This is a genomic window from Streptomyces sp. NPDC001770 (genome assembly GCF_053596135.1).
The window spans coordinates 1-57,671 of sequence record NZ_JBSFFN010000007.1; the positions used below are offsets into that span (position 1 = coordinate 1).

General features: G+C 68.8%; 42 protein-coding genes and 3 pseudogenes (1 of these 45 running past the window's edge). 27 read left to right on the plus strand and 18 right to left on the minus strand.

From position 1 onward, the window contains the following. The first annotated feature begins 88 nt into the window (after positions 1 to 88). The 5 genes from ACWCSV_RS08670 to ACWCSV_RS08690 all read left to right on the plus strand — a co-directional run bounded on the left by ACWCSV_RS08670 (position 89) and on the right by ACWCSV_RS08690 (position 5,704). Positions 89 to 757: a potassium-transporting ATPase subunit C gene (locus ACWCSV_RS08670; RefSeq protein ID WP_451139902.1), complete on the plus strand. Its 669-nt coding sequence runs from the start codon at positions 89 to 91 to the stop codon at positions 755 to 757. Between the two features lie 266 nt (positions 758 to 1,023). Then, positions 1,024 to 3,567, plus strand: coding sequence for an ATP-binding protein (locus tag ACWCSV_RS08675; RefSeq protein ID WP_451139904.1), 2,544 nt, complete (start codon positions 1,024 to 1,026; stop codon positions 3,565 to 3,567). A 100-nt stretch (positions 3,568 to 3,667) separates the two neighbouring features. Next, a complete protein-coding gene (locus ACWCSV_RS08680) occupies positions 3,668 to 4,360 on the plus strand; it encodes a response regulator (RefSeq protein WP_266709955.1) in 693 nt (230 codons plus the stop codon). 198 nt (positions 4,361 to 4,558) lie between these two features. Continuing rightward, on the plus strand, positions 4,559 to 4,909 hold the full coding sequence (locus tag ACWCSV_RS08685; protein ID WP_328723620.1) for an OB-fold nucleic acid binding domain-containing protein: 351 nt from the start codon (positions 4,559 to 4,561) through the stop codon (positions 4,907 to 4,909). Between the two features lie 3 nt (positions 4,910 to 4,912). Next, a complete protein-coding gene (locus tag ACWCSV_RS08690; RefSeq protein WP_451139906.1) occupies positions 4,913 to 5,704 on the plus strand; it encodes a DUF3159 domain-containing protein in 792 nt (263 codons plus the stop codon). A gap of 74 nt (positions 5,705 to 5,778) precedes the next feature. Here ACWCSV_RS08690 and ACWCSV_RS08695 read toward each other — a convergent pair whose 3' ends face one another. After that, the gene (locus ACWCSV_RS08695) at positions 5,779 to 6,630 is read right to left on the minus strand and encodes a phytanoyl-CoA dioxygenase family protein (RefSeq protein WP_451139908.1); all 852 of its coding nucleotides are present in this window, start codon (positions 6,628 to 6,630) and stop codon (positions 5,779 to 5,781) included. Between the two features lie 108 nt (positions 6,631 to 6,738). Between ACWCSV_RS08695 and ACWCSV_RS08700 the strand changes: the two genes are divergently transcribed. Next, positions 6,739 to 7,836 carry a LacI family DNA-binding transcriptional regulator gene (locus ACWCSV_RS08700; RefSeq protein ID WP_451139910.1) on the plus strand — a complete coding sequence of 366 codons (1,098 nt, stop codon included), beginning with the start codon at positions 6,739 to 6,741 and terminating at the stop codon, positions 7,834 to 7,836. 132 nt (positions 7,837 to 7,968) lie between these two features. Here ACWCSV_RS08700 and ACWCSV_RS08705 read toward each other — a convergent pair whose 3' ends face one another. Continuing rightward, positions 7,969 to 8,649, minus strand: a complete 681-nt coding sequence (locus ACWCSV_RS08705; RefSeq protein WP_450779847.1) for a potassium channel family protein — start codon at positions 8,647 to 8,649, stop codon at positions 7,969 to 7,971. After that, a complete protein-coding gene (locus ACWCSV_RS08710) occupies positions 8,649 to 9,317 on the minus strand; it encodes a potassium channel family protein (protein ID WP_390958115.1) in 669 nt (222 codons plus the stop codon). Before ACWCSV_RS08710 ends, ACWCSV_RS08705 begins: the two co-directional genes overlap by 1 nt. A 491-nt stretch (positions 9,318 to 9,808) precedes the next feature. On the opposite strand from ACWCSV_RS08710, the gene ACWCSV_RS08715 reads away from it, so the two are divergent. The 3 genes and pseudogenes from ACWCSV_RS08715 to ACWCSV_RS08725 form a co-directional block, all read left to right on the plus strand. Further along, positions 9,809 to 11,857: an APC family permease gene (locus tag ACWCSV_RS08715; RefSeq protein ID WP_451139912.1), complete on the plus strand. Its 2,049-nt coding sequence runs from the start codon at positions 9,809 to 9,811 to the stop codon at positions 11,855 to 11,857. A 225-nt stretch (positions 11,858 to 12,082) separates the two neighbouring features. Next, positions 12,083 to 13,411 (plus strand): class I SAM-dependent RNA methyltransferase, encoded by a 1,329-nt coding sequence (locus tag ACWCSV_RS08720; protein WP_451139914.1) that lies wholly within the window; start codon positions 12,083 to 12,085, stop codon positions 13,409 to 13,411. A gap of 5 nt (positions 13,412 to 13,416) precedes the next feature. Beyond that, positions 13,417 to 13,650: pseudogene (locus ACWCSV_RS08725) on the plus strand (hypothetical protein); the annotation flags it as partial. Here the strand turns inward: ACWCSV_RS08725 and ACWCSV_RS08730 are convergent. Next, positions 13,607 to 14,398, minus strand: a complete 792-nt coding sequence (locus ACWCSV_RS08730; protein ID WP_451139916.1) for an IS5 family transposase — start codon at positions 14,396 to 14,398, stop codon at positions 13,607 to 13,609. The pseudogene ACWCSV_RS08725 and the gene ACWCSV_RS08730 sit on opposite strands and share 44 nt — an antisense overlap. A gap of 1,113 nt (positions 14,399 to 15,511) precedes the next feature. Then, positions 15,512 to 15,706 carry a hypothetical protein gene (locus tag ACWCSV_RS08735; RefSeq protein WP_451140221.1) on the minus strand — a complete coding sequence of 65 codons (195 nt, stop codon included), beginning with the start codon at positions 15,704 to 15,706 and terminating at the stop codon, positions 15,512 to 15,514. Positions 15,707 to 16,314: 608 nt separating this feature from the next. Between ACWCSV_RS08735 and ACWCSV_RS08740 the strand changes: the two genes are divergently transcribed. Next, positions 16,315 to 20,364, plus strand: a complete 4,050-nt coding sequence (locus tag ACWCSV_RS08740) for a LamG-like jellyroll fold domain-containing protein (RefSeq protein ID WP_451140205.1) — start codon at positions 16,315 to 16,317, stop codon at positions 20,362 to 20,364. A gap of 134 nt (positions 20,365 to 20,498) precedes the next feature. After that, positions 20,499 to 27,380: an RHS repeat-associated core domain-containing protein gene (locus ACWCSV_RS08745; RefSeq protein WP_451139918.1), complete on the plus strand. Its 6,882-nt coding sequence runs from the start codon at positions 20,499 to 20,501 to the stop codon at positions 27,378 to 27,380. Positions 27,381 to 27,882: 502 nt separating this feature from the next. On the opposite strand, the gene ACWCSV_RS08750 is transcribed toward ACWCSV_RS08745, so the two are convergent. The 7 genes and pseudogenes from ACWCSV_RS08750 to ACWCSV_RS08780 form a co-directional block, all read right to left on the minus strand. Continuing rightward, positions 27,883 to 29,187 carry a tyrosine-type recombinase/integrase gene (locus tag ACWCSV_RS08750; RefSeq protein ID WP_451139920.1) on the minus strand — a complete coding sequence of 435 codons (1,305 nt, stop codon included), beginning with the start codon at positions 29,185 to 29,187 and terminating at the stop codon, positions 27,883 to 27,885. Then, positions 29,187 to 29,337: pseudogene (locus ACWCSV_RS08755) on the minus strand (helix-turn-helix domain-containing protein). The gene ACWCSV_RS08750 and the pseudogene ACWCSV_RS08755 overlap by 1 nt, the downstream one beginning before the upstream one ends. Before the next feature lie 75 nt (positions 29,338 to 29,412). Further along, positions 29,413 to 30,846: pseudogene (locus ACWCSV_RS08760) on the minus strand (replication initiator). 1,110 nt (positions 30,847 to 31,956) lie between these two features. Continuing rightward, the gene (locus ACWCSV_RS08765) at positions 31,957 to 32,613 is read right to left on the minus strand and encodes a contact-dependent growth inhibition system immunity protein (RefSeq protein WP_451139922.1); all 657 of its coding nucleotides are present in this window, start codon (positions 32,611 to 32,613) and stop codon (positions 31,957 to 31,959) included. A gap of 13 nt (positions 32,614 to 32,626) precedes the next feature. Then, a complete protein-coding gene (locus ACWCSV_RS08770) occupies positions 32,627 to 32,926 on the minus strand; it encodes an RNase A-like domain-containing protein (protein WP_451139924.1) in 300 nt (99 codons plus the stop codon). 72 nt (positions 32,927 to 32,998) lie between these two features. Continuing rightward, positions 32,999 to 33,559 (minus strand): hypothetical protein, encoded by a 561-nt coding sequence (locus tag ACWCSV_RS08775; RefSeq protein WP_451139926.1) that lies wholly within the window; start codon positions 33,557 to 33,559, stop codon positions 32,999 to 33,001. 28 nt (positions 33,560 to 33,587) lie between these two features. Beyond that, the gene (locus ACWCSV_RS08780; protein ID WP_451139928.1) at positions 33,588 to 34,460 is read right to left on the minus strand and encodes an RNase A-like domain-containing protein; all 873 of its coding nucleotides are present in this window, start codon (positions 34,458 to 34,460) and stop codon (positions 33,588 to 33,590) included. Positions 34,461 to 34,672: 212 nt separating this feature from the next. Between ACWCSV_RS08780 and ACWCSV_RS08785 the strand changes: the two genes are divergently transcribed. After that, positions 34,673 to 34,798, plus strand: coding sequence for a hypothetical protein (locus ACWCSV_RS08785; protein WP_451139930.1), 126 nt, complete (start codon positions 34,673 to 34,675; stop codon positions 34,796 to 34,798). Then, positions 34,777 to 35,274, plus strand: coding sequence for a hypothetical protein (locus ACWCSV_RS08790; RefSeq protein WP_451139932.1), 498 nt, complete (start codon positions 34,777 to 34,779; stop codon positions 35,272 to 35,274). Before ACWCSV_RS08785 ends, ACWCSV_RS08790 begins: the two co-directional genes overlap by 22 nt. A gap of 77 nt (positions 35,275 to 35,351) precedes the next feature. On the opposite strand, the gene ACWCSV_RS08795 is transcribed toward ACWCSV_RS08790, so the two are convergent. Continuing rightward, positions 35,352 to 35,657: a WXG100 family type VII secretion target gene (locus ACWCSV_RS08795; protein WP_451139934.1), complete on the minus strand. Its 306-nt coding sequence runs from the start codon at positions 35,655 to 35,657 to the stop codon at positions 35,352 to 35,354. 199 nt (positions 35,658 to 35,856) lie between these two features. On the opposite strand from ACWCSV_RS08795, the gene ACWCSV_RS08800 reads away from it, so the two are divergent. Further along, positions 35,857 to 36,243 carry a WXG100 family type VII secretion target gene (locus ACWCSV_RS08800; protein ID WP_451139936.1) on the plus strand — a complete coding sequence of 129 codons (387 nt, stop codon included), beginning with the start codon at positions 35,857 to 35,859 and terminating at the stop codon, positions 36,241 to 36,243. Between the two features lie 116 nt (positions 36,244 to 36,359). Here the strand turns inward: ACWCSV_RS08800 and ACWCSV_RS08805 are convergent, their stop codons facing one another. Continuing rightward, entirely contained in the window at positions 36,360 to 37,352 is a 993-nt protein-coding gene (locus ACWCSV_RS08805; protein WP_451139938.1) for a LacI family DNA-binding transcriptional regulator, read from the minus strand. Between the two features lie 221 nt (positions 37,353 to 37,573). Between ACWCSV_RS08805 and ACWCSV_RS08810 the strand changes: the two genes are divergently transcribed. The 3 genes from ACWCSV_RS08810 to ACWCSV_RS08820 all read left to right on the plus strand — a co-directional run bounded on the left by ACWCSV_RS08810 (position 37,574) and on the right by ACWCSV_RS08820 (position 41,212). Continuing rightward, a complete protein-coding gene (locus ACWCSV_RS08810; RefSeq protein ID WP_451139940.1) occupies positions 37,574 to 39,211 on the plus strand; it encodes a discoidin domain-containing protein in 1,638 nt (545 codons plus the stop codon). A gap of 118 nt (positions 39,212 to 39,329) precedes the next feature. After that, entirely contained in the window at positions 39,330 to 40,667 is a 1,338-nt protein-coding gene (locus tag ACWCSV_RS08815; RefSeq protein WP_451139942.1) for a DUF1996 domain-containing protein, read from the plus strand. A 20-nt stretch (positions 40,668 to 40,687) separates the two neighbouring features. Continuing rightward, positions 40,688 to 41,212: a DUF305 domain-containing protein gene (locus ACWCSV_RS08820; protein WP_451139944.1), complete on the plus strand. Its 525-nt coding sequence runs from the start codon at positions 40,688 to 40,690 to the stop codon at positions 41,210 to 41,212. Positions 41,213 to 41,422: 210 nt separating this feature from the next. Here ACWCSV_RS08820 and ACWCSV_RS08825 read toward each other — a convergent pair whose 3' ends face one another. Continuing rightward, the gene (locus ACWCSV_RS08825) at positions 41,423 to 44,248 is read right to left on the minus strand and encodes an FtsX-like permease family protein (protein WP_451140207.1); all 2,826 of its coding nucleotides are present in this window, start codon (positions 44,246 to 44,248) and stop codon (positions 41,423 to 41,425) included. Between the two features lie 5 nt (positions 44,249 to 44,253). Then, positions 44,254 to 44,958, minus strand: coding sequence for an ABC transporter ATP-binding protein (locus ACWCSV_RS08830; RefSeq protein WP_451139946.1), 705 nt, complete (start codon positions 44,956 to 44,958; stop codon positions 44,254 to 44,256). Positions 44,959 to 45,069: 111 nt separating this feature from the next. Here ACWCSV_RS08830 and ACWCSV_RS08835 point away from each other — a divergent pair, with 111 nt between their 5' ends. The 7 genes from ACWCSV_RS08835 (at position 45,070) to ACWCSV_RS08865 (ending at position 52,063) form a co-directional block, all read left to right on the plus strand. Further along, positions 45,070 to 45,702, plus strand: coding sequence for a PadR family transcriptional regulator (locus ACWCSV_RS08835; protein WP_451139948.1), 633 nt, complete (start codon positions 45,070 to 45,072; stop codon positions 45,700 to 45,702). 134 nt (positions 45,703 to 45,836) lie between these two features. Then, entirely contained in the window at positions 45,837 to 46,151 is a 315-nt protein-coding gene (locus ACWCSV_RS08840) for a hypothetical protein (RefSeq protein ID WP_451139950.1), read from the plus strand. Between the two features lie 393 nt (positions 46,152 to 46,544). Then, entirely contained in the window at positions 46,545 to 46,976 is a 432-nt protein-coding gene (locus ACWCSV_RS08845) for a hypothetical protein (RefSeq protein ID WP_451140209.1), read from the plus strand. A gap of 19 nt (positions 46,977 to 46,995) precedes the next feature. After that, positions 46,996 to 49,326, plus strand: coding sequence for a hypothetical protein (locus ACWCSV_RS08850; RefSeq protein WP_451139952.1), 2,331 nt, complete (start codon positions 46,996 to 46,998; stop codon positions 49,324 to 49,326). A 490-nt stretch (positions 49,327 to 49,816) separates the two neighbouring features. Beyond that, positions 49,817 to 50,452 (plus strand): hypothetical protein, encoded by a 636-nt coding sequence (locus tag ACWCSV_RS08855; protein ID WP_451139954.1) that lies wholly within the window; start codon positions 49,817 to 49,819, stop codon positions 50,450 to 50,452. Between the two features lie 38 nt (positions 50,453 to 50,490). Continuing rightward, positions 50,491 to 51,123, plus strand: a complete 633-nt coding sequence (locus tag ACWCSV_RS08860; RefSeq protein ID WP_451139956.1) for a hypothetical protein — start codon at positions 50,491 to 50,493, stop codon at positions 51,121 to 51,123. Between the two features lie 436 nt (positions 51,124 to 51,559). Then, positions 51,560 to 52,063, plus strand: a complete 504-nt coding sequence (locus ACWCSV_RS08865) for a hypothetical protein (protein WP_451139958.1) — start codon at positions 51,560 to 51,562, stop codon at positions 52,061 to 52,063. Positions 52,064 to 52,143: 80 nt separating this feature from the next. Here the strand turns inward: ACWCSV_RS08865 and ACWCSV_RS08870 are convergent, their stop codons facing one another. Both ACWCSV_RS08870 and ACWCSV_RS08875 read right to left on the minus strand, forming a co-directional pair. Then, positions 52,144 to 53,088 carry an endonuclease/exonuclease/phosphatase family protein gene (locus ACWCSV_RS08870; protein ID WP_451139960.1) on the minus strand — a complete coding sequence of 315 codons (945 nt, stop codon included), beginning with the start codon at positions 53,086 to 53,088 and terminating at the stop codon, positions 52,144 to 52,146. A gap of 249 nt (positions 53,089 to 53,337) precedes the next feature. Continuing rightward, entirely contained in the window at positions 53,338 to 55,398 is a 2,061-nt protein-coding gene (locus tag ACWCSV_RS08875) for a phosphocholine-specific phospholipase C (protein WP_451139962.1), read from the minus strand. Between the two features lie 441 nt (positions 55,399 to 55,839). Between ACWCSV_RS08875 and ACWCSV_RS08880 the strand changes: the two genes are divergently transcribed. The 3 genes in view from ACWCSV_RS08880 to ACWCSV_RS08890 are tightly spaced (at most 2 nt apart) and all read left to right on the plus strand, a layout consistent with a single transcriptional unit that may run on beyond the window. Beyond that, positions 55,840 to 56,676, plus strand: coding sequence for a vWA domain-containing protein (locus ACWCSV_RS08880; protein WP_451139964.1), 837 nt, complete (start codon positions 55,840 to 55,842; stop codon positions 56,674 to 56,676). Next, a complete protein-coding gene (locus ACWCSV_RS08885; protein WP_451139966.1) occupies positions 56,673 to 57,521 on the plus strand; it encodes a hypothetical protein in 849 nt (282 codons plus the stop codon). The genes ACWCSV_RS08880 and ACWCSV_RS08885 overlap by 4 nt, the downstream gene beginning before the upstream one ends. 2 nt (positions 57,522 to 57,523) lie before the next feature. Continuing rightward, positions 57,524 to 57,671 carry the 5' end (the start) of a hypothetical protein gene (locus tag ACWCSV_RS08890; protein WP_451139968.1) on the plus strand. 2,090 nt of this gene lie beyond the right edge of the window, so only the first 148 of its 2,238 coding nucleotides appear in the window; its start codon is at positions 57,524 to 57,526; the stop codon falls past the right edge of the window.

The window sequence follows — 57,671 nt, forward strand, 5'->3', positions numbered from 1 at the left end:
ACGGCCTCGGCGGCCTCATCGCCCCGTTCATCGGCATCAAGATCATCGACCTGATCATCTCCCTCATCCCCGGAATCGGCTGATCGGCATGAACACCTCCGTAGGAAACACGACCCGGCTGCTGCTGGCCGGTCTGAGGGCCCTGCTCGTCCTCACCCTGGTCTGCGGCGTCATCTACCCGCTCGCGGTCACCGGTGTCGCCCAGGCGCTCTTCTCCCACAAGGCCAACGGCTCCGAGGTCAGCAGCGACGGCAAGGTGGTCGGCTCCGAGCTGATCGGCCAGCGCTACGACCTGCCCCTCAAGGACGGCCAGGAGACGGCGGACCCGGACCTCAAGTGGTTCCAGCCCCGCCCCTCCAACGGCCTCGGCAGCAACAGCGTCAACACCCAGTACAAGATCATCCTCTCCGGCGCGACCAACCGCTCCGGCGACAACGCGGACCTGATCGACTGGGTCACCGCCGCCAAGGCCGCGGTGGTCAAGGACAACTCGGTCGCCGGCCACCCGGTGAGCCCCGGCGACGTGCCGGCCGACGCCGTCACCTCGTCCGGCTCCGGCCTCGACCCGGACATCTCCCCGGAGTACGCACAGCTCCAGATCCGCCGCGTCGCCGAGAGGAACCACCTCGGCGTCGACCAGGTGACCGAGCTCGTCGACGACAACACCAGCGGACGCATCCTCGGCTTCATCGGGGAACCCCGCGTCAACGTCCTCCAGCTGAACATCGCGCTCAAGGAACTGGTCAACGCCGGCTGACGCCGCCGGCCTCTGCTCCGGGGCCCGGCGGAGCCCCGGAGCCGCCGCGTGTCCCGCCCGTCCCTCCTCCCCGGGACGGGCGGGACACGCGGCGTCGCGCCGTCCCGGCGCGGAATCGGGGCCGGGACACGCGGTGCGACGCATCAGGGTTGCGTCAATACGCGCACCCCGCTGAACCACCATCCGAAATGCCCGGATCTCCGGGAGTAGCGTCGTCAACGGCTGCCGCACGGGCCGCAGCCCGCGCAAGAGAAGACAATGGGGCCATGGCACGCGGCAAGCTTCGTATCTACCTGGGGGCGGCACCCGGCGTCGGCAAGACCTACGCCATGCTCTCGGAGGCCCACCGGCGCATCGAACGGGGGACCGACTGCGTCGTCGCCTTCGTCGAGCACCACGACCGGCCCCGTACCGAGGTGATGCTGCACGGCCTCGAACAGATCCGGCGCCGCGAGATCGAGTACCGCTCGGCGGTCTTCACCGAGATGGACGTGGACGCCGTACTGGAACGGGCCCCCCAGGTCGCCCTCGTGGACGAACTCGCCCACACCAACGTCCCCGGCGCCCGCAACGCCAAGCGGTGGCAGGACGTCGAGGAACTCCTCCAGGCCGGCATCGACGTCGTCTCGACCGTCAACATCCAGCACCTGGAGTCGCTCGGCGACGTGGTCGAGTCGATAACCGGCGTCCGGCAGCGCGAGACCGTCCCCGACGAGGTCGTCCGCCGCGCCGACCAGATCGAACTGGTCGACATGTCGCCCCAGGCGCTGCGCCGCCGCATGGCCCACGGCAACATCTACAAACCCGACAAGCTCGACGCGGCCCTCTCCAACTACTTCCGCCCCGGCAACCTCACCGCCCTGCGCGAGCTGGCCCTGCTCTGGGTCGCCGACCGGGTGGACGAGTACCTCCAGCAGTACCGGGGCGAGCACAACATCAGCTCCACCTGGCAGGCCCGCGAACGCATCGTCGTCGGACTCACCGGCGGACCCGAGGGCCGCACCCTCATACGCCGCGCCTCCCGGATGGCCGCCAAGGGCTCCGGCAGCGAGATCCTCGCCGTCTACATCGCCCGCAGCGACGGCCTCACCTCCGCCTCGCCCAAGGAACTCACCGTCCAGCGGACCCTGGTCGAGGACCTCGGCGGTACCTTCCACCACGTCATCGGCGACGACATCCCCGCCGCCCTCCTCGCCTTCGCGCGCGGGGTCAACGCCACCCAGATCGTCCTCGGCTCCAGCCGCCGCAAGACCTGGCAGTACATCTACGGCCCCGGCGTCGGCGCCACCGTCGCCCGCGAGTCCGGGACCGACCTCGACGTCCACATCGTCACCCACGACGAGGTGGCCAAGGGCAGAGGGCTGCCCATCGCCCGGGGCGCCCGGCTCGGCCGCGCCCGGATCATCTGGGGCTGGCTCGTCGGCGTCGGCGGCCCCGCCCTCCTCTCCGTACTGCTGCGCAGCATGGAGGACGGACCGGGGCTCGCCAACGACGTCCTGCTCTTCCTCTTCCTGACCGTGGCCGCCGCCCTGCTCGGCGGCCTGCTCCCCGCGCTCGCCTCGGCCGCCGCCGGATCCCTGCTGCTGAACTACTGGTTCACCCCACCGACCCACACCCTCACCGTGCAGGACCCGGAGAACATCGTCGCCATCGTGATCTTCTTCGCGGTGGCGGTGTCGGTCGCCTCCGTGGTGGACCTGGCGGCGAGACGTACCCACCAGGCCGCACGGCTGCGCGCCGAGTCGGAGATCCTCTCCTTCCTGGCCGGCAGCGTGCTGCGCGGCGAGACCACCCTGGACGCCCTGCTGGAACGGGTCCGCGAGACCTTCGCCATGGAGTCCGTCGCCCTGCTGGAACGGCAGAACGACGTCGAACCGTGGACCTGCGCCGGCTCGGTCGGGCCCAGTCCGGTGACCCGGCCCGACGACGCCGACGTGGACATGCCGGTCGGCGACCACATGGCGCTCGCCCTCTCCGGCCGCGTCCTGCCCGCCGAGGACCGCCGGGTGCTCGGCGCGTTCGCCGCCCAGGCGGCCGTCGTGCTCGACCGCCAGCGCCTGGTCGGCGAGGCCGAGAAGGCCCGCAGGCTCGCCGAGGGCAACCGCATCAGGACCGCCCTCCTCGCGGCCGTCAGCCACGACCTGCGCACTCCGCTCGCCGCCATCAAGGCCGCCGTCAGCTCCCTGCGCTCCGACGACGTCGCCTGGTCCGAGGACGACGAGGCCGAACTCCTCGAAGGCATAGAGAACGGCGCCGACCGCCTGGACCACCTGGTCGGCAACCTGCTCGACATGTCGCGCCTCCAGACCGGGACCGTCACCCCGCTGATCCGTGAGATCGACCTCGACGAGGTGGTCCCCATGGCGCTCGGAGGCGTACCCGAGGGGAGCGTCGAGCTCGACATCCCGGAGACCCTGCCGATGGTCGCCGTCGACCCGGGCCTGCTGGAACGCGCCGTGGCCAACATCGTCGAGAACGCCGTCAAGTACAGTCCGGACGGCACACCCGTCACCGTGGCCGCCAGCACGCTGGGCGACCGCGTCGAGCTCCGGGTCTCCGACCGGGGCCCAGGCGTCCCCGACGAGGGCAAGCTGCGGATCTTCGAGCCCTTCCAGCGGTACGGCGACGCCCCGCGCGGCGCCGGCGTCGGCCTCGGCCTCGCGGTCGCCCGGGGGTTCGCCGAGTCGATGGGCGGCACCCTCGACGCCGAGGACACCCCCGGCGGCGGCATGACCATGGTGCTCACCCTCAAGACGGCGGCCGGCCACGTACCCGCCAGCCCGGACCTGTCCCCGCAGGTCACCTCGTGACACCTGAGGTGGGCGGGACGGCAGAGGGGGCCGTCACGCCCCCGACACACGCGTGCAGCAGACTCTCTTCTCCCTACAGCAGCAGAAAGGCAGGACCGCGATGACCCGGGTGCTTGTGGTCGACGACGAGCCGCAGATCGTACGCGCCCTCGTGATCAACCTGAAGGCGCGGAAGTACGAGGTCGACGCCGCGCCCGACGGGGCCACCGCCCTCCAGCTCGCCGCCGCCCGCCACCCCGACGTGGTGGTGCTGGACCTCGGCCTGCCCGACATGGACGGCGTCGAGGTCATCAGGGGGCTGCGGGGCTGGACCCGGGTGCCGATTCTGGTGCTCTCCGCCCGGCACACCTCGGACGAGAAGGTGGAGGCGCTGGACGCGGGCGCCGACGACTACGTGACCAAGCCCTTCGGCATGGACGAACTGCTGGCCCGGCTGCGGGCCTCGGTCCGCCGGGCCGAGCCGGTCGGCCAGGACGGCGCCGACGACGTGGTGATCGTGGAGACCGAGGGCTTCACCGTCGACCTGGCGGCCAAGAAGGTCCACCGCGACGGCCGTGACGTCCGCCTCACCCCCACCGAGTGGCACCTGCTGGAGGTCCTGGTCCGCAACAGCGGCCGCCTCGTCAGCCAGAAACAGCTCCTCCAGGAGGTCTGGGGCCCCTCCTACGGCACCGAGACCAACTATCTGCGGGTCTACATGGCCCAACTCCGGCGCAAGCTGGAGGCGGACCCCTCGCACCCCCGGCACTTCGTCACGGAGCCGGGCATGGGGTACCGCTTCGAGCGCGGCTGAGCCCGTCCCGCGGGGTCGCGCACCCCACGCGGCTGAGCCCGTCGTACGCGGTCGTACACCTAAGGTCATCCACTCGTTCGAGTGAGTTTTCCGGAGCCCGCGAGTAGGTCGCGGGACCGGTACTCTTCGGGTATGAGTGCTGTTCCTCGATTCGACAGGGCCGGGAAGACGGAGCGGTCCACCGGACGCTTCCGCCGCATGCTCGACCGCCTCTCCAGCTCCCAGGAGGACCTGGAGTCCGAGGAGCTCCAGGAGGACGCGCACGCCTCGGGGTGCACCCGTATCTCCGAATGCTCGGACCGCCAGATCGTCAAGGTGGCTGGTACGTTGCGGACCGTCACCCTGCGACCCCGTGCCGGAGTGCCCGCCCTGGAGGCGGAGCTCTTCGACGGCACCGCGCCGCTGGACGTGGTCTGGCTCGGCCGTCGTTCCATCGTCGGCATCGAGCCCGGCCGCCGGCTCATCGTCTCAGGCCGCGTCGCCATGAGCCACGGGCGCCGGGTGCTGTTCAACCCCACATACGAATTGCGACCGCTGGGCAAGGAGTAGCCGGTGACGTCTGACGACAAGCCGACGCACGACGGGGACCGTACCCCGGACACGGATCAGCAGGACGCGACGAACAAGGCGGTCACCGAGGCCGCACTCTTCGAGGCGTTCGGAGGGGTCCGGGGAATGGTGGAGACCGTCCTGCCCGGACTGCTCTTCGTCACCATCTTCACCGTCAACAAGAACCTGCACGTCTCGGCCATCGCCGCGCTGGCGGTCTCGCTGCTGCTGGTCGTCGTACGGCTGGTCCGCAAGGACACCGTCAAGCACGCCTTCAGCGGTGTCTTCGGCGTGGCCTTCGGCGTGGTCTTCGCGATGATCACGGGCAACGCCAAGGACTTCTACCTCCCGGGCATGCTCTACACGCTCGGCCTGGCGCTGGCCTACCTGATCACCACCCTCGCGGGGGTCCCGCTGATCGGGCTGATCCTCGGCCCGGTCTTCAAGGAGAACCTCTCCTGGCGGACCAGGAACCCCGGCCGCAAGCGCGCCTACGCCAAGGCCAGCTACGCCTGGGGCCTGATCCTGCTCGCCAAGTGCGCGATCCTCTTCCCGCTCTACTGGTGGGCCGACACCACGCAGCTCGGCTGGGTGCTGATCGGACTGAAGATCCCGCCGTTCCTGCTCGCGGTGTACCTGACCTGGGTCTTCCTGGCCAAGGCGCCGGCCCCGATCGACGTCTTCGCCGAGATGGAGGCCGCCGAGCAGGCGGAGAAGGACCGCGAGGCGGAGCGCGAGGCGGAGGCGAAGGCCCGCGCCGCGGAGACGGCGGCGGCGCGGAACTCCGACGTCTGAGAGCGGCAGCACTCACTCTCCCCGGAGGTGGCGGACACGTCCTGTGTCCGCCACCTCCGGCGTTCCGGAGGCCCTCAGGCGTCGCCCATGACCAGGCCCTCGATGGTGTGCTTCTGGGTCACGGGCACCAGCACGTCGACGACCGCGCAGTCGAGGTGACGCCGGACCCGCTCGGGCAGGCTCTCCCAGTACGGCCGGGTCGCGGCGGTGTCGTGCCGCTCGCCGTTGGCGGCCTCCGGGCCGTCGACGCCGAGGACCAGCACGGGGCGCGGTTTCGCCGAGTGGTTCGTGGTGCCGCGGTGGACGGTCAGCGCGCTGCGGGCCGAGATGTCGCCGCGCCGCGGGTACTTGCGGACGGCTCGTTCCTCGTAGCGCGGGTAGTGGGGCCGGGGCGGGAACATGCCGTGGCCGAACTCCGGGTCGTCGTCCCACTGGGTGCCCGGGGCTATCTCGAAGGGGCCCATGTCCTCCTCGGTGTCGACGGCCGTCACATTGAAGGCGAGGGAGGTCAGCCGCCGCTCGGCGCGGGTCTCCTCGGGCATGGGGAAGTCCCGGTGCCACGGCTGGTCGACCGCTCCCGCGAGCGGTACGTCGAAGCCCAGCTCGACGATCCGGTAGTCGGGGCCGAGCACGGCCTCGCAGACGGAGCGCACCCACGGGTGCTCGACGAGGTCGACGAAGCCGCGCAGCTGCTCGGGGTGGATCTCCACGTAGTAGCGGTGCGGGCCGCGTCCGACCGCGCCGCCGGGCCGCCCCAGCGCCTCCTCGAAGGCCGTCTCGATGTCCTCGCGCAGCCGGTCGGTCCACTCCGGGGTGAACGCCCCCTTCCGCGCGGTGATGCCGTCCGTGTACAGGGCCTCCACGTCCGGTGACACGTCGACGTCGAGGCCGGCCGTCGTGGTGCGGGGGTGGGCGTGCCGGGTCATGGGTGCCTCCTGGCGGTCGTACGGGGTGCGCTCCGGTGGACTGTCCGGCAGTTTTACATCGTTGATTGCAACGTGGCAACAGGGGTGGAGGTGTGCCACGATGGCGGGGTGAGCAGCAGCCTGAAGGACGTGGCCCTTCGTGCCGGGGTCTCCCCGCGCACGGTGTCGAACGTGGTCAACGGCTCCGCGCCGGTCGCGGAGCAGACCCGCCTGCGGGTGCAGCGGGCGATCGACGAGCTGGGGTACCGGCCCAACCTCGCGGCGCGCAGCCTGCGGGCCGGCCGTACGGGCATCATCGGCCTCGCCATCCCGGAGCTGCACTCGCCCTACTTCGCCGAACTCGCCGGCCTGCTGGTGGACGAAGCCCAGCGACGGTCCTGGACCGTGATCATCGACCAGACCCTGGGCGACGCCGACGCGGAGCGGCGTCTGCTGACCGGGGACGGGGGCCGGGTGATGGACGGACTCGTCATCAGCCCCTGGGCGCTGGAAGCCCGGGACCTCACGGCCACCGCCCGCGCACTGCCGGTCGTGCTGCTCGGCGAGCGGAGCCCCGGCGGGCCGGCCGACCGGGTCGCGGTCGACAACGTCGCCGCCGCGGACGAGGCCACCACCCACCTGCTGGAGCGCGGCCACCGCCGCGTCGCTGCCATCGGCCTCCAGCCGCACCTGGAGAACGGCACGGCTCAGCAGCGGGCGGCGGGATACCGCCGGGCGCTGCGGCGGGCCGGGATCGAGCCCCGCCCCGCGTGGGAGCGCCCGGTGACCGCGCTGCACCGGAGCGACGGGGCCCGGGCCATGGCGGAGCTGCTCGACGGGGGTGGCGGCGGCGGTACCGGCTCGGGCTCCGGCCCGGGCTCCGGCTCGGGCTCCGGCTCGGGCTCCGGCGGCGAGGTTCCCGACGCGGTGTTCGCGTTCAGCGACGAACTGGCCCTGGGGGCCCTGCACACGGCACACGCGCGGGGCGTACGGGTACCCGAGGACCTGGCGATCGTCGGGTTCGACGACATCGAGGACGGCCGGTTCAGCCACCCGGGCCTCACCACCGTCTCGCCGGACAAGCGCCAGATCGCCGCGCGGGCCCTGCAGTGCCTCGCCGACCGCATCTACAGCCCGCGCAACGAGCTGCCCGCCTCCGACCTGACGATCCCGCACCGGCTCGTCGTCCGCGGCAGCACCGGCGGCCCCGGGGCGCACGCACGCTGAGGGCGCCGGTGCGCGCGGGAAGCCCTGCCTGCGCGGGCCGGGACGCGCACGGAAGAGGGCCGGGACCGAGTGCGTACCACTCGGTCCCGGCCCTCCGGCGGCGCTTCGGGCCTCCGCCGTCCGATCCTCGGCTCAGTCCTCGGCCGGCACTCCCCGGCGTACCGACAGCAGGTCTTCGAGCTGCTCCTCACGGGCCTGCGCGGCCACGAACAGCAGCTCGTCACCGGCCTCCAGCGTCTCCTCGGGGCTCGGGGTCAGCACCCGCGTACCCCGGATGATGGTGACCAGGGAGGTGTCCTCGGGCCACTCCACCGCGCCCACCTGCGTACCGGCCACGGCCGACTCCGGGGGCAGGGTCAGCTCGACCAGGTTGGCGTCGCCGTGGCTGAAGCGCAGCAGCCGGACCAGGTCGCCGACGCTCACCGCCTCTTCCACCAGCGCCGACATCAGACGCGGCGTGGAGACCGCGACATCGACGCCCCACGACTCGTTGAAGAGCCACTCGTTCTTGGGGTTGTTGACGCGGGCCACGACCCTCGGCACCCCGTACTCGGTCTTCGCGAGCAGCGAGACGACCAGGTTGACCTTGTCGTCACCGGTCGCCGCGATCACGACGTTGCAGCGCTGGAGCGCCGCCTCGTCCAGCGAGGTGATCTCGCAGGCGTCCGCGAGGAGCCACTCGGCCATGGGGACCCGCTCCACCGAGATGGCGGTGGGGGCCTTGTCGACGAGCAGTACCTCGTGCCCGTTCTCCAGCAGCTCGGCCGCGATGGAACGGCCCACCGCGCCGGCGCCGGCAATCGCCACGCGCATCAGTGACCGCCTTCCTCGGGGCCCTCGGCGAAGGCCGCCTCGACCTTCGCGACCTCGTCCGTACGCATCATCACGTGGACCAGGTCACCCTCCTGCAGCACCGTCTGGGACGAGGGCAGGACCGCTTCGCCCAGGCGGGTGAGGAAAGCCACGCGCACCCCCGTCTCCTCCTGGAGCGTGCTGATCTTGTGACCGATCCACGCCGCCGAGGTGTGCACCTCCGCGAGCTGCACACCGCCGCTCGGGTCGCGCCACAGCGGCTCGGCGCCGGACGGCAGCAGCCGCCGCAGCATCTGGTCCGCCGTCCAGCGGACCGTGGCCACGGTGGGGATGCCGAGACGCTGGTAGACCTCCGCGCGGCGGGGGTCGTAGATGCGGGCGGCGACGTTCTCGATGCTGAACATCTCGCGGGCCACCCGGGCGGCGATGATGTTCGAGTTGTCGCCGCTGCTGACGGCGGCGAAGGCACCGGCTTCCTCGATACCCGCCTCGCGGAGGGTGTCCTGGTCGAAGCCGACTCCGGTGACACGGCGGCCACCGAACCCGGAACCGAGGCGTCGGAACGCCGTGGGGTCCTGATCGATCACTGCGACCGTGTGCCCCTGCTGTTCCAGGGTCTGCGCGAGAGCGGCTCCCACTCGCCCGCAGCCCATGATGACGATATGCACCCTGTGCCTACCTCGCAGTCTTGGTCGTCCGGCTGACCTGCGAAAACACTGTGCTCACAACTCTCTCTCGGCTTACCGGGCAAAGAAACGGGGCAACCACGTCCGTCGTTGCCCGGGGATGAGCTTAAGCGGCATCCCCGTGCCCGCTTCACCCGAGTGTGCGTTCGGCCGAGCGCCTCGGCAAAGGCGGAGCGCGCACCGGTGCAAGACGAGCGAAAGCGGCGGCAAAGGCGGAGTAAAGAGAGGAGAGGAAGGCGGACTGAGCGGGCCCGGAGCGCGGTGCGACGGCGAAAAGCCCGGTGGGGACGGGCGGAACGGGCACGAACGAGTGACGGAAAGCGGTGGAGTGGACGCACTGCGTCACATCCGCTGGAGAAAGCGCAAGGATTTCGTTAAGGATTTTGCGAACTTTTCCGCTGTACGCAGGAGATTGGGGTGCCACGCGGTAGCGGGGGACACCGGGCCCCCGGGCAACGCTTACGATCCTCTGCGTGTCCAAACTGACCGACGTGCCCAAGCGGATCTTGATCGGACGGGCCCTGCGCAGCGACAAGCTGGGAGAAACGCTCCTCCCCAAGCGCATCGCCCTCCCCGTCTTCGCATCCGACCCGCTGTCCTCGGTGGCGTACGCCCCGGGAGAAGTCCTCCTGGTGCTCTCCATCGCGGGCGTGTCGGCGTACCACTTCAGCCCGTGGATCGCGGTCGCCGTCGTGGTCCTGATGTTCACGGTCGTCGCCTCGTACCGGCAGAACGTCCACGCCTACCCGAGCGGCGGCGGCGACTACGAGGTCGCCACCACCAACCTCGGCCCCAAGGCCGGCCTCACCGTCGCCAGTGCGCTGCTCGTCGACTACGTCCTCACCGTCGCCGTGTCGATCTCCTCCGGCGTCGAGAACCTCGGCTCCGCGATCCCCTTCGTGGTCGAGCACAAGACGCTCTGCGCGATCGCCGCGATCGTGCTGCTGACGCTGATGAACCTGCGCGGAGTGAAGGAATCGGGGAAGCTCTTCGCCATTCCGACCTACCTCTTCGTCGTCGGCGTCTTCATCATGATCGTCTGGGGCGCCTTCCGCGGGCTGGTCCTCGGCGACTCCATGCACGCGCCGACCTCCGACTTCACGATCAAGCCGGAACACGGGGGGCTGGCCGGTTTCGCGCTGGTCTTCCTGCTGCTGCGTGCCTTCTCCTCCGGATGTGCCGCGCTCACCGGTGTCGAGGCGATCAGCAACGGCGTACCCGCCTTCCGCAAGCCGAAGAGCAAGAACGCCGCGACCACCCTGCTGATGATGGGCCTGCTGGCCGTCACCATGTTCTGCGGCATCATCGCGCTGGCCATGGTCACCGACGTCAAGATGGCCGAGAACCCGGCGAAGGACCTGTTCCACAACGGCACCTCGGTCGGCTCCGGCTTCGTCCAGGACCCGGTGATCTCCCAGGTCGCCGCAGCCGTCTTCGGCGACGGCTCCTTCCTCTTCGTCGTCCTCGCCGCGGCCACCGCCCTGGTGCTCTTCCTCGCGGCGAACACCGCCTACAACGGCTTCCCGCTGCTCGGCTCGATCCTCGCCCAGGACCGCTACCTGCCGCGCCAGCTGCACACCCGAGGCGACCGGCTCGCCTTCTCCAACGGCATCGTGCTGCTGGCCGGCGCGGCCATCCTGCTGGTCTGGATCTACGGCGCGGACTCCACCCGCCTGATCCAGCTCTACATCGTCGGCGTCTTCGTCTCCTTCACCCTCAGCCAGACGGGCATGGTCCGGCACTGGAACCGCCACCTGCGCACCGAGAAGGACCCGAACACCCGCCGCCACATGATCCGCTCGCGGGCCATCAACACCTTCGGCGCCTTCTTCACCGGCCTGGTGCTGGTCGTCGTCCTCGCCACCAAGTTCACCCACGGTGCCTGGGTCGCCCTGCTCGGCATGGTGATCTTCTACGGAACGATGACCGCGATCCGCAAGCACTACGACCGCGTCGCCCGCGAGATCGCCGCCGACGAGACCCCGTCCGACGAGACCGTCCGGCCGTCCCGCGTCCACGCGATCGTTCTGGTCTCCAAGCTCCACCGCCCCACCCTGCGCGCCCTCGCCTACGCCAAGCTGATCCGCACGGACCACCTGGAGGCGCTCTCCATCAGCGTCGACCCGCAGGAGACGAAGGCGCTGCGCGAGGACTGGGAACGGCGCGGCATCAACGTCCCGCTCAAGATCCTCGACTCCCCGTACCGTGAGGTGACCCGCCCGGTCATCGAGTACGTCAAGGGACTGCGCCGGGAGAGCCCGCGCGACGTGGTGAGCGTCTACATCCCCGAGTACGTCGTCGGGCACTGGTACGAGCACCTGCTGCACAACCAGAGCGCGCTCCGGCTCAAGGGGCGCCTGCTCTTCACCCCCGGCGTCATGGTCACCTCGGTGCCGTACCAGCTGGAGTCCTCCGAGGTCGCGAAGAAGCGCGCCCGCAGGCGCGCCGAGTGGTCCGCCCCGGGCTCGGTCCGGCGCGGACCGGTCGAGCGGCGGCCCAAGGAGCAGGCGAAGAAGCCCTGAGCGGGGGAGGGGGCGGTGCGCCGACCGCTCCTCTCTCCGCCGGGCCCTCCGTGGTGTGGTGAACGGCCGGACGACTCCCACGTAGACTGGTGGGCTGTTGTCCGGCCGCGTGCGTAGGGGCCGGATCGTCGCCCGGCTTCCGCCGCGGAGTACCGCCCGCGACTGCCGTACCTCTGCGCGACTTTCGTACCTCTGTTCGTCCCCCGATCTCTGGAGCTCCCCCTCATGCCGAACGAATCCACGTTGTCGCTGGTCGGGGAGGAGTACGAGGTCGAGGTCGGCCCCGTCGCGCACGGAGGCCACTGCATCGCCCGTACCGACGGGGGCCGGGTGCTCTTCGTACGCCACACGCTCCCCGGCGAGAAGATCATCGCCCGCGTCACGGACGGCGACACCGACTCCCGCTTCCTGCGCGCCGACGCCGTCACCGTCATCGAGCCGTCGAAGGACCGCGTGCCGGCGCCGTGCCCGTACGCCGGTCCCGGCATGTGCGGCGGCTGCGACTGGCAGCACGCCAAGCCGGGAGCCCAGCGCCGGCTCAAGGGTGAGGTGATCGCCGAGCAGCTCCAGCGCCTCGCGGGCCTCACCCCGGAAGAGGCCGGCTGGGACGGCACCGTCATGCCCGCCGAGGGCGACAAGCTCCCCGCCGGCGAGGTGCCCGCCTGGCGCACCCGCGTCCAGTACGCCATCGACGCCGAGGGCAACGCGGGTCTGCGCAAGCACCGCTCCCACGACGTCCAGCCGATCGACCACTGCATGATCGCCGCCCCCGGCGTCACCGAGCTGGGCATCGAGAAGCGCGGCTGGCCCACGCTGGCCGGCGTCGAGGCGATCTCCGCCACCGGCTCCCACGACCGCCAGGTCGTCCTCACCCCGAAGCCCGGCGGCCGGCTCCCCCTGGTCGAGCTCGACAAGCCCGTCTCCGTCCTGCGCGTCGAGGAGCACGACGGCGGCGTGCACCGCGTCCACGGGCGCGCCTTCGTCCGCGAGGTCGCCGACGACCGCACCTACCGCGTCGGCTCCGGCGGCTTCTGGCAGGTCCACCCGCAGGCCGCCAACACCCTGGTCCGCGCCGTCATGCAGGGCCTGCTGCCCCGCAAGAACGACACGGCCCTCGACCTGTACTGCGGCGTAGGCCTCTTCGCCGGTGCCATCGGCCAGCGCATCGGCGAGAAGGGCGCGGTCCTCGGCATCGAGTCCGGCAAGCGCGCCGTCGAGGACGCCCGCCACAACCTGAAGGACCTCGACCGGGTCCGCATCGAGCACGGCAAGGTCGACCAGATCCTGCCCCGCACCGGCATCACCGAGTGCGACCTCATCGTCCTCGACCCGCCCCGCGCCGGCGCCGGCAAGCAGGTCGTCAAGCACCTCTCGGGGCTGGGCGCCCGCAAGATCGCGTACGTCGCGTGCGACCCGGCCGCCCTGGCGCGGGACATCGCGTACTTTCGGGAGGGCGGGTACAAGGTGCGGACGCTGCGGGCGTTCGACCTGTTCCCGATGACGCACCATGTGGAGTGCGTGGCGATCCTCGAACCCATCGCAAAGGGCGTCTGACCTGCGGGTTTGGGTGGTGTGCGCTATGTGCATCGTGGGAGGATCGGATCCGTCTCGGTCAAGGGCCGTTGACATGTCAGGAGTTGGCCGCCGCGTTCGGCATGGATGTGGTGCCGGCCCAGGTGGAGGGGCTGCGGTCGAAGGCGAAACGCCTGGTGTCGCGGGGTTGGCTGGCCGAGCCGGCACCGGGCCGGTTCACCCTCGCGCGGAGCTTGAGCGGGCCAGGCGGCGGGTCATGACCATGGTCATCGACCAGTAGATCATCGCCTCGGCGCTGCTGGTGGATCGTTCGAAGTCGCGCACCAGGGGGCGGCTTCGCATCAGGTGCGCGAAGAGACGCTCGACGATCCACCGCCTGGGCAGCACCACGAATCCGCGCATGTCGTCGCTCCGCTTGACGATTGCCAGGACCAGCGCGAGCGCGGCCAAGCAGTACTCGACGAGGCTGCCGGTGTATCCGCCGTCGGCCCAGACGAGTTCCAGCCGGTGGTGAGCGTCGATCACCCGCCCAAGCAGCACCTTCGCGGCAGCGCGGTCACCAATATCCGCCGCGGTGACCATCACGCCCAGCAGCAGGCCGAGGGTGTCGACCACCACGTGCCGCTTGCGGCCGTTGATCAGCTTGCCGCCGTCGAAGCCGCGGCTGTCCGCGCCGACGACCGCGTCCGCCTTGACGGACTGCGAGTCGATCACGCCGGCCGTCGGCTCCGCATCCCGCCCCGCCTCCTCGCGGACCCGGCCGCGCAGCCGGTCGTGGAACTCCCTGACCATCACGTGGTCGCGCCAACCGCGGAAGAACGCATAGACACGGTCCCACGGCGGGAAGTCGGCCGGCATCGCCCGCCACTTGATCCCGTTGTCCACGAGATGGCGGATCGCGTCCAATATCGCCCGGTGGCAGTACGCCTCCGGCTGCCCGCCCCGACCTCGCATCCAGCCCGGCACCGGCAGCAGCGGCCGGACCACAGACCACTCCGCCTCCGTCATGTCCGAGGGATACCGCCGAACACGCTCCGGATGGTCGTCCGCATTCCCGAACCGGTGAGCGACACAATCACACGACAGAGCAGCCGAGTTGAACTCCACCGGCGCGAGCACGTACAACTGCGGCAACAGGGTCTCCTGGATCTCGGTTGGCTTCGCAACCCCGAGCTACCAAGAGGCCCTGCCTTCATGCCCACAGCCAGTCGCGATCACCCGAACGAGACTCCCGTTCGACGCCCACCCCTCAAGATCGGAACGACAACAGCTGCTGAGGCGCAGGATCAGGGACCGTAATCGCCCCTGACGCTGCCCGCAGACGGGTAATCAACTCAGCCCCGCCACCCGGGGCGAGCGCAGCCTGAGCGCGATCACCCGCCGACCGCTCCTTCACCGCCCGGACCTCCCCGGGATGCTCTCCATGCCTGACGTAATAACAGCCATCCGCAGTCACCACAGCGACATGACCGCCGCCACGCCACCTCCTCTTGATCAGCCCTCGCTGCTCCAGCGCCCAGGCAGTCTGCGTACGGGAGGGCGGAATGGGCACCGCATCGGAGGACGCCGCGATCTCCCGCAGCAAGGCGATCTGTGGTGCAGACACCGTGTACTTCACCACTCCGGCTCCACTCGCGAGGTGCAGATGGGCTTGTCAAGGTAGAGGGCAAGGGTGGCGATCTAGGCGCGTTGTTCACTCATTTGCGTGGCGCCAAGGTCGAAACTGGCTACGACCGGCGGCAGCTGGGGTAGAGCCCTATTGGCCCTTGTGGACTCGTGCACGGTTAGCGGTGACGATGACCGTGCGGTCTCGGTAGGCGAGAATCCGCCCGACGTCATCCGAGCTGTCGCTGGTCTCTTGACCGACCAACATGCAACCCGCCACACGAAGGCGCTGCTGCTGCAGGACACGGTGCGGCGACCCCAATGGCGACCGCATGCTCAACGCGGCCTCACCCAGCCGTCTGCGAGGTCGTAAGGCGCGCTGGTCGGTCTGCGGACCCAGAGCCTCAGGAGCCGACGGAGGCCGGCTGCTGGTCCCGGCTGCCGCTCGCCGGTGTCATGGACGGCCATCAAATGGCGAGTCTGTCGAACGAGCGCTGCAACCGGTGTTGTGTGGGGTCACTGGCGTGCTGCGGGGAGCCGGCCGTGGAAGGTGATGTCGAAGGCGTTCAGGGCTATCTTCCAGCGCATGGTCCAGCGGGCCTGGTCCTTGCCGGTCGGGCCCAGCGACTTGATCGCCACCGTCTCGCCGGCTTTGACAGCCTGGCCCTGTCCGGTCCCGCGGGTCGGGGCACCGAGCGCTGGTGGCCGCACGTGGTCTACTGCGAGGAGCTGGCCAGCAGGGGAACGTCGGCACGCTCAAGGCGAGGCGAAGGCAGTGCCGACGGGCGGGGACCGCCACCGGCCGGCAGCTTCGCGGGCCGCGTCCACGTTGTCTTTCACCACCGGCCCGGGCTCCACCAGGGTGTCCGCCAGTTCAGGGTTGAGCAACGGCGCTCCCCGCCCCCGGTGCCGGCGGATATCGCTGGCTTCCCTCCGAAGTCGGCCTGCCAGCTCGTTGATCGTGACTCAGTTCACAGACTGTGCGTCCGGTTTGGCATGACCCGTCAGCATGATCCATCTAGATATTCACCTGGCCTCTACATACAGTCCGCTGCGGGTCCTCTTTTCTCAGAGGATCTTCATGTTCACAGGGCGGGGTGGGATTTGTGTTGAGACGTGCTCGTACGTGTCTGCATGTGTCGACGGTTGCGTTGCTGGTGGGCTTCACCGCGGCGGCCTTGCCGACGTCTGCGGTCGCGTCCTCTGCTTCGGCCCCGGCCGCTGCAGAGGGAACTGCGGATGCCGCAGCCGGTGAGACCGGCGTGGAGGCCGCGCTGGCAGCGGCGAAACAAACCGGCAAGTCGGTCGAGGTTCTGTCGATGCGAGGCGAAAGCAGCGACGTCTTCGCCACGAGCGACGGCAACTTGGAGGCGCGGGAGTACCTGCGTCCGGTCCGTGCTCGCGTCGACGGTTCCTGGGTTCCGGTGGACACCGACCTGGCGCATGGACCTGATGGGACTGTCGCTCCGAAGGCGTCCACGGTCGGCCTCGAGTTCTCGGGCGGCGGTGACGCGCCCCTGGTCCGGATGGAGAAGTCCGGCCGTGAACTCGCTTTGTCGTGGCCCGGTGCTCTGCCTGCTCCGGAACTCGAGGGGGCGACTGCGACCTATCGCGAGGTTCTTCCTGGCGTGGATCTGCGGATGCAGGCGCAGGAAGACGGGTTCACCCAGCTCTTGGTGGTCAAGTCCCAGGCCGCTGCCGAGAACGATGCGCTGTCTCAGCTGCGCATGAAGCTCGCCGCTGACGGCATGAACGTCAACGAGACCAGCAGTGGTGGCCTTGAGGCTGTTGACGAAGGTGCGCGGGGAGCGGTCTTCGAAGCACCGAAACCCATGATGTGGGACTCGAGCACCGGTGCGACGACGGAGAAGCCCGCAGGAGCTGACATCGCATCCAGGAGTGCCGCCCGCGTCGCGGACGCCGACGCCGACGCTCCGGGTGGTGACGAACCCGCTGCGGGCGAATCGGGCACTCTCGCTCCGGTGGGGGTGGATCTGGCCGCCGGGGGTGCCGAACTGGTGCTGACGCCGGACGCTGATCTTCTGCGAGGCGCTGACACGGCGTACCCGGTTTTCATCGATCCGCAGTGGTACTCGCCGAGGGCTTCGTCGTGGACGATGGCATCGAAGTACTGGGCGTCGTCTCCGCAGTGGAAGTTCAACGGGGAGTCGACGTCCGGCTTGGGTTTCTGCAACTGGTCGTACTGCTCGCCGAACGATACGAAGCGGATTTTCTATCAGATCCCGACGTCGAAGTTCGCCGGCAAGTCGATTCTCTCGGCTGAGTTCGTCGTCCGGAACACCTGGTCGGCATCGTGTTCTGCCCGCAGTGTCGAGTTGTGGAAGACGAAGGGCATCTCGTCGTCGACGACATGGAATTCGCAGAATGCCGCGGGCTTTTGGATCGAGCAGCTGAAGTCGTCTTCCTTCGCGTACGGATACGACGGTTGTGCGGCGAAGGATGCCGAGTTCGACGTGAAGTCCGCAGTGCAGGAGGCAGCCAACAGTAAGTCGTCCTCGATGACATTCGGGATGAAGGCTGCCAGCGAAGAAGATGCATACGGCTGGAAGCGATTCTCGGACAAGGCCTACCTCCGTGTGAAGTACAACCGGCCGCCGGTGCAGATCAAGATGTCCCAGCTGACGATGGAGTACGGCGGCACGTGCAAACGGCCGGAGAACGCCGGAAAGGTCCGAACACTTGGCAAGATCTACGCGAACAATGTGACCGACCCCGACGGTGACAACGTGTCGGTGGAGTTCCAGGTGGCGTGGGACACAGGTGACGGCAAGGGGGCGGTCGCCCGGTGGATCCCCGCGAGGACAGCTGCCAAGCCATCCGGGTCCAGTTTCGTCATCACTCTGCCGAGCTCTGTGCCCGCGAACAAGACGATCTCCTGGTTCGTGCGCTCCTATGACGGCGCCCAGTACTCGCCCTGGTCCCTGGCGGGCGATCCCACAGCGTGCTACTTCACCTACGACACCTCAGTACCCAAGGCTCCGTCCGTCACTTCCACCGACTATCCGGCTTCCGACCCGGCCGATCCGGAAGACCCCTGGTACGACGGGGTGGGGAAGTACGGCGCTTTCGATGTCAAGGCCGCCGACGGGGATGTGGTGAAGTACTGGTACGGCATCAACGGTGACCCCACTTCACGGAACACGGTCACCACGACGGCGGGTGCGGCCAAGACGGTGAATGTCCTTCCCTCGACGCCGGGGCTGAACTCATTCAGTGTCCAGGCATTCGATGCGGCCGGTAACGGCAGCGAGGTGCGTACGTACCAGTACAAGGTGAAGGCAGGTCAGCCCGAGAAGGCCGCGTGGCGTATGGACGACCCCGCAGGCTCAGCCGAAGCGCAGGGGACTTCTGGGGAGCAAGTAGCCACCCTGCGCGGCGGAGCGACTCCCGGTGTACCCGGCGTCATAGGAACAGCGGTCTCCTTCGACGGCGTGGACGACTACGCCGCGACAGACATCCCCGCGGTTGCTACCGAGACCGGGTTCTCCGTGTCGGCCTGGGCGCGCCTGTCGAAGATGCCGGAAGGTGCAGCGATCATCGCCGCACAGCCCGGCAACTACAGCCCGAGCTTTGAGCTGTACTACTCCAAGGCGTACGACCGGTGGGTCTTCAATCAATTCACCGCCGACACGGCGACGGCCGGGGCCGTGCGTGCGATGGCCAGCACGCCCGGCGGTGTCACCGCGGGGCAATGGACGCATCTGGTCGGAACCTACAGCTCGTCCGCGAAGGAGCTGAAGCTCTACGTCCAGGGAGTGCTTGTCGGAACCACCGCGTACAGCACTCCCTGGGACGCCCGGCGCGGACTCCAGATCGGGGCAGGCTCCTACAGCGGCCAGCCGGGATCGTTCTTCCCCGGCACCATCGATGATGTGCGCATCTTCGACAAGCCGATCTCCGAGACCGAGGTGACCCGCCTGTACAACAAGACCCCCATCGGCGGCGGACGCCCGGCGCGCGCCGTGTTCCCGATGGACGAGCCGGCCGGAGCCACCACGATCACCGGACACGCTGACGTCTTTCCCGCTGTCCTCAAGGGAGGGGCCGCCACCGGCCAAGCGGGCGTGGACGGCAAGGCTCTGACCCTCGACGGTGTGGACGACTACGCCGTGGCGGGGGCGCCGCACGTCAACAACCAGCGGAGCTTCTCGGTCTCCGCGTGGGCGAAGCTGCCGAAGACCAAACCCACGCACGCAGGAATCATCGCCACTCAGACAGCCGCTCACAGACCGGCGTTCGAGCTGTACTACTCAAGCGCATCCGACCGGTGGATCTTCAACCAGTTCGTCTCCGACGCGTCCGACAGCACGGCGGTCCGAGCCATGCAGGCCAACGGCGTAACCGCTCAAGGCGGCGACTGGGTCCACCTCGTGGGCGTCCTCGACACCGTGGCCGACCAGCTGATCCTGTACGTCAACGGGGTCGAAGCCGGCCGTGCCGCCGCCGTCGCGACCTGGTACGCGAGCGGTCCGGTGCAGATTGGCGCGGGTTCGTACGACGGCCAGCCCGGGTCGTTCTTCCCGGGGCAGATCGATGACGTCCGGATGTACGACCGGCCGGTCTCCGCCGAAGAAGTACAGCAGTTGTTCCGGCAGAGTCCGGTACTCAAGGGCCGGTGGAATTTCGAGGAGGCCAGTACGTCCACCCCTCCTGTCAGCCCTGACCTCACCGACGAGAAGCGGCCCATGAATCTCTACGGTGCCGCGAAACTGGGCACGGGGACCATCGACTTCTCCGGACTGCAACTCGACGGGATCAACTCCTACGCGGCCACGCCTTCGGTTCCTGTCGATACGAGTACCAGCTTCACCGTGACGGCCTGGGCGCAAGGCGCAGCTGTGCCTGATCACAGCATGTCCGTGGTCAGCGCACCGGGCGCCACGCGGAGCGCGTTCGACGTGCGCTTCGAACCCGACCCCGCCGATCCAGCCGGTATGGGCAGGTTCGAACTGAGCCTCCCCGTGAGCGACAGCGCGGCAGCTGAGGCGAAGCGGGTGAGCAACACCGAGTTCTACGACGTCCGGGACTGGAACCACCTCACGGTTGTCTACGACGGTTTCGCCAAGGAGGCCCGCCTCTACGTCAACGGCGTCCTCCAGGAGGTCGCCTGCGGAGATGCCGATGGCGCAACCTGCCAGGAACTCATCGCGTGGGCGGACAACGTCCTCACCTTCAAGGCGACCAAGTCGCTTCGGGTGGGCGGAGCACAAGAGGACTCCACGGGCGAGTACTTCGCCGGGGCGATCGACGACGTGTGGGCTTTCCAGGGCGCGCTGAACGACATCCAGGTCAGCCGACTGGCCGGTTCGTGGTTCGACATCCCCACCGAAGTCCCCAGCGGCAACTAGCCGAACAGAATGCGGTTGGTGACCGGGCACCGCCCGGTCACCAACCAGCTACTGCCTGATACACACCCACCCACCGCGCCGGGCCCTCTCCGAACGAGCGCCCGGCGCCTGTCAGTTATGGATAAAGGAACCTCATGAAACACAGACGAATATCCTTGCCCGGAGCGAGGGCGCTACGCCGCGCCTCCCTCGCGCTGTCCACCGTGATGATCGCGACCTTGCTGCAGGCAGCGGCCGTCCCTACCTCCACCGCGGCCTCGTCCAACCTGCCTGGGGTGCCGGCATCGGAGAAGCCGATTGCTGTGACGAGAGGCGTCAAGGTCAAACCGAGGGCTACGGACAAGCAGCCCGTGCACCCGGCACGGTCGCCTCGGGCCAAGAGCCCCGCCGCGTCGCAGGCCACCGTCGTTCTTCCCCCGTCCGGGGTCACCGATTTGACCCAGGCGAAGACCCAGCCGATCGCGGTGGGCCGATCGCGAGGCGGAGATGGCACGAAGACCGGGAAACGGCGCGAGCACACGCCCGCTCAGGTCGAGTCCCGCATCCTCGACCACGGTCGCGCGACGAAGGCGGGTGTGAACGGGATGCTGTTCACCCTCCAGCCGCCCGCCCCAGCGCAGACGTCGGACGATGCACCGGCCTCGGAGGGCGCCGTTGCCGTATCGGTCGACTACACCAGCTTCGCCGAGTCGTTCGGCGGTTCCTACGCGTCGCGTGTCCAACTGGTCGAGCTCCCCTCTTGTGCGCTGACCACTCCGGATGAGGAGCAGTGCCGCACGGCGGACCCGGTTGCGGCGGTCAACAACACAGCAGAGCGCACGCTGACCGCGGACGCGGTGACCCTCAGCGCCGGGACGGCAACGGTGCTGGCCGTCACTGCCTCGGCCGGCGGTGACAAGGGCGACTACAAGGCGACACCGCTTGCTCCGTCCTCCACCTGGAAGACGAATCTGAACACCGGTGACTTCACCTGGTCCTACGACATCCCCACACCGGACGTTCCCGGTGGCCTGAAGCCGAACGTCGGACTCTCCTACTCCTCCGGCGCGATCGACGGCCGGACCGGTGGCACCAACAACCAGGGCTCCTGGATCGGCGACGGCTTCGACATGTGGCCCGGCTTCATCGAACGCCGCTACAAGCCCTGTTCCGACGACGGTGTGAAGAACGCGGACGGCAGCAAGCCGGGCGACATGTGCTGGGCGTACGACAACGCGGTCATCTCGTTCAACGGTGCCGGAGGAGAACTCGTACCGGCAGGTACGGACGAGTTCAAGCTGAAGCAGGACGACGGCACCCGGATCACACGCCTCGAATCCGCAGACCGCGGCAACGGGGACAACGACGGGGAGTACTGGCGCCTCACCTCGCCGGACGGCACCCAGTACTTCTTCGGATACAACCGCCTGCCCGGCTGGACCACGGGCAAGGCCACCACCGGCTCCACCTGGACCATGCCGGTCTACGGCGACGACACCGGCGAAGAGTGCCACGCGGCCACCTTCGCGGACTCGTGGTGCCAGCAGGCCTGGCGGTGGAACCTCGACTACGCCGTCGACACCCACGGCAACACCATCAGCTACCACTACGCCCAGGAAACCAACTCCTACGGCCGTAACCTCAAGGCCGACGACGACACCTCCTACACCCGCGGTGGCTACCTCCAGCGCATCGACTACGGACAGAAGTCCGCAGACCTGTACGCGAGCAAGCCCCTGGCCCAAGTCGTCTTCGACAGCAGCGAGCGCTGCCTGCCCGAGTCCGGCGTCACGTGCGCGGCAGACACCATCGACACCAAGTCGTTCTACTGGTACGACACCCCCTACGACCTCAACTGCAAGGCCGACACCACCTGCGACAACGGCCGGCTCTCCCCGTCGTTCTGGACCCGCAAGCGCCTGACCGGCATATACACCCAGGTACTCAAGGCTGACGGCACCTACGCCAAGGCCGACTCGTGGAAGTTCGACCACCGCTGGGGAATGGCCGACACGGACTACCAGCTGCTGCTGACGAGCATCGAGCACACCGGTGAGTCCGCCACGCCCACCATCACCCTGCCCAAGACGACGTTCGCCTACCAGCAACTCGAAAACCGCCTGGACAAAACGGGTGACGGCTTCGCCCCGTTCGTCAAGGAACGGCTGATGTCGGTCTCCGACGAGTACGGCGGCCAGATCACCGCCAACTACTCCAGCCCGGCCTGCACCTGGACCTCACTGCCGACCCCGGAAGCCAACACCACACGCTGCTTCCCCCAGTACCTCGGTGGCAGCGACTCCGACCCTGCCCAGCAGCACTGGTTCAACAAATACGTCACCACGTCCGTCACGGCGACGGACCGCATCGGCGGCGCTCCGGACCAGGTGACGACGTACGAGTACCTGGGCGATGCCGCCTGGCACTACGACGACGACGACGGGATCACCAAGGAGAAGGAGAAGACCTGGTCCCAGTGGCGCGGGTACGGCCAGGTCCGGGTCCGCACCGGCGGTCAGGGCGGCGACGCCGCCATGCGAACCCAGCAGGATTCCTACTTCCTGCGGGGCATGGACGGGGACCGCAAGGACGCGACCGGCGGCACCAAGAGCGTGTCCGTCACGCTCGGAGCCGGCGAAGGCGACCCGATCACGGACCTCGAAGCCAATGCCGGGTTCGGCTACAAGTCCGTCATGTTCGACAAGCCTGGCGGCAGGATCTTGACGAAGTCCGTCAGCAGGCCCTGGCACTACGAGACCGCGAAGAAGGTGCGCACCTGGGGCACCGTCACATCCAACCTCATCGGGACAGCCGGCACGAAGAACTGGGTCTCCCTCGACGACGGCGCGGGGACCAAGTGGCGCACCACCTCGACGGCCTCTCAGCAGGACACCATCGCCGGACGGGTCATCCAGGTCGACGACTTCGGCGACGACTCCACCGCGGCCGACGACCGCTGCACCCGCACTACCTACCCTCCGGCTACCTCCGCCAACATCCTCGACCTGCCCAGCCGGACCGAGACCGTCACGAAGGCGTGCGACGCCACGACCGACAGATCGAAGGATGTCCTCTCCGACGTACGCACCGCCTACGACGGCGGCGCATACGGTGCAGCACCGACGAAGGGTGACTCCTCCGCGGTCGCAACCCTGAAGAGCCACGACGGCACCAAGGCTGTTTACCTGGAATCCGGCGGTACCTACGACAGCTACGGCCGCCCCCTCACCTCGACCGACCTCGTTGCCGAGGTCACCGTCACAGGCGCAGGGGCACCCGTACGCACAGCCCGTACCGACGGGCGCACCACGACCACGACGTACACACCCGCGACCGGCAACACCACCGAGGTCACGGTGACGTCGCCGCCCGCGAACACCGCGGATGCATCGTCCGCGCACAACTCCGTCACCGCTTTCGACCCGGTACGGGGCGTGCCGGTGAAGCAGACGGACCTGAACAACAACGTCACCGAGCTGACCTACGACGCGCTGGGACGCAGCATCAAGGTATGGCTCGCCGACCGACGCACCTCACAGGTCCCTTCCCAGGAATTCGTGTACACCGTTGAGGAAGGCACGGTTGCCGTCGCGACGAAGACACTGAACAACAGCGGCGGACAGATCGCCTCCTACGCCCTCTACGACGGCTTCCTCCGAGACCGCCAGACACAGACTCCGGGCCCGATCGGGGGCAGCATCGTCACGGACGTCTTCTACGACGAGCGCGGCCTCGCCACCAAGTCCTTCGCCCCCTACTACGCCACCAGCAAGCCGGGCACCCAGATACTCCAACCCGAAGACGCCGAGAGCGTCGAAACACAGACACGAACCACGTTCGACGGCCTCAACCGCGCGGTCGAGACACGACAGATGGCCGGAAACGGAGATGGCGGAGCGGTCCTCAACACCACGAAGACCATCTTCGGAGGAGACCGCACCACCGTCATCCCGCCCGCGGGCGGGACCACGACGACCACTCTCACCGACGCGCGAGGCAACACCGTCGAGCTGCGGCAGCACCACGGCCGCACGGCTGACACGCCCTTCGACTCCACCCTCTACACGTACACCCCCCGCGGTGAGCTCAAGACGGCCACAGAGCCGGGCGGAAACAGCTGGAGCTACCAGTACGACCAGGTCGGGCACCAGACAGTCGCCACCGACCCCGACAAGGGAACTACCCACACCACCTATGACGACCGCGGGCAGGTGACCTTCGTCAAGGGAGATCGCACCGACGTCCCAGGCCTTGCCTACCTCTACGACAACCTCGGCCGGCAAACCGAAGTGCGAGAAGGTTCCGCAACTGGACCACTGCGCACCAAGCAGGTCTACGACACGGTCGCGTCCGCCAAGGGACAGCTTGCTCAGTCCATCCGCTACGTCGGCGGCATCGCCTACACCTCCGCAGTGACGTCCTATGACCGGCTCTACCGCCCGGTTCAAACTTCCATTACCATCCCGTCCTCAGAAGGCGCACTGCAGGGGACGTATAGAACCGGCACCGCCTACTTCCCCTCAGGGCTTCCCCAGACCGTCAGCTATTCCGCAGCCGGCTCACTCGCGGGCGGCTCCTTCAGCTACACGTACGAAGACGGCACGCTCCGTCCTCTCACGGTCTCCGGCGAGGGCATGACGTCCAGCGCCGCCTACAGCCTCACCGGCAAGCCCATGCAGTACCAGATGGGCCTCACCGCAAGCGCCCTGAGGACTCAGGTCACCAACACGTACGAGTGGGGCACCCAGAGACTGGCCACCTCGCGCGTCGACCGCCAGGACCAGCCTGGCGTCGACCGGTACGCGACCTACGGCTACGACGAATCCGGCAACGTGCTCTCGATTGCGGACGTCTCCCGGTCCGGAACCGACAACCAGTGCTTCACCAACGACTACCTCGGCCGCGTAACCGAAGCCTGGACGCAGCCCACCACCACGTGTGAAACCGCCCCGACGGCAAGCAAGGTCGGCGGTGTCGCGCCTTACTGGCAGACCTTCACCTACGACGAGTCCGGCAACCGCGCCACCGAGGTCAAACACGATACGGCCGGCGACGCCACGAAGGACGTCCGACGGACCTTCGACTACCCGGACCCCGGCACGCCCCAAGCCCACTCCCTCAGCTCCGTCACCACGACGAACTCAGCAGGCACCGCCACCGACACCTACGACTACGACGTCAACGGCAACACCACCTCCCGACCCGGCCAGGACCTGAACTGGGACGCCGAAGGACATTTGGCCAGCGTCACCGAAGGCGCCAAGACCACCAGCTACCTCTACGACGCCTCGGGCAACCGGCTCATCAGCCGAACCCCCACCGAGACCACCCTCTACCTGGGTAACCAGGAACTCACCCTCACCCCCGGGGCCACCAAAGCGAAGGCCACCCGGTACTTCGACCTCGGTGGAGGCAACACAGCCATCCGGGCCGACGACGGCACCTTCTCCTTCACGATCGCCGACCAGCACGGCACCGGCGAACTCGCGGTACGGGCATCGGACCTGGCCCTGACCCAGCGCCGCACCCTGCCCTTCGGCGGAACCCGAGGACAGACACCCGCCGCCTGGCCCAGCACCAAGGGCTTCGTCGGCGGCACCGACGACACCAAGACAACCGGCCTCACCCACCTCGGCGCCCGTGAATACGACCCCGAACTCGGACGCTTCATCTCGGTCGACCCCCTCCTCGACCTCACCGACCCCCAACAGATGAACGGATACACCTACGCCAACAACAACCCCGCAACACTCTCCGACCCCAGCGGCCTCCGACCGGACGGACCAGTAGGCGGCGCCTCCTACAACGACGAACGGGAGACCTATTCAGGAGAGGGGGCCTACAACAACAGAACCGCCGGCAGCGGATACTTCCTGGACTACTACGGCGGCTGGAGTTATCGACACGTCACCCATTTTGCCGTGCGGTCGAAGATCGGTGTCGTGACGACCATCTCTCTGTCGGCAAGAGCTAAAGCGAAGAAATCCGAGCCCAAGGAAAACGTCACCTTCCATGTGGAGGATGCCGAGGTCCCGGACAACTTCTACACCAGGTACATCGGGCCCGTTGTCGGTGCCGTCGTTCTGCCAGATGTCGATTCCTGGGCAGCATGCATCGGCGGAGACATGGTGTCATGCGCATGGAGCGCCACCGACATCCCCTTCCTCAAGTGGCTGAAGGCAGCCAAACTCCTCAAGGCGGGGAAACGCACCGAAGAAGCCGTCGACGCAGTCGAAGATGTCGCCAGCGCATGTAAGCGGACACACAGCTTCCTCCCCGGCACGAAGGTCCTCCTCGCCGACGGCACCACCAAAAACATCGAGGACGTCGACGACGGCGACAAGGTACTCGCGACCGACCCCCTCACCGGCGAGACCACTTCCGAAGAAGTCGTTGACACGATCGTCACTAAGGACGACAAGCACTTCACCAAAATCACCGTCAACACAACCGACGGACGCCAAAGTGTAATCGCCACAGACACGCACCCGTTTTGGGAACCCAACCAGAACCGATGGGTCGACGCCGGCAGCGTCACGCCAGGAGATCTGCTGCGCACAGGAAGCGGCGACACCATCCAGGTTGTCGCTGTGCTCCACTTTGCGAAGCGGCAGCAGACCTACGACCTGACTGTCGACCGCCTCCACACGTACTATGTGCTGGCAGGGGACACGCCGGTCCTCGTTCACAACAGTAACTGTGATGTCATCTCCGGTTCCCTTCCAGGGGAGAAGCTTGCGCAGAAATTGCGGCTGGAGTCGGCCAACTCGCCTTTCACTGAGAGTGGCCAGCTGACACCTGATGCGATCTCCGGCTCCAGGTTGGCAATGCCTGGAACCAAGATGGGGAACAAGGAACTTCAAGCTCGATTCGCGGAACGTGGAGGTGCTTCACAATGGGGCAAGTACAGCACCGAGACGCATCAAAGCCCGTACGGTGATTACCAAGTGCATTACTACATGAACCGAGTGTCTGGTGAGGTCATGTACGACTACGACTACAAGGTCGTCATGAACCTCAGAGGGAGCGCCCCGTGAAAGTGAGGTTCACCGGCGTCGAGGGTCACGAGCAGAGTGTGCGTCAGGGGGCGGATGCCCTGCGTCAGGGGCAGGTGTACGTGGTCCTTGAGGCGTACTGCCAGACGGACGGACCGAACTACTTCAGGATTGAGTTCCGTAGAGGCGAACTTCCGCCCCTCTTTGACTCGCGACTCTTCGAAGTGGTTGATTCAGAGGTACATTCATCGTGGACCGTATCCACAGAGTGGGACGGATCGCTCACTATGGCACCTGCAGCCTGGCAAGTTCCGGGGTTCTGGGAGGAATTCATGGATCACTCTCCTGGTGTGATCGAAATCTATGACCTCGGTAGAGATGCCATGATGCTGGGATCTGAATAGCTAGAGATGCCAGCGAGCACACCGCCTCACGGTGGCGATACCTGAATAGGTGGAGCCTATTTCTGCTGGCAAATCTGGAGCCCGACAGGTGACACCTGTCGGGCTCCAGTGCTGTCTGACGGCAGTGGTTGACGGCAACGTCAGCGGACGAGGGCGGCACAGGGCGGCGGTTCATCGCCGTCGCCGATGGCCGTCTCAGTGATCGCCGGGCCATGGAGTGCGATGCCGAGAGTGTCGATGGCGTCGCGCTGGAGGCGGAGTCGGACGTGGGCGTAGACGGTGGCGGTGACGCCGATGTGGGCGTGGCCAAGGAGTTCCTTGATGACGACGAGCTCGACGCCCTGTTCCAGGAGCAGGGTGGCGGTGGAGTGCCTGAGGTCGTGGAAGCGGATTCGGCGGAGGCCGGCGCGGCGGAGGAGGGTGGTGAAGGCGCGGGTGAGGTTGGTCGGGTCGATCGGTGTGCTCTGCACCGTGGTGAACACGTGCCCGCTGTGCTGCCACGTGGTGCCCGCGGCCTCGCGTTCGCGCTGCTGCTCGTGGTGGAGCTTCAGGGACTGGAGACACCGCGTGGGGAGGGTGATGCGGCGTTCGGAGGCCCGGGTCTTGGTGGGCAGCGTGGTGAGTCCGCCTGCGGCGGTCCGCTGAAGGGTACGGCGGATGGCGGCGGTGCCCCGGTCGAGGTCGAGGTCTCCCCAGCGCAGGCCGAGGAGTTCGCCCTTGCGGAGTCCGGTGTGGAGGGCGAGTTCGAACAGCGTGTGCAGCCGGTGACCTCCCGCGGCTGTGAGGAACTGGCGGGCTTCGTCGGCGGTGAGGGGTTCGAAGCGTCGGGGCCGGGGTGTGCCGGTGCGGACGTTGCGGGCGACGTTGCGCGGGATCTCCTCCTCGCGGACGGCGTGTTCCAGGGCGGACTTGAGTACGGAGTGGATGTAGGTGAGTGTCAGCGGGGAGAGCAGCTTGCGGCAGCACTGTCCGACGGCACAGCAACGGGCCTCATCACGAGCCGTATCGATGCCACGCTCACAGCACTGGCAAGTGGTGCGGAGCTGGTTGAGCCAGGTGCGGACATCCTTGGCGGTGAGCTTGGTGAGCTTCTTCTTGCCCAGGCCGGGGATGAGGTACCGGTGGACACAGGCGGCGTAGCGGGTGTGGGTGGTCTCGCGGAGGTGGTGGACGGCGACGTTCTCCAGCCAGTACGTCAGGTACGCGGCCACGCTGCCCTGCGCGGAGGAGATGGGAAGGCCGCGGTTGCTGGCGGCGATCTTCTTGGTGAGCTTGGCCAGGGCTTCCTTGCGGCTGGTGCCGTAGACACGGACGCGGCGGCGGGTGTTGCCGGGGGCGAGGACGTATCCGGCGGCCTCCCAGCGGCTGTCCTTGCGCTGGTAGACGGTTCCGTCACCGTTGGCGCGGACGCTGCGGGAGGCGGGAGTGTCGCGGGGCGTGGTCATTAGGCGGCTTCCTGGTCGAGGCGGGTGCGGATGAAGTCGGTGAGGGCATGGGTGGGGATGCGGCGGGCGCGGCCGAGGGTGATGGAGGCGAGCTGGCCGGTGCGGAGGAGGGTTGTAGACGGCGGAGCGGCCGAGCTGGAGGCGGGCCATTACCTGGGGCACCGTGAGCAGGTCCAGCGCCGGTGCCGCCTCCGCACAGGGGACTGCGAGCGGGGGGCGAGGCCATCAGCAGCCCCCTTCGGCCGTGAACTGCCGTTCCAGTTCCCTGCGGTGCCAGACGTGGGCGGCGAGGAGGGCGGCGCCGGGGCTGTAGCCGGTGCCGAGGTAGGCCCAGTGGCCGATGACGAGGGTGGTGTCCGGGTGTGCTCGGGCTGGCCGGCGTGGGCGCGGGTCTGTTCGGTGCGCCAGGCGCGGCGGGCGGCGCGCAGCGCGCCGAGGGTGGTGGAGTAGTGGCGGGACTTGGTGGAGAAGTGGCCCCGGAAGCCGAGCATGTGTGCCCACTTCCAGAGCTTGAGTGCGGCGAACTCGGGCAGCTTGCCGAGCTCCCAGCAGGTGCGGATCATCTGCCGGACGTGGCGTGCAACGGCGAGCCGGGGCAGTGGGAGGGCCTGCCCGGTGCCGTCGCACGTGGTGCAGGGGAGCGGGGTGCCGTGGGGCAGGAGGGTGGCGCCGCGGCCCTGGCAGGGGCGGCAGTACAGGGCGCGGTCGAGGGTGCCGGAGGCGTCGGCGGACTTGGTGGCGTACTTGGCGACGTAGGCGGCGACCGCCTGGTCGGTGAGTTCGGTTTCGGTGCCGAAGGCGGCGATCTCGCGTACGTCGAGCTGCTGGCCCCAGGTGAGTTCGCGTTCCCCGAGCGCGTCCGAGGTGACGGAGATGCGGGCGCGCGGTGCGGCGGCGCGGATGGCGTCGGCGAGCACGGCGACGGTGGCGTACGAGGGCGGGGGCTGGGTGCTGCCGTCGGGCCCGTCGAGGCGGATCACGGCGTGGAAGTGGACCAGGCCACGCTTCTGGTACTCGGCAACCTTGGCGAAGGACACCCGCAGAACCGTGCGGGCGGCCTTCTGGGTGAGGCCGAGCCGGACGGCGAGCTCGCGGCGCAGGTAAGTGGTGAAGCGGGCCCACAAGGCTCCGGCGTGGGCGTTGAAGAGGACTGCACCCGCGTAGTCGTACGTCACCGGATTGAGCGGTGTGCCGAGCAGTGGGTCCGTGGGCTCGTGGCGGATTCCGCAGCGGCAGGGCCGGGCGTCGGGGCGGTTGTGGACGGGGCTGAAGGAGGGGGCGGTGAGGGTGGCGAAGACGCGGGGGTGGGTGCGGACGGCGTTGGGGACGGTCTTGCCGCCGGAGAGGCCGGCCGGCGCGGATGAGGTGGTAGGTGTCGGCGGCGTAGATGCGGGAGCAGGCCGGGCAGCGTGAGGCGCGGCGGTTGCCGCACGTGGTCAGCAGGCTGCCGGTGGGCTCGTCGGAGGGGGTGTAGGTGCGCAGAACCTCACCGGTCGTGGTGTCGACGGTGGTGCTCTGGCCGGTCAGGCGTACAGGTTCGGTGCATCCTCCGAGGCGTTCGATCTGCTGCTGTGCGCGGTCGAAGTCGGGGTGGTTGACCAGGTGGAGCAGGTCCCGTACGGCGGGGCTTGCCACGTGGCGCAGGTCCAGGGTGACCATTCGGGGCGTGTCCCTTCTGTTCGGGTGGGTGGCCCCGAGCAGCAACCAGCCAGGCAGGAAGGCGTATTGGTACTGCTCGGGGCATGACGAACCAGGCCCATGGGCGGGCGTGGTGCGGCGAGGAGGATTCGGGCAGCGAGGGCCGGGACTCAGAGCTGAGCGAGCGCTGCGGTGGCCACCGGAAGGGCGACGCCCATGCGCGTCCCCAGGTGAGCGGCGGTGATCGGTGTCCCGTGCTCGGCACAGTGGGCGTCAGCGATGCGCCGGGCCGCGTCCAGCAGTGCGGTCGGCAGAGCTGGGCCGGAGGTGGGCCGAGTCGTCTGTGTCCGGGCGAGACCAAAAAATCCTGGTGGATCGCTGGCCCCTCCGTGCTGCTCAGGCGTGAACAGACTGCGGCAACCGAATCATCCCGAGGGATCCGCCTCGCTCGCCCGCGAGACCGGGTGGCCGCACCAGTCCGGGATTGTCCGCCGTGACGCTCGTTTGACGCTCTGGCCCCCTTCAAGCTGCACATCAAGCCAAGAATGCGCCTCTGACCTCGCCTTTTCCATGGCCTGCTCAGGTCGATATCTTTCCGATGACGCACCACGTGGAGTGCGTGGCGATTCTGGAGCCGGTGAAGAAGGACGACTGAGCCGCAGACTCGGCTGGTCCGCGGCAGGGTCTCCGGGCCACCCGTGTCCGATGCCGTTTGTGCGGCCTCCGCCGGTCTCGCGGTCCGGGGCGCAACCGGCTTCTTACTCGCCGTGGCGGCGGTGACCGGCCGTCGATGGACGAGTGCGCATACCTGAGGATCCTTGAGGGCCTTGAGGTAGGCGGCCATGCGCGGCCGGTTCCTCGGCGCCGGAGCGGTCATTGCTCGCAGGAGCAGCTGCACGGGGTCCGTCAGCCGCGGGTCGGTCGACTCGGCCGGGCCGAGGCGCTTCCCGGGCGGCCTCCGCGCACTCTGCCGTACCGTGCGGCAGACACCCGAGCTGGCCGAAGAGACCACGGCCTCGGAGCCGGGCGGACGCGATGTCACGACCCGCGTCGCGAGCCTGCGCAAACTGATGTGCACCTCTTGAACCGTCGAACGGCCTCTCGGCCCCTCCGTGCGGGGGTCCGGTCGGATCAGAGGTCGGACAGCCTCGCCGCCAGCGACTGGAACCAGGCGCCGTAGGAGAACGGTTCGGGCGGTCCGACCTCCATGCCGAGTTCGGCAGCGGCCAAGGCGTAGTCGCCTTCGTCCAGGGGCAGGGCGAGCAGTTCGTGGAGCTCGCCCACGAGGCGTGCGACGAGCTGGGGATTGCTGGTGGCCGTGTAGTCGGCGACGGCGGCGTCGTGGTCGGCGAACTCGTCGACGATCTCCTGCGAGAACCAGCCCCCCAGCAGCTGCGCGGTCTCCGGAAAGCGCGCGTGCCACTCCCAGTGCGTCTGGGGGGACGAGGGCTCCGGGACGTCGCCGTCCTCGATGCTCTTCTTGAGGTGGTCGGCCAGCACCAACAGCCAGCCCCCGATCTCCCACTGCGGCTTTCCGGTGTCGGGGATCGCGTAGAACTCGCCAAGCTCCTGCCGGATGCGGCCCGGAGGGTTACGGCTGTACTCGCGCAGCTGACGCTCCGCCTCCGCGACGGCCGAGGGGCGGGTGTGCCAGGTGTGACGGAGATACGCCTCCAGCGCCCGGCTCCGCAGCTCCGGGGTGTCGTCCGCCGGCTGCCCCAGGTACGCGCGCATCACCTGGTCCAGCTCGCCGTAACGACGGTCGTGTTCGAGGGGCTTCATGGACATGTGCGGACGCCTTCTACAGGTAGAACGGAACGGTCGTGTGGACGACGAAACCGAGCGGACTCGACGGCTCGCGGCGCAGCACCACACGCGCCGCGCGGACGTCGACGGGCCCGCGCCCTGCCAACAGATCGCCCTCCAGCTGGACCCGGCCCACGGGCTCCTCGCGGGAAGGCCACGCAGCCTCGACGGTGAGGCGGGCCCGGGTGCTCTGGGCCAGCCACCGGTGGACGGCCTGCTCGTTGCTGGTCACCACCTGCTGGGTGGCCCATTGGGCGGTCTCCCGGTCGGGGTATGTGGCGGAACGATTCAGCACGCGGACATCCTCTCAAATCAGCCGTTCGGCACTGTGCCGGGCCGCTCGGCCGCCATTCGGCAGGCCGACGGATCAGTAGTCGGCGAAGTTCCAGAACATGCCCACCTCGGCGTCCGTGACGACCACGAGGCCGTAGTCCTCCGAGTAGACGCTCAGCGGGCTGTGTCCCCAGTTGGGCGTCGTGAAGTCGAGCGTGCCGGGCACGGAGCCGGGCCTGTCCACGTTGGTGTGGAAACTGGCCCCGTCCCCAAAGCGCGCGAGGATCGTACGAGCCATCACCCGCAGTTCCTCCTCGCTCTCCGCGAAGCGCCGCAGGTTGGACAGCCTGCAGCCGTCGTCCGTGAGCGCGAGGAGCAGGTTCTCGGCACTGTCACGGTCGATCTCCCGCAGGCGCTCCGCGACGTAACCCGGCGGGTGGGCGACGAAAGGGTACGTGGGAGAAGCCTCGCGCTCCGGGTCCTGGGCCGCGTCGTCGAGACCGGCCCAGCCGCGGGGGTCCGGTACCCGCGCCATGAGTGCGAGGACGTCGAGGACCCAGTCCGCATGACGGCGTGGGCCCGTGGCGTCGTACGGGTATGCGTCCTCGTACAGGTGGTGAACGGCGGCTTCCCAGGACTTCTGGTCGACTGACATGTGGTGCGGGCCTTTCTGGAAACCGGCGTCAGGGCTTGTACGGCATCGACGTCATCACCGTGAACGGTGGGGTGCGGCTGCTGTCGTACCGGACGCGCGTGTCGATCCCGTTCACGCCGTACCCCTTGGCGTTTAGACCGCCCTGTTTGTACCCGGACAGCGGATCGCCCGGGTCCGTCGGCTGTTTGCTCACGCTGCGGCCACTGGTCTCGCCGTCGGGCGCCGTCGAGTAGAAGGACTGGACGGAGCCGTCGGCCGGCGGGGGTGGCCCCTTGATCCATGCCTCTATGGCGGCGTTGTTCTTGTTGAGGTTGTACTCCGTCAACTCCTCCGCGCGCTGGTAGTTGGGGAAGGAGGAGGAACTGCCGATCTTGGGCTTGCCGTACGGCCACGCGGCGGTGGGGCCGTTCGCCTGCTGGTCGCGCAGGCGCTGCGCCAGTTGCTCGTCCGTCTTGCCTACGTGCTTGTCCAACGTGTGACCGTCGCTCATGTACTCGTTGGCGGCGAGATTCAGGTCGTAGTTGCTGTTCGAGTCGACTTTCAGCCAGACCTGGGAGTTCTTGAACTGCTCCAGGGACCGCGTGCCGAAACCTTGCGCGCGGGCCACACCGGCCTGGAGCGTGGGCGCGCTCAGGTAGGCCTCGTCCAGTGGCCCCTTCAGCGCCTCCATGCGGGTGGTCAGACCCCCCAGGATGCTGGTGTACTTGTTGACGATCCCGTTCAGCTTGCCCGTGTCGAAGTTCAGCACCGTGTTGACGTCGAAGGACAGAATCAGGCCCGCGCCCTTGCCGATCACCGACGTGACGGTGCTGAGAACGCCCTTGGCGTCCTTCGGTTTGGCGAGGTCCTCCAGGATGTCCTTGGCGGCTTTCCACATGGCGCGGTGGAGCTCTTCCGCCACGTCGCGGTTCAGATCGACGGCGGCCTCCGCATACTCGCGCAGGATGGTGGCGACGGAGTCGGCCGTGTCCTTCAGGACGGCCAGGACAGGCTCGCTGCCCGTGGGGAGCCGTGGATTGCCCGGACCGGAGTTGGCGGTCTGCCCCCACTGGTAACCGCTCCGCTGCTGCCCCCCACGCGGTCCCGCCCCACAGGGCGCTGCAGAACGTCCGCATGGCGGCTTCCCAGTCGGCCTGCTGGTGGTTGGTGATGGTGCCGACGGCCTGGGTGAGCTGGTCCGCTCCCAAGGAGGCGGTGATGGAGACGTCCATCCAGCTGTGGCAGAGGGAGTTGAGGTAGTGCTGCTGGGGGAAAGGGTGGACGTCAGCCACCCTTCCGAGGCGGAAGACGTGCTTGCACAGCGGATGGAGGACGTCCCGGACGATCTCGGGGATGCCCTCCATCAGGCCGCGCAGGAAGTCGTCGCCGTCGTCGTCGCCCCACTTGATGTCGGGCACGGAGTCGAAGTTCGGTGCCTTGTCCATGACCGCCGGCCTGGGGCGCTGCTCGGCCGTCTGTCCAGGCTTCGGATGGGCCGCGACATCCGCCCGGATGTAGGCGTTGGCGGTCTCGGTGAACCCGACCGCCACGCCGCCGACGCTGACGACGGACCGGCCCCATACTTCCAGCCATCGGTTGGCTATCTTCTTGTATGCCTGAGCGAACTCCTGAGCCTCCGTGCCGGCGCCTCCCGCGTCCGGATACTTGCCCAGTCCGTCCAGAAGCGTTTTGGCGCCGCGTACGAGGAAGTCCTGCTGCGCGGCGACCCTGCCTGAGACGGACCAGAGGTCGCTCGGCTTGACGTCGATGGTGCTGCCACCCGATGAGGGGGCAGGTGCGGAGGGCCCAGCCATCAGGCACCGCCTCCCCAGCCTCCGAGTACGGACCTGTTGGCCGCGGCGTAGTTCAGATGCCCCTTCACCACGACTTCGTGGAGCCACGCCTGGGTGGCCTTGAGGTCGTCGGCGGAGTGACTCCACTTGTCCAGCTCGTCGACGAAGGTCTCGCGAGCCTCACCGTCCCAGGTCAGTACAGCCTTGGCGGTCCGCTCGTACAACGTGTCCAGTTTCTCGTTGAGAACGCGGAGTATCGCCTCCAGGTCGCCCGAAAGGCGTTGCAGCGCAGCGAAATTCACGGTGATCCGGTCTTCGTCCGGCATGGTGCTGATCCCCCTGGTTCAGACGCCCGCGAAGCCGCTATTCGTGTTGGACCGCGCCGGCGGACCAACACGAATAGCAAACCGATCATATGACCGACTGTCTGCCTCTCTCCCTTCTCCCCGCGTACCTGCGGGCATCTGTCCGTATTGCTAGGGTGCTCGCAGCTTGCGACGCACGTTCGAACATGGAGGGGGCGGCATGGGGGAAGAGCCAAAACTCGCCTATACATCCGCGGAGTTGCGAAAACTGGCGGACGATCTGGACGGCATGCGCGACTATCTCGGCGCACAGGTCAGGCGCATGGACGAGATCGTCGACAGCGTCGAGAGCGGCTGGCAGGGCCCCACCGCAACGTCCTACCGATCGCTTCACCGTGGCGCGGCGGAGGACGCCGTGCGCATCGGCCAGAAGATTCAACTCCTCGCGGAGGCGGTCCGTCTGAGCGAGGGTGGATTCACGGAGCAGGAACTCGACGCCCTTGAACGCTTTCGCGCGATCCAGGTCGACGCCGACGTCGAGGCAGCCGCGGACGCGTTGTCCACGCCGACGCCGGGAGTTCCCCGCAGCAGTCTGAAGGACTTCTGACGAACGCGAGCTCGCCCGCCCCACCCGGGTCGTAGCCGATCCCGAGCGGCGTGGACTTCGTCAGCCCGGACCCCGCCGCGTAGGACCTGTGGAGGCGGCTGCTGCCGCCCCGGGGATCACGTCGATTCACGCACCACGAGTTCGTTCGGCATGATCACCGGCGTCGCGGGGCCGCCGTCGATCAGGCCGAGGAGCAGGTGGACGGCGGCGGTCGCCTGGTCGGCCATCGGGCTGCGTACCGAGGTCAGGGCGGGGCTGGTGTAGGCCGCGGCCTCTATGTCGTCGAAGCCGACGACCGCCACGTCGTCGGGGACACGTCGGCCCGCTCGGTGAAGGGTGCGCAGGGCTCCGATCGCCATCAGGTCGTTGGCCGCGAACACCGCGTCGAGGCCCGGGTCGTCCTCCAGGAGCTGCCGCATGGCTTCGGCGCCTGAGGTCCTGGTGAAGTCGCCCAGCGCGACGATGGAGCGGCGGCCGGTGTCACGCAGGGTCCGGCGGTAGCCGTCGAGGCGTTCGCGCGCTTCGTACAGTTCGAGCGGCCCGGTGATGGTGGCGATCCGGCGCCGCCCGCGCTCCAGGAGGTGACGTACGGCGACTGCCGCTCCGCCGGCGTTGTCCAGCGCCACGTACGGCACGTCCTCGGCGGAGGTGCGGTTGAAGGACACGACGGGCAGGCCCTGCCGTGCCAGTGCGGCCGGCAGCGGATCCGTACCGTGCAGGGCGACCAGGAGCACGCCGTCCACGTGCCCGCCGGCGATGTACCGCACCACCCTGGTCCGGCTCTGGTCCGACTCCGCGAGCATGAGCACGAGCCGTTTGCCCGCTTTCTCGAGCTCTCTGCTGACGGCCCGTACCACGGCGGAGAAGAGGGGGTCGTCGGAGACGACTCCCTGGGGCGGGTCGGAGACCACGACGGCGACGGTGTCCGTGCGGCGGGTGACGAGATTGCGTGCCGCCCCGTTGGGCACGTAGCCCAGTTCGTGGACCGCGCGCATGACGACGTCCCGGATCTGCGGAGCGACCGTCGTCTCGCCGTTGATGACGCGGGAGACGCTCGATTTGGAGACGCCCGCCCGTGCGGCGACCACTTGGAGAGTGGGGCGTCTCATGCGGGTCCGTCCCCCGTGCCGCCGCCCGGGACCCTGTCGCCGCCCGGGGTCCGGCGCGGGGCGGGTTTTCTCATCGGGGCGACCTCCGGCTCTGCGTCATGGCGATGTGAGCAGCGTATCCGCAGGCCGGAGCGGCAAGGGCAGGGTCCGGGTGCCTTCCGCTCGACGCCGTCCCCTTGTCCGACGGCGTGACAACCGGCAGCTGAGAGACCGTTCCCTCAGTGTCTCCCAGTGCACACGCTGCCGCGTCGCTTCGCCTTACCGCTTCGAGTACCGAGGGCCCCTTCGTGGCTCAGAGCGCCGTCGACGGCGACCCCGGGACGCGCTGGTCCAGCGCCTTCGCGGACCCGCAGTGGATTCAGGTCGACCTCGGGGCCAGCGCCGGGATCAGCCGGGTCGTCCTCAACTGGGAGGCCGCCTACGGCAAGGCGTTCAGGATCGAGGTGTCGAGCGACGCGGTGAGCTGGACCGTCGTCCACCAGACGGCCACGGGCACCGGCGGCATTCAGAACCTGGCCGTCTCGGGCACCGGCCGTTATGTGCGCATGTACGGGACGCAGCGCGCCACGCAGTACGGCTTCTCACTGTGGGAGTTCCAGGTCTACGGCACCGCCGGCACCGGCAACCCCGGCGGCGACGCCGGCCGGCTCCTCTCCTACGGCAGGCCGGGCGCCGCTTCTTCCTCCCAGGCCGACTCGAACTGCTGGGAGTGCACGCCGGCCAGGGCTTTCGACCGGGACCCGGCCTCCCGCTGGGCCACGAGCCCCACTACGGGATGGACCGATCCCGGCTGGATCTCCGTCGACCTCGGCGCGACGGCACAGATCGACAAGGTGGTCCTGCAATGGGATCCCGCCTACGCCAAGTCCTTCCAGATCCAGGTGTCCTCGAACGGAGCCGACTGGACGCCGATCTACTCGACGACGTCCGGCACCGGCTTCAAGCAGACGCTCGCCGTCTCGGGCACCGGCCGTTATGTGCGCATGTACGGGACGCAGCGCGCCACCCCTTACGGCTACTCGTTGTGGGAGTTCCAGGTGTACGGCACCGGCGGTGATCCGATACAGGCTCCGCCGCTGCCGAATGACCCCGCGAATCCGCCGCGGCTCGTGTGGAGCGACGAGTTCGACGGTGCGGCGGGCGGCAAGCCCGACTCGACGAAGTGGAGGGCCGATCCGGGCGTCGGATCCAACAACGAGCTGGAGTACTACACCGATCACCGCAACGCCTCACTGGACGGGGCTGGGCACCTGGTGATGGAAGCGCGCAAGGAGACCACCGCCGGGACGTCGTGCCCGCCCGACCCGCTGAGCGGCAGCACCACCTGTCAGTACACCTCGGCGCGGATGAACACCGGTGCGACCTTCCAGTTCACCTACGGGCGCGTCGAGGCGCGCATCAAGGTTCCCAAGGGCAACGGCCTGTGGCCCGCGTTCTGGATGATGGGCGCCGACTTCCTGACCGGCCGCCCGTGGCCGTACAACGGCGAGGTCGACATCATGGAAATCCTCGGCAAGGACGTGAAGACCGCGTACTCGACCGTCCACGCGCCGGCGTACAACGGCGGAGGCGGAATCGGCTCGCCGTACACCCTGCCCGGGAACGCCGACTTCTCCGACGACTACCACACCTGGGCCGCCGACTGGAACAGCCGAGGCATCACCTACAGCCTCGACGGCCGGACCGTCTTCACCCTCGACAAGGATCAGGTCGAGCAGACACGCGGGCCGTGGATCTTCGACCACCCCCACTACATGATCCTCAACCTGGCGGTCGGAGGCGACTGGCCGGGCCCGACGGACGCCGGCACGCCGTTCCCCTCCAAGATGCTCGTCGACTACGTGCGGATCTATCAGTAGCCGCTGGGCTCCGGCATGAAGCACGCATTCACCCCCAGGTCTTCGCCACCGTTCTTCCCCCCCCAGCCCGTGAGGAAGTGACATGCGCAGATTTCCCGTCCCTCTGTACACACTGTTGGTGAGCGCTCTGGTGATCGTGCTGGCCGCCGCGTTGAGCCTGACCGTCTCGGCCCCGCAGGCGCAGGCCGCGACGGTCACGGTCCAGGCCGAGTCCTACGCGGCCCAGTCGGGCGTCGCCCTGGAGGCGACCGCGGACACCGGCGGCGGTCAGAACGCCGCCTACCTCGCCGACGGCGACTGGATGCGCTTCGACAACGTCGACCTCGGCGGAGCCGGCCGGCTGACGGTCTCGGCCCGGGCCGCTTCCGCCGTCGGCTCGGGCACGGTGGAGCTCCGTACCGCCGGACTGACCGGACCACTGCTCGCCGTCATACCGGTCTCCCCGACCGGCGGTTGGCAGAACTGGTCGACCCTGACCACCGAAGTCACCACGCATCCCACCGGCGCGCAGACGGTGTTCGCCGTGCTGCGCGGCACGACACCCGGCGACTTCGTCAACATCAACTGGTTCTCCTTCGCCGGTGAGGGGGACGCCACGGCGGCCGGATGGGTCCCCGTCGACCAGGCCAAGTGGAACGCGCAGCTGGCGCAGTTCCGCGCGATGACACCGGCCGCGGTGCCCGCGACCACGGTCCGGGTTCCGGAGTTCAACGCCACCTGCACCTACAGTCACTCCAAGCCGGACGATCCCATCGTTCTGCCGGGACTGCCCGGTGCGTCCCACATGCACAGCTTCTTCGGCAACAAGAGCACCGACGCGTTCTCCACTCCGGAGTCGTTGCTCGCCAGCACGCCGACCAGTTGCACCCCTGCCACCGCCGACCTCTCGGCCTACTGGATCCCCACCCTCTACGAGGGCGACAGGGCCGTCGAACCTGAGGGCATGATCGTCTACTACGGTTCCCGGCTCACGGACCCCTCGGCGACCGTTCCCTTCCCGCAGGGATTCCGCATGATCGCGGGCAGCGCCAAGACGCAGACAGCCACCCCGGCGGGATCACCGGGCCAGTTCTGGTGCGCCGGTCAGGGCGGTGAGACCGGGCGCAGCTCCGACGGTAACTGGCCGGTGTGCGCCCCCACGGCCCACCTCACCCACCAGCTGGTCTTCCCCGACTGCTGGGACGGCAAGAACCTCGACAGCCCCGACCACAAGTCGCACGTGGCGTTCACGTACGACGGCAAGTGCAGCGGCGCCTACCCCGTCGCCATCCCCAACCTCTCCTTCGTCACCAGCTACCCGACCAGCGGCAGCGCCGGCGGCTTCCGGCTGGCTTCGGGCATGGCATCGTCCATCCACGGCGACTTCTTCAACGCCTGGGACAACGCCGCTCTCGGACACCGCGTGAAGGACTGCATCAACCAGAAGGCCAAGTGCAACTCCGCCGGCACGTTCTGACCCTGTGGTCGGCATGCGTCGTGGCCTTGGCGCTTCCGGCTGTCGGCTGCACCGCGCAGCCGACGGCCGGAGCGTCGGCACCGGCCTTCAACGCCACCGACAGCGCGTGGATCCTCCTGATGATCCCCATGGCCGAGCGTGCGCGGCTCCTGACCGATCTGGCGCCCTCCCGCACGGCGGACCCGGCCCTGGCCGCCTTGGCGGCGGACACCGGATCGGCACTCCGCGCGGACCTGCGCAGCCTGCGCGCGGTACTGCGGCTCTCGGGCGTCCCCGACACCCATCCCCACGAGGGGCACGACATGCCGGGCATGGTCGGCCTCGACACCCTCCAGCAGGCGGCCGACGTGAAGGGCCAGGCGTTCGACCGGATGCTCACCGACGCGCTGCGCGCCCACTTCGCGCAGTCCGGGCTGCTCTGTACCGGCGAGCGAGCCCGGGGCCGGGCGGACCGGGCGAAGGACCTGGCCGCGGCCATCGCGAAGAGCACGGCCGTACGGGCCTCCCGGCTGGACGAGCTCCGTGGGTCACAGCCAGGGCTGTGACCGCGCAGGTGCCGGGCCGTGTACGTCCCCTGCCCGCCGGACGAAGGTGGTCCGGCGGGCAGGGGGCCCATTCGATCCGCCCGCCCGTCCGGCCCGCGTGGCAGGGGAGGGCACGACCGCGGAATTCCGTCGACGGCGAGGTCCCCGGCACGCACGCGGCGGGTTCCAGGGGCTTGCGCCGTCGCGCGGCGGCCGATGGCGTCGGTCCGCTCAGTCGGCGGCGAGCAGGTGGGCGGTGCCGATCCGGGACAGCCCCCGGATCGGCACCGTCAGAGCGGCCACCACCAGGGCGGTCGCCGCGAGCGTGGCCAGCAGGGCGGCGCCGGCGACCGTGAGCAGGTGCCCGTGCAGCACGCCCCGGCCGAGAGTCAGCACCCCGGCCAGACCGGCCACCGCACCGGACAGCCCGCCCAGCAGAGCCAGTCCGATTCCCTCGTAGAGGGTCAGCTTCGCCAGCTCCCGGCTGGTCCAGCCGGTCGCCCGCAGCACCGCGAGATCGGCCGCGCGTTCGTGCTGCGAGATGACCAGGACGTCGATGGCGCCGGCGGCGCCCAGCAGCAGGGACAGGGCGACGCTGAGATAGTCGGCCCCGCGCGCCTGCGCCACCACGGCACTGCCGAGCAACGACCCGGCGACTTCGCCCCGGAAGGCCAGCGTCAGGGCGAGGAGCACCGTGAAGGCGGCCACTCCCAGCGCCAGCCCTGCCGCACCCAGCAGGGTGCGGCCCCGCACCCGCAGCAGGTTGAGCACGGCCAGTCCGGCCACCGAACGCACCGGGCGCGCGCGACGGGCCGCCGTCACCGGGGGCCGGACGGCTTCCATCGGTCCCAGCCGGGTGGCGAGCCAGGCGGGGATCAGGCCCGCAGCCATGGCCAGCAGAAGGGCCACCGGCAGTACGAGGAGCGACTTGGCGCCGGCTCCGGGCTGTCCCAGCGCCTGGCCCAGTACGTACGCGAGCACCGCGCCCGCGGCTCCGGCGGCCAGCCCGATCACCGCCAGTTCGCCGAGGATCAGGCGGAGCACCTCGCCGCCGCTCCAGCCGAGGCAGCGCAGCGTGCCGATCTCGGTGCGGCGCGAGCGCACCGAGGCCAGCGCCGCCTGGCCGAGGAAGAGTGCGCACACGACGAGGACCAGTACGAAGAGCACCGCGCTCTTGGTGTCCACCGCCCTGAGAATGCGCAGGGCCACACCCTTGGCGACCCAACGCTCCGTCACCCGCGCCGAGGCACCCAGCGCCACCGTCCGCGGCGCGGGTGAGCTGCCGACGGTGACGTCGACCTGGAGCCGGGGGTAGGAGGCCCGGATCTTCCCGGCCACCGCGTTCACCCGCGCCCGGGAGGCGGTGTCGACGCCGGTCACTCCGGCCACCCGGATCCTGATCGCGCTGACCGGTGCCGTGTCCTGGAGGCTCGGGATCCGACGGCTCCTGGTGAGCGCGGTGATGGAGTCCATCGTCGTCAGCATGGTGGGTGGCGGGCTGACGTAGCCGCCCAGGTTGCGGTCGGGCTGCAGCGGCCTGTCGTGGAGCTTCGCTCGGGTCGCGCTGTCCTCGCCGGTGACCTGGGGCGTCTGGTACGTCTCCAACGGGGTCTCGGACAGGGGCGAGAAGCCGGAAAGTTCACCGGTGTCGTAGCGGCCGACCAGGCGGACGAAGGGAGTGGGCAGGCGGCCGGAGTCCACCCCGTCGCAGGTCCCCAGTCCGATGCAGTCCGTGGAGGCATGGCTGGTCACCTCGCGGTACTGGGTGCCCTGGTGGTTCTCCTCGGGGACGTTGCGGAACGGCTGCTGGTTCGAGTTGGTGATCCACAGGCCGGCCTTCTGCGGCGGCCGCGTCTGTGCGGCCAGGTCGCCGTCGGAGGTACGGCGGTAGGCGACCGGGCCGACCGTCCAGTAGACCCCGGTGTCGAACGAATCCTCGCCCAGCGCCTTCCGGTAGCCCTTGCTCAGATCGACCCGGGTCGTGCCCACCGCGGTGCCGCGCAGGCTTCGTACGAAGGTGCTCGCCGTCGGGTTGCCCAGTTTCGAGGGGAGTTCGGCCGGGTCGCCGATGTCGAGCCGCTCCACGGTGGCATCGAGTGCGCCGGTGGTCAGCGGGGTGTCGCTGAGCAGCGCCGGGACGTAGATGTCGTGCTGTCCGTGGACGCTCTTGGCGCCGGACACCGTCCACGGCTTGTCCCGCTCGGTGAGCATCCGGCCCGAGGCGATGGTGTCGCCCAGGCTCACCAGCCGGTCCTCGGCCACCGGGTCGATGGCGGACAGCAGCACGGGATAGCTGACCGGGACGTCGATGGTGGCCTTGTCCTCGCCGGACTGGCAGTTCATCCGCGAACTCAGGTCCGGGTCGAACGGTGACCTGTCACTGAGGTCCTCGGCGATGATGTTCGGCTTCAACGGCAGGTCCAGGCCGAACTTCTTCTTCTCGGTCTTGTCCCAGTTGAAGTAGAAGCAGACGTCGTACTTCCCCTTGATCCGGTACTGCTGGGTGTCCTTGTCGACCACACCTGTTTCCAGGGTGTCGGACTCGAAGAGGTCGTCCGACTCCGAGGCCGACGTCAGGGGGGAGCGGGTGAGGTAGACGTACTCGTCCGAGGTGCGGTAGCTGCCCAGCCCGGAGGTGAGCGTGGGGCTGATGCGCAGGATCTGCCGGGACGCGTTGCCGTCGAGGAAGCGGGACACGTCCACCGTGACGGTGCTCGCCACCATGAGGTAGCCGATGTTGGCGACCGGCGCGGCCACGTCGACCCCGGCCATGCCGCGGATGCTCCGGTACTGGTCCATGGTGATGCCGCCGAACGTGCCGGACAGGAAGTTCGGCGCGACGAGTCCGCGCTGCCGCTCCACGTCCGTCTGCGAGTCGGGCGGGCGGACCAGGACGTCGTACGCGGACCGCGCGTTCTCCCGTACGGTGCCCACGGTGGCCGCCTGGCTCGTGTTCACCGTCGCGGTCAGCAGGGTGAAACTGGTCGCCGCCACCAGAATCCCGGCGGCCAGGGCGAGTGCGCGCCCGCGCCGCCGGCGGAGCTGATCGAGAATCATCGTGATCACGGGCGCAGGCCCCCCAGCCGGTGCAGCACGTCGGCGGAGGGCGTGACCCGCTGGTCGGACACGATCCTGCCGTCCTGCAGCCGCACCACCCGGTCGCCGTTGGCGGCGACCTCCGCGTCGTGCGTGGCGATCAGCATCGTCATCCCGTACCGCTCGCGCAGTGACATCAGCAGGTCGATGATCTCGCGCCCGATGACGCTGTCGAGGTTGCCCGTGGGCTCGTCGGCCAGGAGCAGCCCCGGCCGGTTGATCAACGCGCGTGCGAGGGCGACGCGTTGCTGCTGGCCGCCCGACAACTGCGAAGGCAGGGCGTCGGCCCGCTGGGCGAGACCGACGGCTTCGAGCAGTTCCATGCCGCGCGCACGCCGGTCGAAGTCCACCCTGCGCGGCAGGACGGGGGCGAGTACGTTGTCCAGCGCGGTCAGCGCGGGCAGCAGGTGGAAGCGCTGGAAGACGAAGCCGATACGCCGCCGGTGACGGTCGAGGTCCCGGGACACCAGCTCAGCGCCGTCGATCTCGACGTGTCCCTCGTCGGGCCGGTCCATGCCACCCGTCACATGCAGGACGGTGGACTTGCCGGCGCCGGACGGCCCGGTCAGCATCACCACCTCGCCGCCCGCGACATCCAGGTCCACCTCGTCCAGAGCGGTCAGCCCCGGATACCGACGACTCACTCCGCGTAACGCCACGCTCATAGCCATTGATGCAGCCTCGCCCTCGTACATCGCGGCGTGTGCGTCGCCGCACCTGCGTCGCCGTCCCTGCATTGCGCCAATTCAGGGGTATGTTGTCACAATGTAGAAGGGACGTATATGCCGCTCCATCACGCCGTGCTCGCGCTGCTGACCCGGCGACCGAACCACGGGTACGAACTCAAGGCCCGTTTCGAGGAGGCCATCGGCCCGCAGTGGGGTGGCCTGAACATCGGTCACCTCTACCAGATCCTCGAACGGCTGGTCCGCGACGGCTATGTGTCACGTTCGCAGGTCACCCAGACCGACCGGCCCGACAAGAACCTCTACACCCTCACCGAGGCCGGCGAGGCCGAGCTGCGCTCGTGGGCGACCACCGCCTGGGTGCGCGTCGGCGGCTTCCGCGACGAACTGTTCCTGAAGCTCCTCGGAGCCTCCGCCCTGGGCCCGCAGGCCCTGACCGCGCTGATCGAGTCGCAGCGGCAGACGTACCTGTCCGAGCTCGCGGGCCTGGCGCGGCAGCGCCGCGCCCACGCCGACGAGCCGCTCGTCGCCGTCCTGATCGATGCCGCCATCGCGCACACCAAGGCCGACCTCGGCCTGCTGGACAGTGCCGCACAGCATCTGGGCCCGCTCGCGTCCACGGCACGGAGCGCGCGGGCGTCGGAGGGCTCACCCTCACAGGTGCGGGGTGACAACGACCAGGCCGGGGGCCACGGCGGGACGAGGGGGGACCGCGCCGAGTCCGCCTAGGGGGGCGCGGGGGCGCCGTTGGTGATGCCGGTGGAGTGACGACGTCCGTGCCGATGGCGTGTTCGGCCGTTCGAGAACGGGGCCGGGCCCGGTGGTCGCGCCGGGCCCGGGCCGCCCCTCGTGTCCGGCGGTGGGTGGTCCTCCGTACCACCGCGGCCGGCCTCGGCGACCTCGGCGACACCCCGGGTGCGATCGCCGGGCGTATCGTCGGCTGGGTGCTGCGACGCGTCGGCAGGCCCGGCGTCTGCAAACAGGTGCTCACCGGTGGTCGCCCGTGTCAACGGCGCGTCGTCATCGGTGATTTCGCCCGGCGTCCGGAGGCCCGGGCAAAGGCTCCCCGGAACGCCGTCGACCTGGCCGAGACACTGCTGCCCACCACCCCGGGAGTAACCCGCGCGGTGGTGATCGTCACCGACTCACCCAACTCGGCCCATGGCGACCTCTGGTGACGGGCATCGGTCCCGCCCCGGCGGCTCCCGTGCCGCTGGTTCGGCACGATCGCCGCAGCTTGCGCGGCTGGACCCAGCGGGTGGAGGAGTTCCACACGGAGGACCATCCGGACCGTCTCCATGGGGTGACCGGCGGCCGGCCGCTCCTGGCCGGCCGGACGCACCGCCTCCACGCCGAACCGGGACAAGGGGTCCGAGCGTTTTCCCGCACTCCGTTCACGGACAGTGTGCGGGAGACACGTCCTGGCCCGGCGTTCGGTCGCTTTCGTCCGGAGTCCAGGGAATCCTCACCAGCCACCCGGGCCCCCGCGTTCGTACAACCGATACGGTGATTGCGTCGGTGGCCGCGCGAATACGGTGGAGCGGCCTGCCCGGATGGACTTGGGGGAATTCGTGACGTTCGAGCAAGAATGGGCCGAACTGCGCGCGGCCGCGGCCCAGCGGACCGCCATGCAGATCGACAGCATCCCGGCCGACGGCGGCGGCGGAGGCGGCGGCAGCGGGGATCTGGTGGTCAATGACGACGAGCTCGGCGCCATCGGCAATGAGGCTTTCGGGCTGCGCAATCGGCTGACGAAGGAGGGCAACATCGCCCGCAATTCGACGGCCGACGCGGCGACGGCGCTGACCAGCGGGAACTTCACGTGCGGTTCCGCCGTGCTGAAGGTGAACGACGCCTGGCAGGACCACCTGAAGACGCTGCTGGATTCCTGTGCGCAGATCTCGAACCACCTCGATTACACCAAGGCCCAGCACGCCAAGGACGAGGCGAAGATCGACGGGGATCTGACGAAGATATCCGTGCTCACGGAATACATGAACTAGGGCTCGGGGGAGCACGCACATGCTGAAGTACGAGGACATAGTCGACGCCCCGGTGGCGAAGTTGAAGGCCGCCGCCGACGACTGGTCGGAGATGGCGGGAAAGCTGGAAAAGCTTGCCGCCGACGCCACCAGTGGGATGAAGGCCAAGGCGGACGGGGCGTCCTGGGAGGGCGTCAACGCGGGGGTCACCAAGGAGTTCATCGGCAAGACGGCCAAGGAGTTCTCGGACGCCGCGGCCGAGGCCAAGGGTGTGAAGGCGGTCCTCGAGGACGGCTGCGCGGCCATCAAGAAGGCCAAGGACGAGCTGGTCGCCATCCGGGACCACGACGGTCCGGCGGCCGGCGTCAAGGTGGACGGCAGCGGCCAGGTCTCGGCGCGGCACCCGGTGTCCGAGATCGCCGGCCAGCATCACGACCCCGACTACCCCGACCTGCTGCGGCAGGAGAGGGAGAACATCGCGTCGTGGCAGAAGAAGATCGACCTCATCGTCGACAACTGCAACGACGACGACCTCGCCTTCAAGAACTCACTCGACGCCAACTTCGGTGCCCGCAAGGACTTCAGTGCCCCGAAGTACACGAAGCTGGACCAGGAAGAGGCGGACCGTGCCGCCGCACTGGCCGCCAAGGGCCGGGACCTCACGCACACCGAGCTTCAGCAGCTCAACGAGCTTCTGAAGGACAACAGTTCGTCGCCGGAGTTCTCCAAGGACTTCTACCAGAAGCTGGGACCCGAGAAGTCACTCGCGTTCTTCGGCCAGCTCTCCACGGACACGTACGAGTACGGCAAGGTCGACCCGGAGCGCCTCAAGGACGTGCAGGAGCTCCAGAAGAACCTCGGCCTCAACCTGGCCACCGCCTCGCACGACAAGGAGTTCACCGACAAGTGGGGCCCGGAGCTCCGCAAGTTGGGTACGGAGCGCGTTCCGCTGGCCAAGAACGACTACAACGGGCCGTTCGGATACCAGCTGCTCGGCGGGATCATGCGGTACGGGAACTACGACGCGAAGTTCCTCAACCCGATCGCCGAGCACGTGGCGCAGCTGCACCAGAAGGACCCGTACATGTTCGCCGACAACAAGGTGGTGAACAGCCCGTTCAAGAACCCGTTCAACCCCTCCGGTGAGAACGGGGCGGGCTACGACCCGACCACCGCCATGCTGGAGGCGCTCGGCAACAGCCCTGAGGCGGCGAAGAAGTTCTTCACCGACACCCCGACCGCGTACAACGAGGACGGTACGGTCAACACCGGCGGCAAGGCGAACCTGGGCAAGAACATCGACAACTACCTCGACTTCTTCGGCAACGAGAAGTGGGAGTCCTTCCCCGACGTCAACTCGCTGGACGACAAGGAGCTCAAGGCGTCGCTCGACCAGATGCCCGACGCCCTCGGCCACGCCCTGGAGGCGGCGACGCTCGGCTACCCGGACGGGCAGCCGGACGCCGGTGTGGTGCGGGACGAGGACAACGTCAAGGTCATGCAGAAGGTCATAGAGAAGTACGCAGCGGACCCGAAGCTGCTCAAGGACAATGCGGCGATGTCCGACAGCCTGGGCACCATGGGTGCCGGCTACATCAACGACATCAACTGGGCGCTGGACAAGAACGACTCGGGCAGCGTTTTCGCTCCGGGTGAGGGCAAGGGCGCGCACCTGGACTTCGGGGACACCGTGGACGGGAATGGGCGAAGTGTGGTCCGGGGCTTCCTCAGCACTCTTGGCCAGCACCCGGACGCCTACGCGACGGTTTCCACGGCGGAACAGGCCTACACCACCAGCGCCCTGGAACAGACGGTGGGTTCGGACGGAAAGATTGACGAGGGCTCTGCCAGGGCGACCGTGCGCGTGGGTGCCGAGGTGCAGGGCATGCTCGACCAATCCCGGGCCGATCAGGTGGAGGCGACCAACCTCAAGACCCACGAGGAGTACGAGAAGGCGGTCGCCAAGCGCTCGGGCTGGGTCGAGTTCGGCGCGGCTGCAGGCGTCGCCGCAGGCGTCGCCTTCCTGCCCGCGACCGCAGCCGTCGGCGCGGCCGCTGTGCTCATCCCGCTGGCGACCGATACCGCCAGTGGTGCCGTCGAACAGGTCATGGGCCAGATGGTCGGCGACTTCTCCGACAACTCGGTGGATGCGAACGCGGACAAGCTGGATGACCTCACCCGGGAGGAGAAGACCAAGATCTACGCCGGCGGTGAGAGCATGGCCGAGACTCCGACGGAGGGGTTCTTGGGCCGGCACGGCTATAAGGACAACGACACCTTCGCGCAGGACCTGAAGGAATCGATGTTGATCGGCTACGGGGTCGGCAACGACCGGGAGAACCAGCAGGGCAACGACCCGGAGACCGACTGAGGCCAGTGAACGGCCCGGTACGCGAAAGCGTGCGGACAGCGATCGGCCGCAGCTCAGCACGTGAAGCGTGTCGCTGCGGTCATGGCCGGCACGCTGTCTCCGGTAGTCACCTGCTGCGGAGGAGACGAGGACGCGGCCACGAAAGTGGTTGACGATTGCGTGGCGGAGGGCGGCCCTTCCTCGAGAGGGGCCGCTCGTCGGCGCAGGACAACGCGTCGGGCAGGACCGACTGTTCCGGTGTGGGGCGTGAGGCTCAGCCCTGAGCGGCGCAGAAGGACGGAGCACCGTTGGAGTTGTTCGCGAACAGCACTGCGGACATGAACAGTGAATTTCGCCAGAACATGATGGAGACCGTGAGGCTCGGCCGTTCGACCGGAGACCACCGGGAGAAGGACAGAGCGGGCTCCGGAAGCGGGCTGACGAGTAGATGGGTATTGGCGGAGGGATGAGGATCGTGGGACTGGTGCGGGCAAGGCGCCTTACTGCCGCTGTGGGGTTGGTCGCGGCTCTGGGAGCCGGCGTGGTGGCCTGTGGCTCGGACGGGGAGGAGGGCAAGAGCACCGGTGACCCCTATGTGAGTGCCGACAAGGTCTGTGGCGGCCTGTTCGAAGGGCCACTGGCGAAGAAGATCGAAACGGTCACGGCGACGACCGAGTTCTTCGACAAGAGCGACGAAGGCATGGAAAAGGTCGTGAAAGCGCTGAAGGACGGATACGAGTCCGGACACAGCTCGGGCCGGGAGGCGAATCTGTGCGCGTTCAGCCACGAGGGGGCCAAGGTCGATGAGACCGCCGAGCTCAGTTTCTCCATGTACGCGCCGCAGGACGTCAAGGACCTTCGCACCGCGCCCGGCACGGAGTCATACACCATGGGGAAGAGGTCCGAGGCGAGGGGTGTCGGAGCATCGATCTACTTGGAATGCGTGAGTCCTCAGCTGAAGGGATCGAGCGAGGAGCCCCTGCGCATCCATGGGGGCTTCGCGAACAAGTCGGGCGCTGCGAACACCCGCGAGAACCGGGACGCCAATGTGGAGATCCTCCACGCCGGCGCCCTGTCCGTGGTGAAGAAGCTCGGCTGCGAGGACAACGCAGGGCTGCCGGAAACTCCCGTCCTCACGACGAAGTAGATGGAGAGCCCATGTTGAGGAGGACCTGCGTCGGCTCAATGACCGCCGTGGCTCTGCTGGCCGGGGCCACCGGCTGTGGCGGAGACGAGGACCCGGCGGCGAAAGCGGCCGACAAGGCGGTGGCGGGGACGGAACTCTGCGGCGGCAACGCCATGTCCGCCGACGCGGCCAAGGCGCTGAAGGTGATCACGGGGGAGTCGCGGCTGGAGGCTTCGGGAAAGGAGTACTCGATCGCGAAGGCCGCCAGCGCCCTGCGGGAGAAGTTCATCACCGAGAGCGTCGGCACGGGGGACATCTGCCGTGTCTTCACACCCGTCGGTACGCCTGAGATCCAGCTCAGGATCACCTGGAATCTGGAACGCGACGCCTCGACGGGCAAGATGGGCTCGGAGTACACCGAGTTGAAGATGGGCGAGGCGGCCTGGACCACGCCCGACAAGGCGCTCATCGAGTTCGCATGCCGGAGCGACAAGCTCGCCGGGTCGAATCCGGCCCACATCTCCATCGAAGTGATGCGCTGGGGCATGCCCAAGGACATCGATGACGAGAGCGGAGCGTTGAAGGACGCCTACGCCACCGTGACCCACTCCATCTCGGTGGCCATGGCCAAGGAGCTGGGCTGCGCGGAGAACGGCGGCCTCCCCGCTCAGGTCGTGCTGCAGCGGGCGTAGCCGGAACGAGCGTGATCGAGGTGATCGAGGGCGGCCCTTCCTGTACGCAGGAGGGGCCGCCCGCTCCATGCGCATGCGGTGCCCCGTGAGGACGGGGGGTCCGGTGCGGGGCGCCGGGCTCAGCTTCGGGCGGCGTACGAGACGAAGTCACGCAAGGCGGTGGGGGAGAGGGCGAGTTCGGCGCTGCGCCGGCCCTTGGAGCCGCGGCCGTGGATCGTTTGCGTTCCCTTTGCCGCCTCGCAGCCGCCGGCGGAGAACGGCCGTGGCATGCTTCCGGTGAAGGCACTCGCCGACCGGTGGGCCGTGCTCGACCCGCCACCCGCCACCCGTCGGCAGGACGGTCGTGGTCGAACTGGACCTGCCGCCGGGTACGGTCCAGGCGGCTCGACGAGGAGCCACCGGTGGCCGGTACCACCGGGCGCGGGGAGGCAGCGGTGTGGGCAACACGAGCGCAGGCGGCCGACGGGACGTGAAGAGGACGTGGCGCCGCGCCCGGCGCGCGGAGGGAACCGTCGACATCCCGGTCGGATCGGCGCAGCTCGTCGTCCCCCTCGTGCTGGGGACGGCCCTGGCGACGGGCCTGCTCTACCTGGGACAGCGCTGGACCGCCGACCCCATGACGGCCGGGGAGCTGCGCACCTGCGCGCACACGGCCGTCGTGGCCCTCGTCGGCGCACGGATACTGTCGCGCGACCGGGGCACGCGGCTCACGCCGGAGTGTCTGGAGGCCTGTTCGCCCCTCTCCCAACGGGAGCGCCGCATCCCCTGGGCGGACATCGTGAGTGTCGGCGTCCGGCGGGGCGCCGGAGTGCGCCGGGTGCGCCTTGCGCTGGTGACGGGCGAACACCTGACCCTGGCGGCCCCCGTGTCCTTCCTCGACCGCCGCTTCGACGCCCATGTCGAGGAACTGACCGCGTGGTGGGAGAGCCACCGTCGTTGAAGACGGCCTGCTGCGGAGTCGTCAGGGCCGTCCGTGCCCGCGCGGTGGCGGGCACGGGCGGCCGCAGGCCGGGACACCCCTTAGCCGACGGTCACCGTGCCGATGGTGATCCGGTGGTCCGAGCAGGCCGCGACGCCGGTGCAGGACGTCGAGATCCCGAGCGAGTCCCCGCTGTACGATCCGGCCAGCGTGCTCTCGCGGACGAAGATGAGGTCGAGCTTCGCGTTGCCCCCGCACGGCGGGGCCGAGCCGGGGGTGCCTTCCGCGGTCCACTCCCCGTAGCCGAGGCAGTTGCCCGTGTCGTTGTCGTCCAGCTCCCGGTACGCGCCGGTGTTGTTGCCGTTGTTCGGCACGTCCAGGCTCGGCGCGTAGAAGGAGTTCAGCCGGCCGTAGCTCGGCTGGGCGTTGAAGTCGCCCGCGATGAGGACCGTCTCGCCCGCGGCGTGGTAGGCCTCCAGTTTCGCCCGTACCGCCTCCAGCTGGGCGACGTTGTACGTCCCCTGCGTGGTGATGTGCGTCGTGCAGAACCGGGTTCCGGAGCCGTCGGTGAGCGGTGCGCACAGCAGGTTGCGCTTCTCGGCCGTACCGTCGTCCGGCAGCGTGATCCGGTCGGCCGTGCCGAGCGGCCGCTTGCTGAACAGTGCGTTACCGAACGCCTCGCCCTTGCACACAGAGGAGTTGCCGGCCTCGCGGCTCGGTTCGAAGCGGGCGAAGTTCTGTGCGTCCGTGGGCCAGTCCTCGGCGCGCAGCGCGGTCACGAGGGCGTCGTACTGTCCCCGGCACAGCTCGTTGAACGAGACGAAGTCCGCCGAACGGTTCACGATCGAGGCGGACGCCTGGTCGATGAGGCCGTCGGTCGTGGACCCTTCGTGGATCTTGTCCCCCGCCACGTTCCACTGCCACACGTTGTACGTGTGGGACGTCGCCGCCCCGGCCTGTGCCGCCGTCACCGGCAGCAGTACCCCCGCCAGTACCCCCGCCAGCGCGAGCCGGACACCACGTCGTCGGATGCCGTGAAGTCGCATCGTCGTTTGCCCTCCCTGTTCCTGGCACCGACCGCTCGGCGGCAGGATGCCGCATCACCGCGTCGGCGCGGGACGATCGTACGTGGCAGGTACACGCACGTGAACGGGGGATGGAGGAATGGTGAAGCCCGGTCCCGTCGTCGCCCACAGCCCGCTCACAGCCGCCCCCCGGGGACCTGCGGTCCCGGGGCGGTGGCTGCCGCTCACCCGGAGGAGTGGCGTCGCGGGAGCGGCGTCGGAAGGGTCGCGTCACACCGTCCTGATCGCCGGGTCGGAGACGCCGGGGGCGCCGGTCTCCACATGACCGGCGAACCGGCGCAGGAAGGTGGCGTCCGTGTCCGAGACGACCTGGACGTCGTACCAGCGGGAGGTCGTCCGCAGGTCGAGCGTGTGGGTGACGGTCGCGCCCGGGTTGACCTTGAAGGTCTGGACCGCTCCGCCGTAGGCGTTGGTCACCGTCAAGTGCACCGCCGTCGGACCGGAGTTGGTCATGGTGAGGTTCAGGTTCCCGCCCGCCGTCACGTGGCGTGCGGTGACCTCGGGGCCGGGCTTCGCCGCCGGGCCGCGCCAGGTGCGCAGGAAGCCGTTCGGGCCCCAGACCGTGAGATCGATCCGGTTGCCGGTGGAGGCGCTGGTGCTCCAGGTGTCCGAGAGGGTCTTGCCCGCCTCGACGGTGTACGGCCAGGGGCCGTCCGTACGGTTGCCCGAGGTGCTGTGGAAGTGGGCGCCGAGGGTGGGACCGCCGGAGAAGGTCAGGGTGAACGTGCCGGTGGAGACCGTGGCCCGGCCGTCCACGTACGGGCTGTAGCCGAGGGCGCGGGTCGGCTTCGAGCCCGCCTCCTGCTTCGGGAGGGCGCCCGCGGCCGGCGGAGTCGGGTGGAAGGACGGGTGGCGGTTCTTGTCCGGCGGCACGTATCCGGCCGTGGAGGGAAGGGCCGCGGGGGCCTTGTCCGCCCGGGTGAAGTCGAAGGCGGAGGTCAGGTCACCGCAGACGGCGCGGCGCCACGGCGAGATGTTGGGCTCGCGCACCCCGAAGCGCTTCTCCATGAAGCGGATCACCGAGGTGTGGTCGAAGGTCTCGGAGCAGACGTAGCCGCCCTTGCTCCACGGCGAGACCACGATCATCGGCACGCGCGGGCCGAGCCCGAACGGGCCCGCCGCGTAGTCGGTGCCACCCGCGTACAGATCCTTCGACACGTCCGCCGTGGACAGGCCCCAGGCGGAGGAGGCCGGCGGGTACGGCGGGACCACGTGGTCGAAGAAGCCGTCGTTCTCGTCGTAGGTGACGAACAGCGCGGTCTTCGCCCACACCGCAGGGTTCGAGGTCAGCGCGTCCAGGACCTGAGAGATGTACCAGGCGCCGAAGTTCGTCGGCCAGTTCGCGTGCTCACTGAAGGCCTCGGGGGCGGCGATCCAGGAGACCTTCGGGAGGGTCCCGGCGGTCACGTCCGCGCGCAGTCGGTCGAAGTACGTGCCGCCCGACTTGACGTCGGTGCCGGTGCGGGCCTTCTCGTAGAGCGGGCTGCCGGGCTGGGCGTTGCGGTAACTGTTGAAGTAGAGAAGGGAGTTGTCGCCGTAGTTGCCGCGGAAGGCGTCGTTGATCCAGCCCCAGGACCCGGCGGCGTCCAGGCCGTCGCCGATGTCCTGGTAGATCTTCCAGGAGACCCCGGCCGACTCCAGCCGCTCGGGATAGGTCTTCCAGCCGTAGCCGGCCTCCTGGTTGCCGAGGACCGGGCCGCCGCCCGTACCGTCGTTGCCGGTGTGGCCCGACCACAGGTAGTAGCGGTTGGGGTCGGTGGCTCCGATGAACGAGCAGTGGTAGGCGTCGCACACGGTGAAGGCGTCGGCGAGCGCGTAGTGGAACGGGATGTCGTTCCGGGTCATGTGCGACATGGTGGTGGCCGTCTTGGCCGGTACCCACTTGTCGTACTTGCCCTTGTTGTAGGCCTGTTGGCCGCCGGACCAGTCGTGGTTCAGCCCCTCCAGGAACTGCATTCCGAGGTCGTCCACCTGCGGGTTGAACGGAAGGACGTCCTTCGTCCCGTCGGACTGGTGGAAGACGGACTTTCCGTTGTCCTGGAGCACCGGCCGGGGGTCCCCGAAGCCTCGTACCCCCTTCATCGCCCCGAAGTAGTGATCGAAGGAACGGTTCTCCTGCATCAGTACGACGATGTGCTCGATGTCCTGGATGGTTCCGGTACTGCCCTGCGCCGGAATGGCGGCGGCCCTCGCGATGCTCTCGTTCAGCATCGTGAGGGCCGCGGTACCTCCGGCGATCCGCAGAAACCTGCGACGGTCCAGTTCTGTCATGGGTGACGGCTCCGGGGTGAGGGGGGACGGGCGGTGAGGGGTGCCCCAAGAACAGCGGTCTCTCCTTACGGGGCGGGGGCGGGTTCGTGACCCCACGCCGTACGGCCGGCGAACGGAGATCCCTTCGTCGCGGGGTGGACTGCCTCGCTGAGCATTTCGAACCGGACATCAGGGGTACATGCTCGGCGGAGGCTCCGAAACCGCACCGCACGGCCGCCCACCGCCCGCCTGCCCACTGCCCGGCCGCCCGGCGGGAGGGGCACATCCCGGCCACTTCGACGACGCCCGCCCGTGCGCCGACGCGTGCCGCACTACGATGCCACCGGGGGAACTCGGCCGACCGGCAGCTGAGTTGGACGCCGGACGGGCAACACGCCGGACGGGCAACACGCCGGACGAGGTCCCCCGCCGTCCCGTTCCGCTGTCCGCCAGGAGCACCGAGTGCCGTACACGGCCGAGATCAGCCGCAGCAATCCGACGAGCATCATCTTCCTCGTGGACCAGTCGACCTCCATGAGCGACCCCATCGGTGGTGAGCTGCCGCAGCAGAAGGCCGACGTGGTCGCCGACGCCATCAACCGGCTGCTCACCGAGCTCTCGGTCAAGTGCGCCAAGGAAGAGGGCGTGCGCGACTACTTCCACGTCGCGGTCATCGGCTACGGCGCCACGGTCGGTTCGGCGTTCGCGGGTTCGCTGGCGGGGCGGGACATCGTTCCGCTGAGCGAGGTGGCCGACAACCCGGCCCGTGTCGACGAACGGGCCAAGAAGGTGTCCGACGGCGCCGGCGGCCTGGTCGAGACGACGGTCGCCTTCCCGTTGTGGATGGACCCGGTCGCCCACGGCGGCACCCCGATGAACCGCGCCCTGCGGTACGCCGCGAACCTCGTCGCGGGCTGGACCGAGCGTTATCCGGCGAGCTTTCCCCCGATCGTCATCAACCTGACGGACGGCGAGTCGACCGACGGCGACCCCACCGCCGCCGCCGAGGCCGTCACCGCGCATGCCACGGCCGACGGCGCCGCGCTCCTGTTCAACCTGCACGTCTCCGCGGCGGGCGGGACGCCCACCGCGTTCCCCGACACGGCCGACGGGCTCCCCGACAGCTACGCCCGCACCCTCTTCTCCATGTCGAGCCCGCTGCCGGGCCACATGCGCGCGTACGCCGCCTCACAGGGCCAACGGGTCAGCGACACCACCCGCGGATTCGTCTACAACGCCGACATCACCACGGTCGTGCAGTTCCTCGACATCGGCACCCGCGCCACCGAACTGCGGTGAGCTCCTCCCCGTCCTGCGTGTACGTCACGCACCTGGTGGCGCCCAAGCACGGGAGTACGGAGCCGGAGTGCGAGGACGCCGTCGCCGTGCTGCCCCGATGCTCGTACGACGACATGCTCCAGGAGCCCCTCACCGTGGGTGTGTGCGACGGGGCCACCGAGAGCGTCCTGGCCAAGGACTGGGCCCGGCTGCTCTCCCGCGCGGCGGCCGAGCACGCCATGGAGCGGCCCGAAGTGCTGTGCGGTGGAGCGGCGTTCGAGGAGTTCGCGGGCTACGCCGTGGACCGCTGGGAGCCCTGGCTCGCGCGGTACACCCGGGCGCGCGTCGAGGACGGACGCCCGCTGAAGTGGTACGAGCACACCAAGCTCGCCGCGGGCGCCCACGCGACCCTGCTCGCCGTGCGGGTCGACCCGGTCGCCGGCCCGGACGGCGACGCGCCCGGGGCCGCCTGGGAGTGGCGGGCCGCCGCCCTGGGGGACACCTGCCTCTTCCATCTGCGGGACGACCGTATGGTGCGCGCCTTCCCGGTGGAGTACGCGGAGGAGTTCGGTACGGCCCCCGGCCTCTTCGGCAGCCGCAACCACGACGCCGCCCTGCTGGCCCGGCGCACCCGGTTCGAGGAAGGCCGGTGCCTGCCGGGCGACCGGCTGTTCCTGATGACCGACGCGCTGGCGGCCTGGTTCCTGTCCGCTCCTGAAAAGTCAGTCGCCGTAGGGCAGTTGCTGGAGTTCGCCGGCCCCGACGACCTGGACGCGTTCACGGTCTGGCTCGACGGCCTGCGCAGGAGCGGCGAGTTGCGCAACGACGACGTGGCCGTCGTGCGGATCGACTTCGAAGGGCGGTGAACGTGGCCACGCCCCCCGGTGCGCAGCGGCAGTTCCCCAGCGGCGCCGCCTACGCGGAGGCGCTCCAGCACACCCAACTGTGCTTCCGGCACCCGGAACTTCGTGGAGCGAGACCCGAGTTGACGAAGCTCGGCATACCGCGCGCCATCT

What these genes read in the sequence shown, in the direction of transcription:
- ACWCSV_RS08670 (WP_451139902.1), top strand. Translation starts at nt 89, where the DNA reads ATGAACACCTCCGTAGGAAACACGACCCGGCTGCTGCTGGCCGGTCTG.
- ACWCSV_RS08675 (WP_451139904.1), top strand. Translation starts at nt 1,024, where the DNA reads ATGGCACGCGGCAAGCTTCGTATCTACCTGGGGGCGGCACCCGGCGTC.
- ACWCSV_RS08680 (WP_266709955.1), top strand. Translation starts at nt 3,668, where the DNA reads ATGACCCGGGTGCTTGTGGTCGACGACGAGCCGCAGATCGTACGCGCC.
- ACWCSV_RS08685 (WP_328723620.1), top strand. Translation starts at nt 4,559, where the DNA reads ATGCTCGACCGCCTCTCCAGCTCCCAGGAGGACCTGGAGTCCGAGGAG.
- ACWCSV_RS08695 (WP_451139908.1), bottom strand. Translation starts at nt 6,630, where the DNA reads ATGACCCGGCACGCCCACCCCCGCACCACGACGGCCGGCCTCGACGTC.
- ACWCSV_RS08705 (WP_450779847.1), bottom strand. Translation starts at nt 8,649, where the DNA reads ATGCGCGTGGCGATTGCCGGCGCCGGCGCGGTGGGCCGTTCCATCGCG.
- ACWCSV_RS08720 (WP_451139914.1), top strand. Translation starts at nt 12,083, where the DNA reads ATGCCGAACGAATCCACGTTGTCGCTGGTCGGGGAGGAGTACGAGGTC.
- ACWCSV_RS08730 (WP_451139916.1), bottom strand. Translation starts at nt 14,398, where the DNA reads ATGACGGAGGCGGAGTGGTCTGTGGTCCGGCCGCTGCTGCCGGTGCCG.
- ACWCSV_RS08740 (WP_451140205.1), top strand. Translation starts at nt 16,315, where the DNA reads ATGCGAGGCGAAAGCAGCGACGTCTTCGCCACGAGCGACGGCAACTTG.
- ACWCSV_RS08745 (WP_451139918.1), top strand. Translation starts at nt 20,499, where the DNA reads ATGAAACACAGACGAATATCCTTGCCCGGAGCGAGGGCGCTACGCCGC.
- ACWCSV_RS08750 (WP_451139920.1), bottom strand. Translation starts at nt 29,187, where the DNA reads ATGACCACGCCCCGCGACACTCCCGCCTCCCGCAGCGTCCGCGCCAAC.
- ACWCSV_RS08765 (WP_451139922.1), bottom strand. Translation starts at nt 32,613, where the DNA reads ATGTCCATGAAGCCCCTCGAACACGACCGTCGTTACGGCGAGCTGGAC.
- ACWCSV_RS08775 (WP_451139926.1), bottom strand. Translation starts at nt 33,559, where the DNA reads ATGTCAGTCGACCAGAAGTCCTGGGAAGCCGCCGTTCACCACCTGTAC.
- ACWCSV_RS08785 (WP_451139930.1), top strand. Translation starts at nt 34,673, where the DNA reads ATGGCGGCTTCCCAGTCGGCCTGCTGGTGGTTGGTGATGGTGCCGACG.
- ACWCSV_RS08795 (WP_451139934.1), bottom strand. Translation starts at nt 35,657, where the DNA reads ATGCCGGACGAAGACCGGATCACCGTGAATTTCGCTGCGCTGCAACGC.
- ACWCSV_RS08800 (WP_451139936.1), top strand. Translation starts at nt 35,857, where the DNA reads ATGGGGGAAGAGCCAAAACTCGCCTATACATCCGCGGAGTTGCGAAAA.
- ACWCSV_RS08805 (WP_451139938.1), bottom strand. Translation starts at nt 37,352, where the DNA reads ATGAGACGCCCCACTCTCCAAGTGGTCGCCGCACGGGCGGGCGTCTCC.
- ACWCSV_RS08825 (WP_451140207.1), bottom strand. Translation starts at nt 44,248, where the DNA reads ATGATTCTCGATCAGCTCCGCCGGCGGCGCGGGCGCGCACTCGCCCTG.
- ACWCSV_RS08830 (WP_451139946.1), bottom strand. Translation starts at nt 44,958, where the DNA reads ATGGCTATGAGCGTGGCGTTACGCGGAGTGAGTCGTCGGTATCCGGGG.
- ACWCSV_RS08835 (WP_451139948.1), top strand. Translation starts at nt 45,070, where the DNA reads ATGCCGCTCCATCACGCCGTGCTCGCGCTGCTGACCCGGCGACCGAAC.
- ACWCSV_RS08850 (WP_451139952.1), top strand. Translation starts at nt 46,996, where the DNA reads ATGCTGAAGTACGAGGACATAGTCGACGCCCCGGTGGCGAAGTTGAAG.
- ACWCSV_RS08860 (WP_451139956.1), top strand. Translation starts at nt 50,491, where the DNA reads ATGACCGCCGTGGCTCTGCTGGCCGGGGCCACCGGCTGTGGCGGAGAC.
- ACWCSV_RS08870 (WP_451139960.1), bottom strand. Translation starts at nt 53,088, where the DNA reads ATGCGACTTCACGGCATCCGACGACGTGGTGTCCGGCTCGCGCTGGCG.
- ACWCSV_RS08875 (WP_451139962.1), bottom strand. Translation starts at nt 55,398, where the DNA reads ATGACAGAACTGGACCGTCGCAGGTTTCTGCGGATCGCCGGAGGTACC.